The organism is Bradyrhizobium aeschynomenes (assembly GCF_013178945.1).
In the GTDB taxonomy this organism is placed as follows: Bacteria; Pseudomonadota; Alphaproteobacteria; order Rhizobiales; family Xanthobacteraceae; genus Bradyrhizobium; species Bradyrhizobium aeschynomenes.
In genome coordinates this window covers 227458-270726 of sequence record NZ_JABFDM010000009.1, presented here as the reverse complement: position 1 = coordinate 270726, position 43269 = coordinate 227458, and the positions used below count along the sequence as shown (strand labels likewise).

General features: G+C 66.6%; 41 protein-coding genes and 1 other RNA gene. 20 read left to right on the top strand and 22 right to left on the bottom strand.

The genetic code is table 11. From position 1 onward, the window contains the following. Positions 1-63: 63 nt before the first annotated feature. The 7 genes from HL666_RS25115 to HL666_RS25085 form a co-directional block, all read right to left on the bottom strand. The gene (locus HL666_RS25115; RefSeq protein WP_172184155.1) at positions 64-573 is read right to left on the bottom strand and encodes a hotdog domain-containing protein; all 510 of its coding nucleotides are present in this window, start codon (positions 571-573) and stop codon (positions 64-66) included. 59 nt (positions 574-632) lie between these two features. Beyond that, a complete protein-coding gene (locus HL666_RS25110; protein ID WP_172134398.1) occupies positions 633-1553 on the bottom strand; it encodes a metallophosphoesterase in 921 nt (306 codons plus the stop codon). 83 nt (positions 1554-1636) lie between these two features. Further along, the gene (gene ruvB / locus HL666_RS25105) at positions 1637-2686 is read right to left on the bottom strand and encodes a Holliday junction branch migration DNA helicase RuvB (protein WP_172109983.1); all 1050 of its coding nucleotides are present in this window, start codon (positions 2684-2686) and stop codon (positions 1637-1639) included. Next, the gene (locus tag HL666_RS25100) at positions 2683-3102 is read right to left on the bottom strand and encodes a cytidine deaminase (RefSeq protein WP_172109984.1); all 420 of its coding nucleotides are present in this window, start codon (positions 3100-3102) and stop codon (positions 2683-2685) included. The genes ruvB and HL666_RS25100 overlap by 4 nt, the downstream gene beginning before the upstream one ends. A gap of 40 nt (positions 3103-3142) precedes the next feature. After that, complete coding sequence (ruvA, locus tag HL666_RS25095) at positions 3143-3760, bottom strand: Holliday junction branch migration protein RuvA (RefSeq protein WP_172134399.1); 618 nt, start codon at positions 3758-3760, stop codon at positions 3143-3145. After that, complete coding sequence (gene ruvC / locus HL666_RS25090; RefSeq protein WP_172134400.1) at positions 3757-4284, bottom strand: crossover junction endodeoxyribonuclease RuvC; 528 nt, start codon at positions 4282-4284, stop codon at positions 3757-3759. The genes ruvA and ruvC overlap by 4 nt, the downstream gene beginning before the upstream one ends. A 74-nt stretch (positions 4285-4358) precedes the next feature. After that, a complete protein-coding gene (locus tag HL666_RS25085; RefSeq protein WP_172109986.1) occupies positions 4359-5105 on the bottom strand; it encodes a YebC/PmpR family DNA-binding transcriptional regulator in 747 nt (248 codons plus the stop codon). A gap of 222 nt (positions 5106-5327) precedes the next feature. Between HL666_RS25085 and HL666_RS25080 the strand changes: the two genes are divergently transcribed. Further along, positions 5328-7073, top strand: a complete 1746-nt coding sequence (locus HL666_RS25080; protein WP_172184154.1) for a methyl-accepting chemotaxis protein — start codon at positions 5328-5330, stop codon at positions 7071-7073. Between the two features lie 45 nt (positions 7074-7118). Then, entirely contained in the window at positions 7119-8549 is a 1431-nt protein-coding gene (locus HL666_RS25075) for a methyl-accepting chemotaxis protein (RefSeq protein WP_172134402.1), read from the top strand. Between the two features lie 10 nt (positions 8550-8559). Here the strand turns inward: HL666_RS25075 and HL666_RS25070 are convergent, their stop codons facing one another. The 3 genes from HL666_RS25070 to ssrS form a co-directional block, all read right to left on the bottom strand. After that, positions 8560-9384 (bottom strand): TIGR00282 family metallophosphoesterase, encoded by an 825-nt coding sequence (locus tag HL666_RS25070; protein WP_172109989.1) that lies wholly within the window; start codon positions 9382-9384, stop codon positions 8560-8562. 1 nt (position 9385) lies between these two features. Continuing rightward, the gene (locus HL666_RS25065) at positions 9386-9967 is read right to left on the bottom strand and encodes a 5-formyltetrahydrofolate cyclo-ligase (RefSeq protein ID WP_172110556.1); all 582 of its coding nucleotides are present in this window, start codon (positions 9965-9967) and stop codon (positions 9386-9388) included. 144 nt (positions 9968-10111) lie between these two features. Beyond that, positions 10112-10273: non-coding RNA, 6S RNA (gene ssrS, locus HL666_RS25060), on the bottom strand. A 1174-nt stretch (positions 10274-11447) separates the two neighbouring features. On the opposite strand from ssrS, the gene HL666_RS25055 reads away from it, so the two are divergent. Both HL666_RS25055 and HL666_RS25050 read left to right on the top strand, forming a co-directional pair. After that, entirely contained in the window at positions 11448-11903 is a 456-nt protein-coding gene (locus tag HL666_RS25055; RefSeq protein WP_172109990.1) for a DsrE family protein, read from the top strand. A gap of 121 nt (positions 11904-12024) precedes the next feature. Continuing rightward, positions 12025-13305: a TAXI family TRAP transporter solute-binding subunit gene (locus tag HL666_RS25050; RefSeq protein WP_172184152.1), complete on the top strand. Its 1281-nt coding sequence runs from the start codon at positions 12025-12027 to the stop codon at positions 13303-13305. 129 nt (positions 13306-13434) lie between these two features. Here the strand turns inward: HL666_RS25050 and HL666_RS25045 are convergent, their stop codons facing one another. After that, a complete protein-coding gene (locus HL666_RS25045) occupies positions 13435-14076 on the bottom strand; it encodes a glutathione S-transferase family protein (protein WP_172184151.1) in 642 nt (213 codons plus the stop codon). 3 nt (positions 14077-14079) lie between these two features. Next, complete coding sequence (locus tag HL666_RS25040) at positions 14080-15348, bottom strand: serine hydrolase domain-containing protein (RefSeq protein ID WP_172184149.1); 1269 nt, start codon at positions 15346-15348, stop codon at positions 14080-14082. Positions 15349-15786: 438 nt separating this feature from the next. On the opposite strand from HL666_RS25040, the gene HL666_RS25035 reads away from it, so the two are divergent. Continuing rightward, complete coding sequence (locus tag HL666_RS25035; protein WP_172184147.1) at positions 15787-16176, top strand: ester cyclase; 390 nt, start codon at positions 15787-15789, stop codon at positions 16174-16176. Between the two features lie 289 nt (positions 16177-16465). Here the strand turns inward: HL666_RS25035 and HL666_RS25030 are convergent, their stop codons facing one another. Both HL666_RS25030 and HL666_RS25025 read right to left on the bottom strand, forming a co-directional pair. Next, entirely contained in the window at positions 16466-16849 is a 384-nt protein-coding gene (locus HL666_RS25030; protein ID WP_172109994.1) for a cell division protein ZapA, read from the bottom strand. Next, positions 16846-17190, bottom strand: a complete 345-nt coding sequence (locus HL666_RS25025) for a DUF4164 domain-containing protein (protein ID WP_172109995.1) — start codon at positions 17188-17190, stop codon at positions 16846-16848. Before HL666_RS25025 ends, HL666_RS25030 begins: the two co-directional genes overlap by 4 nt. Before the next feature lie 271 nt (positions 17191-17461). On the opposite strand from HL666_RS25025, the gene tkt reads away from it, so the two are divergent. The 11 genes from tkt (at position 17462) to HL666_RS24970 (ending at position 28896) form a co-directional block, all read left to right on the top strand. Next, positions 17462-19447 carry a transketolase gene (gene tkt, locus HL666_RS25020; RefSeq protein WP_172184145.1) on the top strand — a complete coding sequence of 662 codons (1986 nt, stop codon included), beginning with the start codon at positions 17462-17464 and terminating at the stop codon, positions 19445-19447. Between the two features lie 234 nt (positions 19448-19681). Beyond that, a complete protein-coding gene (gene recQ, locus HL666_RS25015; RefSeq protein ID WP_172184166.1) occupies positions 19682-21559 on the top strand; it encodes a DNA helicase RecQ in 1878 nt (625 codons plus the stop codon). Positions 21560-21704: 145 nt separating this feature from the next. Beyond that, the gene (gene gap, locus HL666_RS25010; RefSeq protein ID WP_172184143.1) at positions 21705-22712 is read left to right on the top strand and encodes a type I glyceraldehyde-3-phosphate dehydrogenase; all 1008 of its coding nucleotides are present in this window, start codon (positions 21705-21707) and stop codon (positions 22710-22712) included. A 68-nt stretch (positions 22713-22780) separates the two neighbouring features. Then, entirely contained in the window at positions 22781-22948 is a 168-nt protein-coding gene (locus HL666_RS25005; protein ID WP_172184141.1) for a hypothetical protein, read from the top strand. A gap of 25 nt (positions 22949-22973) precedes the next feature. Further along, a complete protein-coding gene (locus tag HL666_RS25000; protein ID WP_172184140.1) occupies positions 22974-24167 on the top strand; it encodes a phosphoglycerate kinase in 1194 nt (397 codons plus the stop codon). 45 nt (positions 24168-24212) lie between these two features. After that, on the top strand, positions 24213-24470 hold the full coding sequence (locus HL666_RS24995; RefSeq protein WP_172184138.1) for a hypothetical protein: 258 nt from the start codon (positions 24213-24215) through the stop codon (positions 24468-24470). Positions 24471-24657: 187 nt separating this feature from the next. After that, positions 24658-25725, top strand: a complete 1068-nt coding sequence (gene fba / locus HL666_RS24990; RefSeq protein WP_172134409.1) for a class II fructose-bisphosphate aldolase — start codon at positions 24658-24660, stop codon at positions 25723-25725. Positions 25726-25967: 242 nt separating this feature from the next. After that, the gene (locus tag HL666_RS24985; protein WP_172184136.1) at positions 25968-26189 is read left to right on the top strand and encodes a hypothetical protein; all 222 of its coding nucleotides are present in this window, start codon (positions 25968-25970) and stop codon (positions 26187-26189) included. After that, positions 26190-26867, top strand: a complete 678-nt coding sequence (locus HL666_RS24980; protein WP_172110003.1) for a thiamine phosphate synthase — start codon at positions 26190-26192, stop codon at positions 26865-26867. Between the two features lie 10 nt (positions 26868-26877). Beyond that, on the top strand, positions 26878-27975 hold the full coding sequence (locus tag HL666_RS24975) for a tetratricopeptide repeat protein (protein WP_172184164.1): 1098 nt from the start codon (positions 26878-26880) through the stop codon (positions 27973-27975). Between the two features lie 129 nt (positions 27976-28104). Then, positions 28105-28896 (top strand): inositol monophosphatase family protein, encoded by a 792-nt coding sequence (locus HL666_RS24970; RefSeq protein WP_041756125.1) that lies wholly within the window; start codon positions 28105-28107, stop codon positions 28894-28896. Between the two features lie 372 nt (positions 28897-29268). On the opposite strand, the gene HL666_RS24965 is transcribed toward HL666_RS24970, so the two are convergent. From HL666_RS24965 to HL666_RS24945, 5 genes are all read right to left on the bottom strand, one after another. Further along, positions 29269-29865, bottom strand: coding sequence for an outer membrane protein (locus HL666_RS24965; protein WP_172134412.1), 597 nt, complete (start codon positions 29863-29865; stop codon positions 29269-29271). A gap of 184 nt (positions 29866-30049) precedes the next feature. After that, positions 30050-33202, bottom strand: a complete 3153-nt coding sequence (locus HL666_RS24960; RefSeq protein ID WP_172184134.1) for a multidrug efflux RND transporter permease subunit — start codon at positions 33200-33202, stop codon at positions 30050-30052. 6 nt (positions 33203-33208) lie between these two features. Beyond that, on the bottom strand, positions 33209-34402 hold the full coding sequence (locus HL666_RS24955; protein WP_172110008.1) for an efflux RND transporter periplasmic adaptor subunit: 1194 nt from the start codon (positions 34400-34402) through the stop codon (positions 33209-33211). Positions 34403-34686: 284 nt separating this feature from the next. After that, a complete protein-coding gene (locus HL666_RS24950; RefSeq protein ID WP_172184132.1) occupies positions 34687-35715 on the bottom strand; it encodes an SAM-dependent methyltransferase in 1029 nt (342 codons plus the stop codon). Between the two features lie 12 nt (positions 35716-35727). Continuing rightward, positions 35728-36540 (bottom strand): DUF1295 domain-containing protein, encoded by an 813-nt coding sequence (locus tag HL666_RS24945; RefSeq protein WP_172184130.1) that lies wholly within the window; start codon positions 36538-36540, stop codon positions 35728-35730. 182 nt (positions 36541-36722) lie between these two features. Between HL666_RS24945 and HL666_RS24940 the strand changes: the two genes are divergently transcribed. The 3 genes from HL666_RS24940 to HL666_RS24930 all read left to right on the top strand — a co-directional run bounded on the left by HL666_RS24940 (position 36723) and on the right by HL666_RS24930 (position 39521). Continuing rightward, positions 36723-37712 (top strand): MotA/TolQ/ExbB proton channel family protein, encoded by a 990-nt coding sequence (locus HL666_RS24940; protein ID WP_172110011.1) that lies wholly within the window; start codon positions 36723-36725, stop codon positions 37710-37712. 334 nt (positions 37713-38046) lie between these two features. Next, complete coding sequence (locus tag HL666_RS24935; protein ID WP_172110012.1) at positions 38047-39075, top strand: peptidoglycan -binding protein; 1029 nt, start codon at positions 38047-38049, stop codon at positions 39073-39075. After that, entirely contained in the window at positions 39072-39521 is a 450-nt protein-coding gene (locus HL666_RS24930; RefSeq protein ID WP_172134415.1) for a GNAT family N-acetyltransferase, read from the top strand. Before HL666_RS24935 ends, HL666_RS24930 begins: the two co-directional genes overlap by 4 nt. A gap of 201 nt (positions 39522-39722) precedes the next feature. Here the strand turns inward: HL666_RS24930 and HL666_RS24925 are convergent, their stop codons facing one another. Next, positions 39723-39923: a hypothetical protein gene (locus tag HL666_RS24925; RefSeq protein WP_172110014.1), complete on the bottom strand. Its 201-nt coding sequence runs from the start codon at positions 39921-39923 to the stop codon at positions 39723-39725. Positions 39924-40066: 143 nt separating this feature from the next. After that, positions 40067-41926, bottom strand: coding sequence for an ABC transporter ATP-binding protein/permease (locus tag HL666_RS24920; protein ID WP_172110015.1), 1860 nt, complete (start codon positions 41924-41926; stop codon positions 40067-40069). 235 nt (positions 41927-42161) lie between these two features. Between HL666_RS24920 and rpmE the strand changes: the two genes are divergently transcribed. Then, positions 42162-42389, top strand: coding sequence for a 50S ribosomal protein L31 (gene rpmE / locus HL666_RS24915; RefSeq protein WP_012046762.1), 228 nt, complete (start codon positions 42162-42164; stop codon positions 42387-42389). A 157-nt stretch (positions 42390-42546) separates the two neighbouring features. Here the strand turns inward: rpmE and rcdA are convergent, their stop codons facing one another. Next, positions 42547-43059 carry a protease adaptor protein RcdA gene (gene rcdA / locus HL666_RS24910; RefSeq protein WP_172110016.1) on the bottom strand — a complete coding sequence of 171 codons (513 nt, stop codon included), beginning with the start codon at positions 43057-43059 and terminating at the stop codon, positions 42547-42549. Positions 43060-43269: the final 210 nt, after the last annotated feature.

Below are 43269 nucleotides of genomic sequence, written 5' to 3'. Positions count from 1 at the left end.
CTTTCTCGCGGCAGTCGCACTCGGCTCAACCCGCCTCTGGGCCAAGGCTTATGAGTCCACGCCCTAGGCGAGGTCCGCCTTCAGCAGCTCACGCAGCGCCTTCGGAATGGGCTGCGCCTTGCCGCCGCTGATGAAGGCGACCCGGACGTCTGCCTTGACGAGAACCTCCTCGTCGCGTCGGACCTCCTGGGCCAGCGTGATCGACGCTCCCTTCACCGAAATGGGCCAGGTGACGACGTCGAGCACGTCGTCCATGCGCGCGGGGCGGAGAAAATCGAGGCTCATCGAACGGACCACGAAGGCGAAGCCCGGCGCTTCGGTGGCGGCCTCCGCGAACAACGCATGCTGCTCGGCNACGAAGGCGAAGCCCGGCGCTTCGGTGGCGGCCTCCGCGAACAACGCATGCTGCTCGGCGCCCATCAGCCGCAGATGGTTGGTGCGGCCGCGCTCCATGAAGCGGAGGTAGTTGGCGTGGTAGACGATGCCGGAAAAATCGGTGTCCTCGTAGTAGACGCGAACCTTCATGTGATGGCGGCCGTTGCGGATGTCGCCGTCGAGATGTTGATGGGTCACCGGAAGCCCTCGATCGCCGGAAAGGGATCGTTTCGCCCAGTTCGATTGCAAGCGCAAGCTTAAGAGGTCACCTCCACCGGTTCCCCGCCGACGGTGACCAGCACGATCTCCGGCGGCATGCCGATCCGCACCGGCATGATGCTGCAACCGAGCCCACCGGAAACGATAACGTCGCATTGCGTGCGGATGTGGCCGTAGGCGAGATTGACGCCGTTGCGCGGCGGTACGGCAGGCGACCAGCCGAGCACGCGCACCTGGCCGCCATGCGTATGGCCGGACAGCTGCAGCGACACCCGCGCCGGCACGCGGAGCGCGACGTCCGGCTCGTGCGCGAGCAGGATCACCGGCGCGCCGTCCGTCACCTTGCGCAGCGTGCCAGCGAGATCATCGACCCCGATCCGCGGCACCGACCGGATACGGCGTGCCGGCATGTAGGCGAGCTGATCGCCGAGGCCGGCGAGCCAGAAGGCATGGCCGTTCTTGGTCAGACGCACGACCTCGTTCTCGTAGACTGGGATGCCGGCAGCCTCGAGCGCCGTCTGGGCAAACGGCGCGCCGCGGCCGTCGCGCTGTACCGTCTTGTCGTCCCAATAGTCGTGATTGCCGAGAATGGCGTGGACGCCGAGCGGCGCCTTCAGGCCGCCGAGCACCGGCGCCCACTCCGCGGCGTCGATACGCCCGACATGACGGCGATGACCGGCGACGTAGTCGCCGAGCAGGACGATCAGGTCCGGCTTCAGCGCATTGGTGCGCTGGACGATGCTGTCGATATGCGCCAACGACATCCAGGGATCGCAGGCGTGGATGTCCGCGATCGCCGCGATCTTCAGCCTCAAACCGGCCGGCCAGTTGCGCGGGCGAACGTGGTAGTCAGTGACGCCAAGGCGGAGCGGCTCGATGCCGACGCCGTAGGTGGCGGTGGAAAAACCGGTGGCGGCGAAAGCGCCGGAGAATTTCAGAAAACGGCGGCGTGACAGCATGGACGAACTCCTCGCACGCAATCCTTTTCCCCACTCATTGCAACCGATTTCGGGTGCGTCTGTGCAGATTGTCAGCAGATTCGTTAATCATCGTCGTCATTGCCGAACAGGCCGATCTGGCTGGGATCACGGTTCGCGGGCTCGGCCATGCCGAGATGCTTGAAGGCATGCGACGTCAGGAGACGGCCCCGCGGCGTGCGCTGCAGATAGCCGCATTGAATGAGATAGGGCTCGATGATGTCCTCGATCGCATCGCGCGGCTCCGACAGCGCCGCAGCCATGGTCTCGACGCCGACCGGCCCACCGCCGTAGTTCAGCGCGATGGTCGAGAGATAGCGCCGGTCCATCGCATCGAGCCCGGCGGCATCGACCTCCAGCGCACTCAGCGCGTGATCGGCGATGGCGCGGTCGATGGCGCTGGCATTGGCGGCGGAGGCGAAGTCGCGCACCCGGCGCAGCAGCCGGCCGGCGATGCGCGGCGTGCCGCGGGCGCGGCGCGCGATCTCGTTGGCGCCGTCAGGCGTCATGCCGACCCCGAGCACGCGGGCGCCGCGGGTCACGATGCCCTCGAGCTCTTCGACAGTGTAGAAGTTCAGCCGGATCGGAATGCCGAAGCGATCGCGCAGCGGATTGGTCAGCAGGCCGGCGCGCGTCGTCGCGCCGACCAGGGTGAACTTCGACAGATCGATCTTCACCGACCGCGCCGCCGGTCCCTCGCCGATGATGAGATCGAGCTGGAAATCCTCCATCGCCGGATAGAGCACCTCCTCCACCGCTGGGCTGAGGCGGTGGATCTCGTCGATGAACAACACGTCGCGCTCTTCGAGATTGGTGAGCAGCGCCGCGAGATCGCCGGCCTTGGCAATCACGGGACCCGAGGTTGCGCGAAAACCCACGCCGAGCTCGCGCGCGACGATCTGCGCCAGCGTGGTCTTGCCGAGCCCGGGAGGACCGACGAACAGCACATGGTCGAGCGCCTCGCCGCGCTTGCGCGCCGCCTCGATGAAGATCGACAGATTGGCGCGCGCCTGCTGCTGGCCGACGAACTCCGACAGCTGCTGCGGACGCAGCGCGGTGTCGCCGACATCGTCGGAGCGCCGCTCCGGGCTGACCATGCGCGCAGGCGGCTTCATTCGTTGCCGCGCCTGTATTTGTTCGGCAGCAGCTCGCTGATCGTCACTTTCGCAGGTCCCTTGCCGTTCGACGGCACGATGACGCGCGCCTTGGCATCGTAATCATGGATCAGCTCGCGGCAGGTGCCGCAGGGCGACACCACCGCGACCTCGCCGGGTTCACCGGGCTTGGGATGGCGGACGGCGACGATGGTCTCGATGCCGTGGTCGCCGTGCTCGGTGATGGCGCGGCCGATGGCGATGGCCTCGGCGCAGACGGCGTTGCGGCCGAGATAGGCGTCGATGTTGACGCCGGTAATGATGCGGCCGTCGCGGGTGCGCATGGCCGCGCCGACCTCCTGCCAGTCGTTGCGGTAGCGGTTCTTCACCGCCGACGTCGCCGCCTCGATCAGCTCCTTGTCCTTCTTGGTCACCATGGGGAAGATCGTTGTCCTTCTGCTCGCCCGGCGCGGCGTCCTACTTCGCCAGCTCCTTGAGGCCGAGGCGGATGAGTTGCGCGGTCTCGGCCTTGTCGCCGGCGGCACGCGAGGCCGCGGCGATGGCGGCGGCCGCTTGCGGCTGACCATAGCCGAGATTGATGAGCGCGGAGATCGCGTCCGCGATCGGCTGCGGCGCGCGGGATTCCTCGATCGCACCCGACAGGCGCACCACGCCCGGGTCGACGTCGGCAAAGGCAGGAGCCTTGTCCTTCAGCTCGGTCACGATGCGTTCGGCAACCTTCGGGCCGACGCCCGGCGTGCGCGCCACCGCAGCCTTGTCGCGCAGCGCGATGGCGTTGGCGAGATCGGCCGGCGGCAAGGTGCCGAGGACCGCAAGAGCGACCTTGGCGCCGACGCCCTGCACGGTCTGCAAAAGACGAAACCATTCCCGTTCGACATCCGAGCGAAAACCGAACAGCTTGATCTGGTCCTCGCGCACATAGGTCTCGATCGACAATGTGGCGGCTTCACCCGGCGACGGCAAGGCCTGCAGGGTGCGCGCCGAGCAGTGCACCTGGTAGCCGACGCCGCCGACGTCGAGGATCACGAAATCCTCGGAATACGAGTCGATCAGGCCCTTGAGCTTGCCGATCATAGCCCGGCCACCTTCATGCGCAGCGCCTGGCCCTGCCGGTGATGCGCGTGGGTGATGGCGATCGCCAGCGCGTCGGCCGCGTCGGCCGACGGCGGCTCGGCCTTGGGCAGCAGGATCTTCAGCATCACCGCGATCTGGCCCTTGTCGGCATGGCCGGCGCCGACCACGGTCTTCTTGACCTGGTTGGGGGCGTATTCGGCCACCGAAATTCCGAACATCGCCGGCGCCAGCATGGCAATGCCGCGGGCCTGGCCCAGCTTCAGGGTGGCGACGCCGTCCTTGTTGACGAAGGTCTGCTCGACCGCGGCTTCCAGTGGCTGGAAATCAGCGAGCACCTTCGCCAGCCCTTGGTGGATCGCCAGCAGGCGGTTGGCCAGCGGCAGGTCGTCGGGCGGCTCGACAGAGCCGCAGCCGACATAGATCAGCCGGTTGCCCTCGCTCTCGATCACGCCCCAGCCGGTGCGGCGGAGGCCGGGATCGATCCCGATGATGCGGACGGCTGCGCGAATCGGCTGGGCTTTCATGGGTTAGAGATAGCCTCGCGCCGCCCTGGTGGAAACATAAACGGAACGGCCGGAGCGGAATGGTTAACCGTCCGTCAACCGCCCATCTTCGCCATCAGCGCGTCCGAGATCTCGAAGTTCGCATAGACGTTCTGGACGTCGTCGTGCTCGTTGAGGAGATCCATCAGCTTCACCAGCTTCTCGCCGGTCTCGTCGTCGACCGCCACCGTGTTCTGCGGCTTCCAGGTCAGCGCCGCCTTGCGCGGCTCGCCGAACTTGGCCTCGAGGTTCTTGGCGACCTCGTGAAAGCTGTCGGGCGAGGCATAGACCTCGTGGCCGCCCTCGCCCGAGATGACGTCGTCGGCGCCGGCCTCGATCGCAGCATCCAGCACGGCATCGTCGGACGCGACGCTGCGGTCGAATTCAATGATGCCGACGCGGTCGAACATGAACGAGACCGAGCCGGTCTCGCCGAGATTGCCGCCGGACTTGGTGAAGTAGGAGCGGATGTCGGAGGCGGCGCGGTTGCGGTTGTCGGTCAGCGCTTCGACGATGACGGCGACGCCGCCCGGGCCATAGCCCTCGTAGCGAATCTCGGCGTAGTTCTCGCCTTCGCCGCCGAGCGCCTTCTTGATGGCCCGCTCGATGTTGTCCTTCGGCATGTTCTCGGCGCGGGCGGCGACCACGGCGGCGCGCAGGCGCGGGTTCATCGCCGGGTCCGGCGTGCCGAGCTTGGCCGCGACGGTGATTTCGCGCGCCAGCTTGCCGAACAGCTTGGACTTCATCGCATCCTGCCGGCCCTTGCGATGCATGATGTTCTTGAATTGGGAATGGCCGGCCATGCGAGATCTCTTGCAATCGTCTGGAGGTCAGTGGGGAAGCGCGGCCTTATAGGCCGGGAATCGTCAAAATCAAAGATTTGGGGTGGTTTCAAGGGGGGTGAGTGGTCCCCTGGGATTGCCGCCGCCTTGTCCCATAAGGCAAATTTTAACCATGGCTTCACTGTCAAGTGCAAGGATGCCGGGCTTCTGCACCCTTTCACGCACGACCGGGGGGTCACCCCAATGGCGTTTGGTTTGTTTGCGAGACGTGCCCCGGTGTCCGAACCGGTGGTCGAGCCGACGCCGGTCGCCGCGCCTGAGCCGCCGGCTGCGCCGGATGATTCGGCCAAGGCGATTCTCGATCTCCTGGAGCTCGAACTCGGCGGCATGATCCGCCAGCTGGAGCGGGCCGCGAACGCTGTCGCGAGTGGCGCCGAGGCGACGGCGGGAACGCTGACCGACATCCGCCAGCGCGCCGATGCTCTGAGCGGGCGCAGCAGCGCCGCGCAGGGAACGGCCACGACGTTTGCCCAGGCCGCCGAGAAGGTCACGCAATCCGCCCATGGCATCCGGGCCCAGGTCGAGGACGCCGGCCAGCTCGCAGACCAGGCCAGCGCTGCCGCCCGCGAGGCGCGCGACACTGTCGACCGGCTCCGCGAATCCTCCGCCGCGATCGGCAACGTCGTCAACCTGATCTCCCAGATCGCGCGTCAAACCACCCTGCTCGCGCTGAACTCGACCATCGAGGCCGCCCGTGCCGGTGAGGCCGGCCGCGGCTTCGCGGTGGTCGCCACCGAGGTCAAGGCGCTGGCGGTGCAGACCCAGAACGCTACCGAGGAGATCACCCGCAAGATCGAGGCGCTGCAGAAGGACGCCGCCGGCTCGGCCGACGCGGTTCACCGCATCGCCCAGGCGATCGAGGCGATCCGTCCCGTCTTCACCAACGTCAACGGCGCGGTCGCCGAGCAGAACCAGACGACCGGCGAGATGTCGAGCAATGCCGCCCAGGCGTCGCAGTTCATCTCGTCCGTGGTCGACAGCGCCGCCGATATCGGCAGCGCCACCCAGCAGGCGGAAAGCTATGGCGAGCGCGTCACCAGCGCCGGCCGCGCGGTGACGATGTATGCCCAGAAGCTGAAGGCGCGCTGCGCCGTGCTGTTGCGCCAGGGCGACCGCACCGCGCGCAGCGGGGACGAGCGCCTGCCGTGCCATCTCAAGCTCGACATCAAGAGCGGCGGACGCGCGGTTACGGCTCAGGTCTACGAGATTTCCAATGACGGCGTCCTGATCACCGGTCCGGAGGCCGGCCGCCTTGCCGTCAACGCGCGGTTCGACGCCGTGCTGGAGGATGTCGGTCCCTGCCGATTGCGGGTCACCGAGCAGGTCAAGGCCGGCGCCCAGGCGCGGTTCGACGCGCCCGGGGCCGAGCTGCGCGAGAAGATCGAGGACAAGCTCTGGGCGCTGCACGAGGAGAACAACGAGTTCGTCACACGCGCCATGGAGGCCGGCACCGAGCTGAACCGGATCTTCGAGAGCGCCATCGCCCGTGGCGAGATCACGCTGGAGGACATGTTCGACACCAACTATGTCGAGATCCCCGGCACCAATCCGCAGCAGCACCGCAGCCGGATTCTCGACTGGGCCGAACGCGCGCTGCCGTCGTTCCAGGAGGCCTTCCTGGCCAGGGATGAGCGGATGGCGTTCTGCGTGGCGATCGACCGCAACGGCTATCTGCCCGTGCACAACAAAATCTATTCGCATCCGCAACGGCCCGGCGACACAGCCTTCAACACCGCCAACAGCCGCAACCGGCGTATCTTCAACGATCCGGCCGGACTCGCGGCGGGCCGCAACCAGCGGCCCTATCTGATCCAGAGCTACGCGCGCGACATGGGCAACGGCAACACCGTCATGATGCGCGAAATCGACGTGCCGATCCGCGTCCGCGGCCGGCACTGGGGCGGCTTCCGCACCGCCTACAAATTGTGAGCCGTGCGGTGACCTGCTGATTTCTTGACGCCCGGGAGCCCGAACATGTCCGTCGCGCAACGCGCCATTCTGGAAAGTCACGATGCGCGCTCCGGCGCCGAACGGCTGATGGACGAGATCGCCGACCGCATCGGCGGGCTCGGCGTCGAGCTCGCCGACGTCGCCGGCAACGTCCAGGAGGTCGCCAACCGCGTCAGCTACCAGTCGCAGCGCTTCGGCCATCTGCAGGCGACCGCCAAGACGATGGTGGCGGCCAATCACGACATCGCCACCGCCTCGCAGGCGGTGCAGACGGCCACCTCCGCCGCGGTCGGCGACATCGCGCAGTCGCGCAGCGTGGTGGAAACCGCGGTGCAGCACATTTCCGAGCTGGTCGACTCGGTCGAGCGCATCGAGCAGCGGCTGGGCTCGGTCGGCGACGCGCTGGCGCAGGTCGCCAAGGTCTCGGTCGCGATCGAGGCGATCGCCAAGCAGACCAACCTGCTGGCGCTCAACGCCACCATCGAGGCGGCCCGCGCCGGCAGCGCCGGCCGCGGCTTCGCGGTGGTCGCCAGCGAGGTGAAGTCGCTGGCCGAGGCGACGCGGCAGGCGACGCAGCAGATCGGCGACACCCTGCGCGGGCTGGATTCGCAGGTGAAGAGCCTGCTCGGGGAAAGCGGCCAGGCCTCCTCGCGCGCCAAGACCGCGGGCGAAGGCGCCCAGCAGATCGGCGGCATCATCGTCCGCGTCCAGGACGGCTTCACCAGCGTCGGCCAGGAGATCGATGGGGTGGCGAAGGCCGCGACCTCCAACCTCGCGCATTGCGACACCGTCATCACCGAGCTCGCCGAACTCGCCAAGGGCGTCGACCAGTCCTCGATCGAGCTCAAGCAGGCCGACAGCCGCATTGCCAAGCTGCTCGACCATTCCGAGGCCTTGATCGGACTGATCGCCGAGAGCGGCGTCGAGACCGCCGATGCGCCGCTGATCCGCACCGTGGTCGAGACCGCACGACAGATCTCGGCTGTGTTCGAGGCGGCCGTCGATCGCGGCGAGATCGCGCTCGCCGACCTGATGGACGAGAGCTACCGCGAGATTCCCGGCACCAACCCGAAGCAATATCTCACCCGCTACGTCGAGTTCACCGACCGCGTCCTGCCCGCGATCCAGGACCCGATCCAGGGCAGCGACCCGCGCATCGTGTTCTGCGTCGCCTGGGCGCGCGGCGGCTACCTGCCGACGCACAATCCGAACTACCGCAAGCCGCAGGGGCCCGACCCGGTCTGGAACAACGCCAACTGCCGCAACCGGCGGCTGTTCGAGGACCGCGCGGTGAAGAAGGTCGCTGCCGCCAGCAACAAGCCGTTCCTGCTGCAGACCTACCGCCGCGACATGGGCGGCGGGCAGTTCGTGCTGATGAAGGACCTGTCCGCGCCGATCTTCATCAAGGGCCGGCATTGGGGCGCGTTCCGCATGGGCTTCCGCATCAAGGCCTGACCCACTCTCCTCAAGCTCCCCAGAATGTCGGCTTGGCCTGTGACAGCCGGCCGCCGATCCGCACCGGCGCGATCCGCCCGGCGAGCCCCGTGGCATCGTCGGTCTCGACCGCGACGCCGCTCAGGGTCGCCTCGCCCATCGCCGGCTCGAAGCGCGCCGAGGGAATGCCCGACTGGAAGCGGCGCAGCGGCTCGTCCTTCTGCATGCCGATGATCGAATCATAGTCCCCGGTCATGCCGGCGTCGGTCATGTAGGCGGTGCCGCCCGGCAGGATCTGGTGATCCGCCGTGGGCACATGGGTGTGGGTGCCGACGACGAGGCTGGCGCGGCCGTCGCAGAAATGGCCGAGCCCCTGCTTCTCGCTCGACGCCTCGCAATGCACGTCGACCACGATTGCATCCGCAGCCTCGTGCAGCGGACAAGCGCCGAGCTCGCGGCCGACGGCCGCGAACGGGTCGTCGAACGGCGTCATGAACACGCGTCCCAGCACGTTGACGACCAGCGCGCGGGCGCCGTTCTTGGCCTCGACCAGCGCCGCACCGCGGCCAGGCGTGCCGGCCGGATAGTTCGCAGGCCGCACCAGGCGCGGCGCGCGCTCGATGAACACCAGCGCCTCGCGCTGATCCCACGAGTGGTTGCCGAGCGTCACCGCGTCGGCGCCGGCATCGACCAGCTCCTGATAGATCGCCTCGGTGATGCCAAATCCGCCGGCCGCGTTCTCGCCATTGACGATGACGAGATCGAGCGCCCAGTCGCGGATCAGGCCTGGAAGATGGTCCGAGACGGCGCTGCGGCCGGCCCGGCCGACGACGTCGCCGACGAAGAGAATGCGCAACTCAATGGCTCCGAAAATCCAAGGTCTCGCGCTCGGTTAGCACATAATCCAGCGCCGCGTCGTGGGCCATGGCCGGGATCGCCTCGGTTTCCTGCACGGCGAAGCCGAGGCCGACCCCGGTGACGTGGTGTGCTTTGCGCAGGTGCGAGAAGGTGTAGTCGTAGTAGCCGCCGCCATAGCCGATGCGATGACCGGTGCGGTCGAACGCGGCGAGCGGCACCAGCATGACCTGAGGGACCAGCTCGGCCGCAACGGGCGACGGCTCGGGGATACCGAGCGCACCCAGCGTCAGCCGGTCGCCCGGCGACCAGGCCCGGAACGAGAGCGAATGGCCGCGCGCCCGGATGACCGGCAGCGCCAGCCGCGCCCCCTGCGCGGCCAGCGCCAGCATCAGCGGCATCGGATCGAGCTCGTTGCGGATCGGCGCGTAGCCCGAGACCACCGTGCCGGCTTCCAGCGCGAACGGCAGCCCGCGCGCGGCAATGGCCTGCGCGGCCGCACTGCGCGCCTCGTCGCTCAGGGCGTCGCGAGCGGCGAGCGCCGCAGCCCGCAACTGCTGCTTGGTGTGCTGAGCGGCCTTCATCGGCATGCGACGGGACCTCCGTTCAGAGCGCGCGGACGCGGGCACTTCAACGTTGCAGAAACGTAGTGGGTCGGCAACCGAAGGGGACAGACGAAGGAGAACGGAGAGGCAGAACAGGGAAGCAAGGGAAACAAGGGAAACAAGCGCGAAGCCGCAATCGCCGTTGAAACGCTCGATCCCGGAGTTCCCTACGAAAGTAGGTGGGCACCATATGTCCAGGTCCACGGACCTGGCCAGGGACAGTTCCCTAAAGGATCGATAAGGCCCCGGGGATATGTTGGTTCCGGACGCGCGTCGCAGCCTCGCGGAAGCAATGTAACCATGACCAGGTGATTTTGCCAGCGGCGCACATGGATAAGGCGAGACTTGGCCAACCGCTCGGTGTCGTCGCCCGGCTTGACCGGGCGCCCCAGTACGCCGCGGCAGCAGTGATTGAGCCGAAAGGCCTCGGCGTACTGGATCGCCCGCCTGCGCGGGCGATGACGGTTGTGGCGAGGCGAGGGCCGAGCTGACCACGACGACAGAACAGGTCGAAACAGGCATGGGCTCGCATCCTCGCGGCGCTTTGCGTCCGAGTGGGTCATCGAGATCGCCCTTCGAAACAGAGGGCGCAGGGAAGGCCGGGCGTCGGCTGACGCCCATGGCCCGCCTGCGAGAAAAAATGCAGGCGGCAGGTACCACAGGTGCAGCCGGAAACACCCGGCCTTCCCTGCGCGACGGTTGAACGGCTGCTTCGCGCTCTCCCTGGTGCGCCGGGCTTATTGGCCACCATGTCCTGCGCGACGCCCAAGGCGTCATCGCAAGGGGGACACCAGCTTCGGGGTGTCAGGACCACGCGACTTGACCGGTCGTGTCCCGCCGTTCGTCCGCGCGAATCGCTTCACGCTGCGTCGACACACGCCCATCGCATCCCACTGCCCACGTCTCGTGACGGTCGCGACACGCCCCTCATGCGGCAGCAGGACGAGCGGAAGCATCGATCTGATTTGCCCGACAACACAAGTGATGCAGCCTGCGACATCGTAACGCGACGGGCAGTTGGCGCATGAGGCACATGCGCGGATGGCCCGTCGTGTCGTGCTGCCAGGAGTTGCGTGCATCGATTGGCCGTGACGCGTCCCGACATTCCGTCGTCATCCCGGCGAACGCCGGGATCCATACCGCGGGATCCATCAATGGGGCACAACGGCCGTCATCGAGCGCAGCCAACTAACAGCGGTGGCTATGGGTCCCGGCGTTCGCCGGGACGACAGCGGTGAGCCTTGCAACGGCGGTGGCCCATACAAGATTCCCGGTCCGGCCCATCGCGCGTGATGACGAGCCGGCATCATCGCGCGCCCTCGCGCGGCGGCCTTGCGCCGTGAGCGCATAGTCTCGCCATGATTGGGGCCCATCGGTTCGAAGCTGAGGTTGTGGCAGATCACGCCCACATCCAATATCTGGTATCGTGCATTCCTGTTGCGTCCATCGGAGTCCTGGCATGCGTTTCGATCTGAAAACTCTCACGGCCGCCTGCGCGCTGCTGATTGCGTCGGGGGGTGCGAGCCTCGCGGCCGACGTCAAGATTCACCGCGTCTCGATCCAGGTCGATCAGAACGATCCGGCGATCATGAATCTGGCGCTGAACAACGCCACCAACATCATGGAAACGTTCAAGGAAAAGGGCGAGGAGGTCGAGATCGAGCTCGTCACCTACGGGCCCGGTCTGAACATGCTGCGCGAGGATACCTCGCCGGTGAAGGACCGGCTGAAGCAGATCGCCGAACTCAGCTTTCCCGCCAAGATCAAGTTCTCCGCCTGCAACATCACCAAGCGCGGCATGGAGAAGCGCGAGGGGCATCCGATTGCGATCGTTGCCGAAGCGAGCCTCGTGCCCTCGGGCGCCGTCAGGCTGATGGAACTGCAAGAGAGCGGCTGGAGCTATCTGAAACCTTAAGTAGTCACCGCCCCAAATCCGCCAGGTTTAGGGCTCAATAGAGCTCGACCTTAGATTGACGCGGTTTAATCAGTCTGCTTGCAGGGGATGCGCTGGCAGACGCGATCGGGGGACTACAGTCATGCGTCGAACGCTCGCTGGTCCAGCGCTGATGGCGCTGGCATCGATCTCTGCTGTCCTGCTCATCTGCCAAGGCGCGGCGCTGGCCGAAGGACGGTCACAGGAATTCGCCCAGGCGCTGACCCAGGAGCCGCCGACGACGCCGCTCTCCATCAGGCCGGCGCGCGCGCCCGAGCGGCGCGCCGAACCGCGCGTGTTGGAGGCGCGCGCGCCCGAGCCACGCAGCGCGTCCGACGAAGCCGCAATCAAGGCGCGCATGAACCAGTGGACCGTCGGCCTCGCCGCCGGTCTGCCCGACGGCGGCTTCGTGCGCTTCGCCAGCGAAATGGCGCGAACGATGGATGACGGCGACAACATGCGCCTGATCCCGATGGTGACGCGCGGCACCACGTCGAACATCGCCGACCTGCTCTATCTGCGCGGCGTCGACGTCGCGATCACCTATGCCGACGCGTTCGACTTCTATGCCAAGCAGGCCGGCCTTTCCAACATCAACGACCGCATCCGCTATGTGCTGCGCTTCTTCATCTCCGACGTGCACATCTATGCGCGCGAGGAGTTCAAGACGCTGCAGGACCTGAAGGGGCAGAAGGTCGCGGTGGGCACGGCGGGCGTGGCGGCTGCGCATACCGGGCCGCTGATCTTCCGGCGCCTCGGCATCGACATCGAGCCGGTCGCGGTCGGCGGCCCGGTGGCGCTGGAGAAGCTGCACAAGGGCGAGATCGCGGCGATGGTGTACGTCGCGTCCAAGCCCGGCGAGCTGTTCAGCGGCAAGAAGGCCGATCCCGGATTCCACTTCATGCCCGTGCCCTACACGCAGCAATTCTCGGATTTCTACTATCCGACCAGCATCAAGCCCGAGACCTATCCGGGCCTGGTGGCGCCGGACACGGCGGTCGAGACGATCGCGGTCCCCTCGGTGCTCGCCGTGTACAATTGGAAGCCGGGCAGCGACCGGGCCGATCGCGTCAACCGCTTCGTCGACACGCTGTTCACCAACCTCGCCCGGCTGCAGCAGCCGCCGTTCCACCCCGGCTGGAAGGACCTCAATCTCGAGGCCCAGGTGCCGGGCTGGCAGCGCTACCCCTATGTCGAGACCGTGCTGGAGCGCATGAAGAAGGAAGCCGACATAGGCCTGCCGCCGGCCGCGACCGGCAGCCTGACCCAGCAGGAGCGCTTCGAGGCGTTCCTCGCATCGCAGGCCAAGGCGCCGCCGTCGAAGGCGGAGAAGGAGGAGCTGTATCGCTCGTTCCTGGAATGGAGCCGGAAGCGGCAGAAGTGAGGGATGCTCGCGATCAAGCGGACCATCCGCGGCCGCAAGCCGAGACATAGGTGCCCCCGTCACCTTGCGGGATAGGGTGCACCTGGTGCCGAGCAACGATGCTATCGTGTGGCACCGTCCTACCAACGCTCAACTGAGCAACAACGCCATGCCCGGATCGCCCTTGGCCATCGCGCGCTGATAGGCCGGGCGGGCCCCGATGCGGGCGAGATAGGCGCGGATGTTGGGAAACGGCGCGAGGTCGTAGGGCAGGAAGTAGCGCATGGTCGTGAGCGAGAACACGGTCATGATGTCGGCGGCCGTGAGCGCTGAGCCAGCGAGATAGTCGGCCTCGCCGCAGCGCGCCTCCAGGAGCGCAAACGCGCGGTCGAGTCGCGTGCGCATGGCGACGAGCATGGCGTTGTCGTCCGGCAGGTTGAGCCGGTTCAGGATCATCAGCCGGCCCATCGCCGCCTGCAAGGTGCCGTTGGCGAAATGAAACCAATACAGGAACGGCGCGAAGCCGGCGTCGTCAGGCCCGGGCCGCAAGCGCCCCTGGCCGTATTTCGCGACGATGTAGTCGACGACAGCGCCGGACTCCGCGAGCACCAGCTCGCCGTCGGTGATGACGGGCGCAGTGCCGATCGGATGCAGCGCCTTGTACTCCGCCGGCGCCAGGATCGTCCTGGCGTCGCGCGCGTAGCATTTCAACTCATAGCGAATCTCCAGCTCCTCGCAGAGCCAGACGATGCGTTCGGATTGGGACTTTCCGAGGTGGTGAACGGTGAGCATGCGCTACTTGACCATGGCGCCATAGACGATGTCCTGCACCTGCTCGCGATAATATTTGCGCAGGTCGCCCGGCGCGGCCGTGCCAACCACCACGACGAGCCGCTCCTTGGGATCGCAGAAGAACTGCGTGCCATAGGCGCCGTTCCAGCTGAACTCGCCGGGATTGCCGGGCACCGCCGACAATCCCTCGCTGACGCGCACGGCGACGCTCAGCCCGAAGCTGAAGCCGGCGCGATGCGGCTCGACATTGGCGACGGTGTTCTTGATCTCGGGGCCGAGATGGTTGGAGGTCATGTGATGCACGGTCTTCGGACTCAGGATGCGCGCACCGTCGAGCTCGCCGCCGTTCAGCAGCATCTGGCCGAAGCGGACATAGTCGCCGATGGTCGCGAACGCGCAGGCACCGCCGCAATCCGATTTGAGCGGCGTGTCCAACAGCTTGATCGCCTGCGGCTTGCCGGTGAGCGGATCGTTCGGGAACGGCCGCGCCAGCCGCGGCCGCTGCGCGTCTGTCGGCGCGAAGGTCGCATCGACCATGCCGAGCGGCTTCCAGACATTGTTGGCAAGATATTCGCCGAGCCGCTGCTCTGCGACCTTCTCGACCACCGCACCGAGCACGTCGATCGAGAAGCCGTATTCGAACTGCGTGCCCGGCTGATGCGCCAGCGGCAGCTTGGTGATGCGCTCGATGAAGGCCTGCGTGTCGCCCTCGATCGCCGGCGCCGTGCCGTCGGGATAGAGCCGCGCCACCTGGCTCGAGCTGTCGGGCCGGCCGCCATACATCAGGCCCGAGGTGTGGCGATAGAGATCATGGATCAGGATGGGCCGGATCTGCGGCGCCAGCAGCAGCGATCCGGCCTCCTGCGTCACGCCCACCTTCATGTCGGCAAAGGCCGGATAATAGTCGGCGAGCTTGGCCTGCAGCGGCAGCCGTCCCTGTTCCATCAGCGTGAGCCCGGCGACCGCCGCCATCGGCTTGGTCATCGAGGCCAGCGCGAAGATCGCGTCCAGCGGCATCGGCGTGCCCTTGACCGGATCGAGCTGGCCATAGGCCTTGTAGTGCACCAGCTTGCCGTCGCGCGCGATCGCCACCACGGCGCCCGGCACCCGCTTGGCCGCGATCTCGCGGGTGAAGAAATCGTCCATCCGGGCGAGGCCCGCCTGGGAGAAGCCGACCTCGTCGGGCTTGGCTTCGGGCAACGGGGCGGCGGCGAGCGGCGTGGCGAGCGCGGTGAAGGCCGCGGCGGCCGCCGCGAGAATGAGCTTGTTCAAGAATACCTCCCTGACGCGAACTCGATCCCACTTGTGGTCACGGGATTCAACGATGTCCGCTTGCCTAAGGAGTAGGGCAGCACGCAGCGAACGACAAGCGCTCGCAACACGATCACGTCGCGGATGATCACGTTCGCGGCTGCACAAGTGACGCCATCTCACTGGCTCGTTCATGCCGCGCTGCCAACCAGCGCGACAACTGGCAGCCACGTCCCTCGACAGATCACGCGGTCTGGGTCCCGGCGTTCGCCGGGACGACAGCGGAGGGGATGGCGAGCAGCGCGCCACGCCCTTCCGACGTCGTCCCGGCCTTGAGCCGGGACCCATAGCCACCGATGCTGGACTTGGATGCACTGGAGCAGCATCGCCGAATCAACGGCGGGAACAGTGCACGCCGGGGAGGATTGATCACGATCCACCCTCGTTGAGATCACCACCATGACCGCAGCCGAACTCGCCAATCACTATCGCGCCTATATCGTCTGCCTGAATGCGCAGGCCTGGCCGGCGCTCGGCGACTTCGTGCATGACCGTGTCGTGCATAACGGCCAGCCGCTCGGCCTCGCCGGTTATCGCGACATGCTGATCGGCAACTTCGCCGAGATTCCCGATCTTCGCTTCAACATCGGCCTGCTGCTGTCCGACCCGCCGCGGATCGCGAGCCGGCTGGACTTCGACTGCACGCCGAAGGGCGAATTCCTCGGCCTGCCCGTGAACGGCCGGCGCGTCGCCTTCAGCGAGAACGTGTTCTACGCGTTTCGGGACCGCCGGATCGCTGAGGTGTGGTCGGTGATCGACAAGGCCGTGATCGAGACGCAGCTCGCGTAGATGTGAGCGAGGTTGCGGAGAGAATGGGAAGCTCCCTGCGCGCTGTTAGATGTAGTGCCTCTCCCCTTGTCGGAGAGGGCATCGCCGACCTATCCATTTACGCGGTTGGGTGAGGGGTCTCTCTCCACAAGCGCGACTCGCGGAGAGAGACCCCTCACCCAACCGCGCTTGACGTTGATTTCGTGCATGCCCTCTCCGACAAGGGGAGAAGGCGCATTCATAAGCACTGGCGAATGACTGCGAACACCAGCGCAGACGCCTGATGATCAGTTGTTAGTTCGCCCTGTCCTCACCCGATCGCCACCCCGCCGCCAATGGTACGATTCAGCACCTGCGTGGTTCGCTCGATGCGTTCGGCGGCGGCGTTCAGGGCCTTGGCCACCGCCACCTGCGTGGCGCGAGCGCGGTCGGCGGATTGGTTGCGCACGTTGCGCAGGCCTTCGAGCTCCTGCTCCAGCATCTGCACGCGCTGATTGGCGTCGATCAGCTCATCGCACACGGTGAGCGCGGCCATCACGGTCAATCGGGCGTCGCCGATCTCGCCGAACTTGCCGCGCAGATTGGTGATGCGCGTTTCGAGGCTCTCGGCGAGCTTGAGCAGCCGCAGCTCCTGGCCCTCCTCGCAGGCCATGCGGTATTGGCGGCCGTTGATGGTGACGTTGATGTGGCTCATTCGTCATCCTCGTCTTCAGCGCCGTCCTGCCCGCCGCCATTGAGCACCGCGCGGATGGTGCCGATCGCCGTGTCGAGACGCTCGGCAATCTCGCGGTTGGTGCGCTCGAGCCGGCGCGTCTTCATCAGGGAGCCGTCGAGTTCGTCCGCAAGGCGCGAGCGGTCGGCACCGAGCGCCTGGATGCGCGTCGCCAGCTCGTCCTCGTCGCGATCCGCCTCCCGCCGCCGCTCGACCGCGCTCTCCAGCGCGTCGAGCGCCGTCATGAGTCGCCGCGTCGCTGCCTCCAGATCGGCAGCGCTGGGTTCCACCTGACCGGCAAGATTGGCAGGGTGATCGTTCATGGCACGGATGCGAGGCCCTTACACCGCCCGGGGATAGCGACAAAAGCCGCTGTCCGGCAAGCGTTTACGGGCAAAATCTTACGTGCTGGGCGAGCCAAGCGCAACGCTCGGCCGAAACTATGCACTACTAAGCAACTTTTGGGACGTCCGGGACGTTGCATTGCCTTTGATTCCCGGAACTGAGGTGCTAATCAGCCCGCAAAATCCCGGCCCGCCAGCAATACCGGCGGCTCTCCTGTCATCAGCATTTCACGTTTGGACGGATTCCAGCATGACGCAGGTCGATCATTCCCGCATGGCCAACGCCATCCGCGCGCTCGCAATGGACGCCGTCGAAAAGGCGAAATCAGGCCATCCCGGCCTGCCGATGGGCGCCGCCGACGTCGCCACCGTGCTGTTCACCCGCGTGCTGAAATACGATGCCGCAGCGCCCGCCTGGCCGGACCGCGACCGCTTCGTGCTGTCGGCCGGCCACGGCTCCATGCTGCTGTACGCGCTCTTGTATCTCACCGGCAACGAGGAGATGACGCTCGACCAGATCAAGCGCTTCCGCCAGGTCGATTCGCTGACCCCCGGCCATCCGGAGAATTTCCGCACCAAGGGCATCGAGACCACCACCGGCCCGCTCGGCCAGGGCATCTCCACCGCGGTCGGCATGGCGCTGGCCGAGAAGATGCTGCAGGCGGAGTACGGCAAGAAGATCGTCGACCATCACACCTACGTGCTGGCCTCGGACGGCGACCTGATGGAGGGCATCTCCCAGGAAGCGATCGCGATGGCCGGGCACTGGAAGCTCAACAAGCTGATCGTGCTGTGGGACGACAACGGCATCTCGATCGACGGACCGCTGTCGATCGCCGATTCGGTCGACCAGGTGAAGCGCTTCAAATCGGCCGGCTGGGCCGCCGAGCTGATCGATGGTCATGACCCGGAAGCGATCGCGGCCGCGATTGCGCGGGCGCAGAAGTCGAGCAGGCCGTCGCTGATCGCCTGCAAGACCACGATCGGCTACGGCGCCCCGACCAAGGCCGGCACCTCCAAGGTGCATGGCGAGGCGCTCGGCGCCGAGGAATTGAAAGGCGCCAAGGAGAAGCTCGGCATCTCCTTGGAGCCGTTCTCCGTGCCCGACGACGTGCTCGCCGCCTGGCGCGAGGCCGGCCGCCGCGGCGCGGCCGTGCGGACCGAATGGGAGACCCGGCTCGGCGAGATGGGCCCGCGCAAGCGGGCGGAGTTCGAACGCCGGCTGCGCCACGAGCGCCCCGCCGCGCTGTCGAAAGCGCTGAAGGACCACAAGAAGGCGCTGCTGGAGAACCCGCTCAACATCGCCACCCGAAAGTCGTCCGAGGCCGCGATCGAAGTCATCGCCGCCGCGATGCCGTTCGAGTTCGTCGCGGGCTCCGCCGACCTCACGGGCTCCAACAACAACAAGGCGAAGTCGGCCGTCTCGTTTTCGGCCAAGACGCCGAAGGGCCGCTTCATCCATTACGGCATCCGCGAGCACGGCATGGCGGCGTGCATGAACGGCATCTTCCTGCATGGCGGCTTCGCGCCGAACGGTGCCACCTTCCTGGTGTTCTCGGACTATGCGCGCGGCGCGATGCGGCTGTCGGCGCTGATGGGTGCCGGCGTGGTGTATGTCATGACCCACGATTCGATCGGCCTCGGCGAGGACGGCCCGACGCACCAGCCGGTCGAACATCTCGCGGCGCTGCGCGCGATGCCGAACATGCGCGTGTTCCGCCCCGCCGACGCGGTCGAGACCGCCGAGTGCTGGGAGCTGGCACTCAACCGGACCAACGGCCCGACCGTGCTGGCGCTGACGCGGCAGAACCTGCCGCAGCTGCGCACCAATGCTCCGGCGGACAATCCCTGCAGCCATGGCGGCTATGAGCTGGTCGCCGCGCAAGGTGAGGCCAAGGTGTCGCTGTTCGCGACCGGCTCCGAGGTCGAGATCGCGGTGGCCGCGCAGAAGCAGCTCGCCGAGCGCGGCATCCCCGCGCGCGTCGTCTCGGTGCCGTCGCTGGAGCTGCTGCTCGAGCAGCCGGCCGAGGCCAAGGCGAAAATCATCGGCAACGCGCCGGTCAAGATCGCCATCGAGGCCGCGGTGCGCTGGGGCTGGGATGCGGTCATCGGCCAGGACGGCATCTTCATCGGCATGCATTCGTTCGGCGAGAGCGGCCCGGCCAAGGAGCTGTACAAGCACTTCGGCATCACCGCGGAAGCGGCGGTGGATGCGGCGGTCAAGCGGCTGGGCTGATCGTATCACGGCGCAGTCGCTCTATACCCTCATGGTGAGGAGGCGCGTAGCGCCGTCTCGAACCATGAGGCCCGCGTCGAAAGCACTGGCCTCGCCCTTCGAGACGCCCGCCTTCGGCGGGCTCCTCAGGGTGAGGAGATAGATTGACTGTGACGCGGCAAGACGAGGACAATACGAGAGCCGGCTCGCCTTGAGACGCCGGTTGTCGTGACATTCGGAATCCTCCTGATCCCCATGCCCTCGTCCTCCAACGCCCCGACCGACACGGCCGATCGCGCACTGGCGGTGTTGCATTCGGTATTCGGGCTGCCGGGCTTTCGCGGCGCGCAGGAGAAGGTGGTCCGGCATGTCGCCGCGGGCGGCAATTGCCTGGTGCTGATGCCGACCGGCGGCGGCAAGTCGCTGTGCTATCAGCTGCCGGCACTGCTGCGGAAGGGCTGCGGCATCGTGGTGTCGCCGCTGATCGCGCTGATGCGCGACCAGGTCGCCGGCCTGATCGAGGCCGGCGTCAACGCCGCGGTGCTGAACTCCACCCTGTCGCGCGAGGAAGCCGATGAGGTCGAGCGGCGGCTGATCGTCGGGGACCTCGACCTGCTCTACGTTGCGCCCGAGCGGTTGGTGACGCCGCGCTGCCTGTCGCTGCTGGAGCGCGCGGAGATCGCGCTGTTCGCGATCGACGAGGCGCATTGCGTGTCGCAATGGGGGCACGACTTCCGCCCGGAATATATCGGCCTCTCGGTGATCGCCGAGCGCTTCCCCGACGTGCCGCGCATCGCGCTGACCGCAACCGCCGACGAGCTGACGCGCAAGGAGATCGCCGAGCGGCTCAGCCTGACCGATGCGCCGCAATTCGTCGCGAGCTTCGATCGCCCCAACATCCGCTACGAGATCGTCGACAAGAACAACGGGCCGGCCCAGCTCAAGGCCTTCATCAAGGACCGTCATGCCGGCGATGCCGGCGTGGTGTATTGCCTGTCGCGCGCCAAGGTCGAGGACACCGCGGCGGCGCTGAACGAGGCCGGCATCACGGCGATCCCCTATCACGCCGGGCTCGATCCGGCGGTGCGTTCGCGCAACCAGGACCGCTTCATCAACGAGGACGGCGTCGTGGTGGTCGCCACCGTCGCCTTCGGCATGGGCATCGACAAGCCGGACGTGCGCTTCGTCGCACATCTCGATCTGCCCAAGAGCATCGAGGCCTACTACCAGGAGACCGGGCGCGCCGGGCGCGACGGCAAGCCGTCGACGGCGTGGATGGCCTATGGTCTCTCCGACATCGTGCAGCAGCGCCGGATGATCGACGAATCCACCGGCGCCGAGGCCTACAAGCGGATGTCGATCCGCAAGCTCGATTCATTGGTCGCGCTCGCCGAGACCGCAGGCTGCCGGCGCAAGTTGCTGCTCAGCTATTTCGGCGAGAGCCCGGCGGGCGAGAGCTGCGGCAATTGTGACAACTGCGTGTCGCCGCCGAAGTTGCGCGACGGCAAGGTGATCGCGCAGAAGCTGCTGTCCTGCGCCTATCGCACCGGCCAGCGCTTCGGCGCCATGCATCTGATCGACGTCCTGGTGGGGCGCGCCACCGAGCGCGTCAAGCAGTTCGGACACGATCAATTGTCAGTGTTCGGCATCGGCCGCGAACTGAATGAGAAGCAGTGGCGCGCGGCGCTGCGCCAGCTGGTGGCGATGGGCCATCTCGTGCCGGACAGCGAGGCCTATGGCGCGCTGAAATTGACGGAGAGCTCCCGCGGCGTGCTGAAGGGCGAGACGCCGGTCATGCTGCGCGAGGAGACCGCAAGCTCGGTCCGCGCGATCCGCGGCAAATCCCGGCGGGGCGAGCTGGTGGCGCGGCCCGCCGCGGCTGCCGATGCGCCCCTGCTCGCCAGCCTGCGCGCCTGGCGCTCGGAGATCGCGCGCAAGCGTGGTGTACCAGCCTATGTGGTACTGCACGACGCCACCATCGACGGCATCGCCAGCGCCCGTCCGACCACGCTCGGCCAGCTGCGCGACATCCCCGGGATCGGCGACAAGAAGCTCGAGCACTACGGCGAGGAGCTGCTGGCGCTGATCAATGCTGCGCGGTCGGCAGGAGCCGGATCGCCGCCAGACAGTTGAGGTTTGCGCGAAAAAGGTCTACCAGAAGGCCCTTATCGTCCGCTCCCGTCCGGCAGAACCGGTCGGCATTAGTTCCAAAACCCTCGTGGCGCCCCTGTTGGGAGGACGCAGACGGGGACGAGAAACGTCATTGAAGGAGACGAAAATGGCAGTCCGGGTCGGGATCAACGGGTTTGGCCGCATCGGCCGCAACGTTCTGCGCGCCATCGCGGAATCGGGCCGCAAGGACATCGTGGTGGTCGGCATCAACGATCTCGGCCCGGTCGAGACCAACGCCCATCTGCTGCGCTTCGACAGCGTGCACGGCCGCTTCCCCCACACGGTGACGGTCGACGGCGACACGATCGACATCGGCAGCGGCAAGATCAAGGTCACCGCGGAGCGCGATCCGTCGAAGCTGCCGTGGAAGGATCTCGGCGTCGACATCGCGCTGGAATGCACCGGCATCTTCACCTCCAAGGACAAGGCCTCCGCGCATCTGACCGCCGGCGCCAAGCGGGTGCTGGTCTCGGCCCCGGCCGACGGCGCCGACGCCACCATCGTCTACGGCGTCAACCACACGACGCTGACCAAGGATCACCTCGTCGTCTCCAACGGCTCCTGCACCACCAACTGCCTGGCGCCGGTCGCCAAGGTGCTGAACGACACGGTCGGCATCGAGACCGGCTTCATGACCACGATCCACGCCTACACCGGCGACCAGCCGACGCTCGACACGATGCACAAGGATCTCTATCGCGGCCGCGCGGCGGCGATGTCGATGATCCCGACCTCGACCGGTGCCGCCAAGGCGATCGGCCTCGTGCTGCCGGAGCTGAAGGGCAAGCTCGACGGCGTCGCGATCCGCGTGCCGACGCCGAACGTCTCGGTTGTCGACCTCAAGATCGTCGCCAAGCGCAACACCGAGCCGAAGGAGATCAACGAGGCGATCAAGCGCGCCGCCGAGCAGGAGCTCAAGGGCGTGCTCGGCTACACCAACGCGCCGAACGTTTCGATCGACTTCAACCATGATCCGCACTCCTCGACGTTCCACATGGACCAGACCAAGGTCATGAACGGCAACCTCGTGCGCGTGATGTCCTGGTACGACAACGAGTGGGGCTTCTCCAACCGCATGGCCGACACGGCCGTCGCGATGGGCAAGCTGCTGTAACGTCCTTCCATCGTCATTCCGGGATGGTCCGAAGGACCAGACCCGGAATGACGGCTCGAGGAAACGTCATGGCCCTTCCGCACTGGATCGGAATTCCCGGCGTCATTCTGCTGATCGGCCTCATTGCCTACGGCTTCCGCCAGGGCGGCAAGCTCAAGACACCGAACCGTGATGGAATGGACAGCGGTGGCTTCTCGCCGCCATCGGACTCGTCTCCGACGGACCCTCACGGATAACGCCCACCACAACGCATGGTGAAACATGGCAGGAAACTTCCGAACCCTCGACGACGTCGACGTCAAAGGCCAGCGCGTGCTGCTGCGCGTCGACCTCAACGTGCCCATGGAGAATGGCCACGTCAGCGATGCCACGCGCCTCGAGCGCGTCGCGCCCACGATCAATGAGATCGCGACCAAGGGCGGCAAGGTGATCCTGCTCGCCCATTTCGGCCGGCCCAAGGGCCGCGACGCCAAGGATTCGCTGAAGCCGGTCGCGGCCGCGCTGTCGCAAGTGATCAAGCGCCCGGTCGCCTTCGCCGATGACTGCATCGGCGAGCCGGCCGCCACCGCCATCGCCGCGATGAAGGACGGCGACGTGCTGTGCCTGGAGAACACCCGCTTCCACAAGGAGGAAGAGAAGAACGATCCGGCGTTCGTGGGCGAGCTCGCAAAGCTCGGCGACATCTGGGTCAACGACGCGTTCTCCGCCGCCCACCGCGCCCATGCCTCGACCGAGGGCCTCGGCCACAAGCTGCCGGCCTATGCCGGCCGCACCATGCAGGCCGAGCTCGACGCGCTCGACAAGGCGCTGGGCCGCCCGGCCAAGCCGGTCATCGCGATCGTCGGCGGCGCCAAGGTCTCGACCAAGATCGACCTGTTGGAAAACCTCGTCACCAAGGTCGACGCGCTGGTGATCGGCGGCGGCATGGCCAACACCTTCCTGCATGCGCAGGGCGTGCAGATCGGCAAGTCGCTGGCCGAGAAGGATCTGGCGGCCACCGCGCTCAGGATCATGGAGAAGGCGGAGTCCTCGAACTGCGCGATCATCCTGCCGGTGGACGCCACCGTGTCGTTCCACTTCGCGGCCAACTCGCCGTCCTTCGCCTACGGCCTCGACGCGATCCCGCCGGACAGCATGATCCTCGACGTCGGCCCGCAATCGACCGCGCGTATCCATTCCGCGATCGACGACGCCGCGACCCTGGTCTGGAACGGCCCGCTCGGCGCGTTCGAACTGACCCCGTTCGACCGCGGCACCATGGTCGCGGCCAAGCATGCGGCGGAGCGCACCAAGGCCAAGAAGCTGATCTCGGTGGCCGGTGGCGGCGATACGGTGGCGGCGCTGAATCAGGCCGGCGTGGCCGGCGACTTCAGCTACGTCTCCACCGCCGGTGGCGCCTTCTTGGAATGGATGGAAGGCAAGCCGCTCCCGGGCGTGGAAGTGCTGAAGGCCTAATACCCTGAGCTTGTCGGCCATGGATGTTTCTGTTATGTTCCATCCATGGCCGAGACCCCGACAGACGTTGTCCACTCGATCCTGATCAAGATCCAGGAGAGCGTTGGTGCGTTCCGATCAGAGTTTGGCCAATTCAGACAATCGACCGAGACGCGGCTTGACGCCCTGGAAGTCTTAATCCGCAAACAGCGTCGCGATTCCGCTGGCATGCTGGTCATGATGCGCGCGGCCGCCAGCGACTTCGACGAACGTGTCACCGAGGTCGAGGAGCGCATCGCCGCTCTCGAAGCCAGGAAGAGCTGATCCCGCGTTGTCGGCTCGCGGCGCGCTCTCGGGGTTGATAACCTTGGGTGCCGCCTGACCGCCCCCTCCTCTCGCCTGCGTCGCCGCCACCCTTGGATTCCGCCGATCACCGCGTTATGCACGGTGCAGCCGTTTCGACGCGTGCGTCAGCCGCACGGTCCAATTCTTATCCCAGGGAGTTCCAGCCATGGCCCGCATTACCTTGCGTCAATTGCTCGATCACGCGGCGGAGCACGATTACGGCGTCCCGGCCTTCAACATCAACAACATGGAACAGGCGCTGGCGATCATGACGGCGGCCAGCGCAGCCGACGCCCCGGTCATCATCCAGGCCTCGCGCGGCGCCCGCGCCTATGCCAACGACGTCATGCTCAAGCACATGATGGACGCGCTGACCGAGATCTATCCGCAGATCCCGATCTGCGTGCATCTCGACCACGGCAACGAGCCGGCAACCTGCATGACCGCGATCCAGTCCGGCTTCACCTCGGTGATGATGGACGGCTCGCTGAAGGCCGACGGCAAGACCCCCGGCGACTGGGAGTACAATGTCGGCGTCACCAAGACCGTGACCACGATGGCGCATCTCGGCGGCATTTCGGTCGAAGGCGAGCTCGGCGTGCTCGGTTCGCTCGAGACCGGCATGGGCGACAAGGAGGACGGCCACGGCGCCGAAGGCAAGCTGTCGCACGACCAGTTGCTGACCAATCCCGACGAGGCCGTGAAGTTCGTCCAGGAGACCAAGGTAGACGCGCTCGCGATCGCCATGGGCACCTCGCACGGCGCCTACAAGTTCACGCGCAAGCCGGACGGCGACATCCTCGCCATGAACGTGATCGAGGAGATCCACCGCAAGCTGCCGAACACCCATCTCGTCATGCACGGCTCGTCGTCGGTGCCGCAGGACCTCCAGGAGATCATCAACTCCTTCGGCGGCAAGATGAAGCCGACCTGGGGCGTGCCGGTCGCCGAGATCCAGCGCGGCATCAAGAACGGCGTGCGCAAGATCAACATCGACACCGACAACCGCATGGCGATGACCGGCCAGATCCGCAAGGTTCTGTCGGAGCACCCGGAAGAGTTCGATCCGCGCAAGTACCTGAAGCCGGCGATGGAAGCGATGACCAAGCTCTGCAAGCAGCGCTTCGAGGAGTTCAACACCGCGGGCCAGGCCGGCAAGATCAAGCGCGTGCTGACGACCGCCGAGATGGCCAAGCGCTACGCCGGCGGCGAGCTCGACCCGAAGGTGGCGTGAGCGTCTCGCTCAAGCTCGGAATTGCTCAACCTAGATAGCTCGCCGCGACCCCGGTGAGCTCCCCTCGCCCTTGCGGCGAGGGGAGCCGACTGCCGCGGACGTGAGAGATCGTTCAACCCACGACAATGAACTCCCCGTTCACCTCTGTGCGAGCCTGCCTCAGCTACGGCCAATGTTTGCTCGGCAACGGCCCGAGAACCGTCTAGTTTGACGGGCAGGGCAGATGCCGTCTGGAGCAGATGATGGACATCTTCGCATTCACCACCGTCGCCACTGCGACGGCGGCGCCCGGCCTGGGCCATCCCGCCGCCGGTAAAGCGGCCCGCGACAGGCTTGCGGATCACCGCTCCGCGTACTACCCGCAGAGAGCACGCCTCGCCCCATGGCGGACCGTGCCTCATCGCATCGACAATGACAGAAATCCCCGCTACCTGGTGGCGTTGCGCGAGAAGAAGGCGGCCTAAGTGTCCGGCAAGACCACATCCGCGCGGCCCGAGCCGCGCCTCTATCTGGCGACGCCGGTGGTGACCGACGCCGCGGCGCTTGCCGCCAGCCTGCCCGCGATCCTCGCCAGCGCCGACGTCGCCGCGGTGCTGGTGCGGCTTCAGGACAGCGATCCGCGCAGCATGATCACCACCGTAAAGGCGCTGGTGCCGGCCATCCAGGGCGCCGGCGCGGCGCTGTTGATCGATGGCCATCCCGACATCGTGGCACGTGCGGGCGCCGACGGCGCACATCTGAGTGGCATTGCCGCCTTGGAAGACGCGTTGCCCGGCCTCAAGCCGGACCGCATCGCCGGGGGCGGCGGACTGTCGACGCGGCATGATTCGATGCGGGCCGGAGAGCTCGGCGCCGACTACGTGCTATTCGGCGAGCGCGACGCGCAGGGCCGGCGGCCGTCGCCGGACGCCGTCAACGAGCGTCTGGCGTGGTGGGCCGAGCTGTTCGAGCCGCCCTGCGTCGGCTATGCGATCTCGCTGAAGGAAGCGGCCGACTTCGTCGCCGCGGGCGCGGATTTCGTGCTGGTCGACGATCTCGTCTGGAACGATCCGCGTGGGCCGGCGGCCGCGCTGGCCGAGATCGGTGCGACGATCCGGCAGGCCCATGCCGCGGCGCCGGCCGCCGTCGCTGGACAGGGCTGAACGGCTGGCGATGACGGTGCTGCGCCTGACATGCTTCGTTGCTGCGCTCCTGGTCCTGGGGAGCGGCGCGCGCGCGCAGATCTCGTTGACACCGCCGGCCTTGCAACAGCCGCCGGCCGACAAGCCCAAGCCTGTCGAGAAGCCCGAGAGGGCTGCCGAGAAGCCGAAGCCACCCGCTCCGGCGACCGCCGCGAAGAAGCCGGCTCCTGCCCCCTCGGCCAAGCCGACGACTCCGGCCCCCGCGCCGACGCCACAGGCCGCGGCCAACGATCCCAATGTCGACCTGGTCTACGGCGCGTATCAGCGCGGCCAATACAAAACGGCTTTCGACTTGGCGACGCCGCGTGCGCAGGCCGGCGATCCCAAGGCCATGGCGATGCTCGGGCAGCTCTATGAGAACGCCCAGGGCATCCGCCGCGACTATGAGAAGGCGGCGATCTGGTACAAGCGCGCCGCCGAGGCGGGCGACCGCGAGGCGATGTTCGCGCTGGCCATGATGCGGCTGGCGGGACGCGGCGGGCCGGTCGACAAGCCGGAGGCGGTGAAGCTGCTCGCCTCCGCCGCCAAGCTCGGCGAGCCCAAGGCTGCCTATAACCTTGCGCTGCTCTATCTCGACGGCCAGACCTTGCCGCAGGATCTCAAGCGCTCCGCCGAGCTGCTGCGGATGGCCGCGGACGCCGGCAATCCGGAGGCGCAATATGCGCTGGCAACCTTCTACAAGGAGGGCACCGGCGTTCCCCAGGATCTCGAAAAGGCCGCCCGCCTGCTGCAGGCGGCGGCGATCGCCGACAATGTCGACGCCGAGGTCGAATACGCCATCGCGCTGTTCAACGGCACCGGAGTGCCGAAGAACCAGCCCGCCGCGATCTCGCTGTTGCGCCGGGCGGCTCGGCAGAACAGCCCGGTGGCCCAGAACCGCCTTGCATGGGTGCTGCTGTACGGAATCGCCACCCAGATGGATAAGGTCGAAGCCTATAAATGGCACCTGGTGGCCAAGACCGCCGGCAAGGGTGACCCCAAGCTGGACGAGAAGTTCGCCGATATGCCGCCCGAGGACCGCGCCAAGGGCGAGCAGGCCGCCAAGCGCTGGCTCGGCACCATCAAGTGACCCGACGCTTCCGGCCTTGACGCGGCGCCCCCTTCAGGGCACCCACAGCCAGCCATTTTCATCCGCCTCCGCCCCCCCTACCGGCGAGGCGCGCACCGCAAGGTGCGGTCAGCCCAGCGCATCGAGCACATGATTCACTCCGCCCTCATCAATGTCATGGTCAAGGCCGCGCGCCGGGCCGGCCGCAACCTCAAGCGCGATCTCGGCGAGATCGAGCACCTCCAGGTGTCGCTGAAGGGACCGGCGAACTTCGTCTCGCGCGCCGACAAGAAGGCCGAGGAGATGCTGTACGAGGATCTCTCCAAGGCCCGGCCCGGCTATGGTTTCCTCGGCGAGGAAGGCGGCAAGCGCGAAGGCAGCGACAAGTCGCACACCTGGATCGTCGATCCGCTCGACGGCACCACCAATTTCCTGCACGGCATCCCGCAATTCGCGATCTCGATCGCGCTCCAGCGCGAGGACACCGTGATCGCCGGCGTGATCTACAATCCGGCCAATGACGAGCTCTACATCGCCGAGCGCGGCAAGGGCGCGTTCCTCAACGACCAGCGGCTGCGCGTCGCGGCGCGCAAACAGCTGCATGAATGCGTCATCGCCTGCGGCCTGCCGCATATCGGCCGCGGCGACCACCAGCTGTTCCTGCGCGAGATGACCTCGCTGCAGGTCAAGGTCGCCGGCCTGCGCCGCTTCGGCGCCGCCTCGCTCGACCTCGCCTTCGTCGCCGCCGGCCGCTTCGACGCCTATTGGGAACGCGACCTGCAGCCCTGGGACATCGCGGCCGGCATGATCATGGTGCGCGAGGCCGGCGGCACCGTGTCCGGCATCGACGGCAAGGAGGATGCGCTGGCCACCGGGCACGTGGTGTGCGGCAACGAGGTCATCCACCGCGAACTGGTGAAGGTGCTGAAGGCGGCGGCGTAGGGATCCGATCTTACTGGCGTTTGGACCCAGGCTATCGCCTCTCGCTCGCTGTCATCATCCGCGAAAGCGGATGATCCAGTACGCCGTGACGGCTGTGATGAACACGACCACTTGCGTTTACTCGATGCCCGCCTTCGCGGGCATGACGGTGCTGGGTGATGTTGGCGCGGCCGTCGCTCCACGCGCGGTGTCGTCCCGGCCTTGAGCCGGGACCCATAACCAGCGGCCGCCGCGATTAAGCGAGAACGGTCGACCAGCGTGCCTCAAACATCTCCCTGTGGTTATGGATCCCGGATCGGCGCGCGCGTGCCGCGCGCTTGTCCGGGACGACACCGAGGGTGGAGCTGACGGCTGGGCTCTGCCCGCGAAAAGCTACCTGCGTCCGCTGGTGAATGCCTGCGGTGTCGCGCCGGGCAGTGCCGGTGAATTGATGTCGCTGTCGGTGCGGTCGGAGGACTGGCCGGCATAGCTGAAACCGAGCGACAGGCTGACATTGGAGGTCGGCTTGAACTCCACGCCACCGTTGATCGCGTAGGCCGGCGTCGAGGTGGAGCGCCCGTCGAACGTCGCGAACGGACCGCCGAGGCCAGGGGTGACCTTCAGCGCCTCGAAGCCGCCGTAGAAGCTGACGCCGCTCTTGAAGGTGTAGCCGTATTGCGCGCCCTCGGTGGTGTAATTGCCGAGCGCGCCATAGCGGTTGATGATGTTCGAGCTGAGGCCCATGCCCGCCAGCGACGCCCAGTTGTTGGACACGCTGTAGCGCCGCGCAAAGAAGCCGCTGTCGCGGCCATCGGCGGTAAAGCTCGGAAAATTGCCATAGGAGTCGAGGCTGCCGGAGTCGCTGAAGCCGACCGGCCAGCCGGAGAGCCAGTACTTCACAGGACCGGACTGGGCTTGCGCAGCTTGACCACCAAGGCAGATGGCGGCGAGCGCGAATGCGAGAACAGATTTGCGAGAGATCATCGACATGCCGTTTCCGTTACATGTCGGAGAACAATACACGCAGCGAGCGGGGAACTCCAGTTGCGAGGATGGAGCACCATTTCCCGCATCGGCGGTGCGCTTCCCTCCTCCTGGCGAGGATGGCAGCGCACCGCCAGCGTGGCGAGATTGCGGCTCAATCGCTCGAGCGAGCCATCGCGATTGTGATCATCTACGGCTTCACCGGCGCCGGCGGTCCATAGGCTTGCGGCTCCGCCCCCTTCTTCTTCTCACGATCCCCCGCCAGAACGCGCTGCACCGAGACGAAGAACACCGGCACCATCAACAGCGCGAGAATCACCACCGCGATCATGCCGCCCATGACGTTGGTGCCGAGCGCCTGCTGGCTGGCGCCGCCGGCGCCTGTCGCCATCGACATCGGCAGCACGCCGCAGACGAAGGCGAGGCCGGTCATGATGATCGGGCGGAAGCGCAGCGAGCACGCCTCGACGGTCGCCTCGACCAGCGGCTTGCCGTGCGCGCGCAGATCCTTGGCGAACTCGATGATCAGGATCGCGTCCTTGGCGGCGAGACCGATGATCGTGATCAACGCGACGGTGAAGTAGACGTCGTTGGACAGCCCGCGCAGATTGGCCGCGACCACCGCGCCGAGGATGCCGAGCGGCACCGTCAGCAGCACCGCGAGCGGAATCGTCCAGCTCTCGTACAGCGCGGCGAGACAAAGGAACACGACCAGCGCCGACAGGCCGAGCAGCAGCGGCGCCTGCGAGCCCGACAGCTTCTCCTGCAGCGACTGTCCGGTCCATTCATAGCCGAAGCCGCGCGGCAGCTTGGCGGCGAGACGCTCCATCTCGTTGAGCGCATCGCCCGAGGTGAAGCCTGGCTTCGCCTCGCCGGAGATACGGATCGCCGGGTAATAGTTGAAGCCCGCGATCTGGGTCGGTCCCTTCGCCCACTGAATGGTGGCGAACGACGAGAACGGCACCAGCTGGCCCTTGGCGTTCTTGACGCTGTAGTTGAGGATGTCGTCCGCATTCATGCGGCTGATGCGGTCGGCCTGCACCACGACGCGCTGCATGCGGCCACGATTGGGGAAATCATTCACGTAGTTCGAGCCGAGATTGGTCGAAATCGTGTTGTTGATGTCCTCGAAGGTGACGCCGAAGGCGCCAGCCTTCTCGCGGTCGATCATCAGATTGACCTGAGGTCCCTGCGGCAGGCCCTCGACATAGACCTTCTGCAGCACCGGGCTGGCATTGGCTTCCGCGATCAGCTGATCCGCAGCCGCAACGAGCGCGGTGTAGCCCTTCTGGCCGCGGTCCTGCAGGCGGAAGCTGAAGCCGGAGGAGTTGCCGAGATTGTCGATCGGCGGCGGCTGCAACGCGGTGATCTTGGCGTCACGCAAGCCGGCGAGATCGCGATTGATGTCGGCGACCAGCGCCGCCGCGCTGTCGTGCTTGCCGCGCTCCGACCAGTCCTTCAGCGAGATGAAGGCCTGCGCGGTGTTGACGCCCTGGCCGGCATAGCTGAAGCCGGTGAGGAAGGTGACGTCCTCGATGCCCTCGCGCTTGGCGAGATACTTCTCGACAGCCTCCACAGCCGCCTGCGTCCGCGCATAGGATGAATCCGCCGGCGTCTGCACGTCGGTCGTGATGAAGCCCTGGTCGTCGACCGGCAGGAAGCCGCCGGGCAGCTGGATGAAGGCCCAGGACAGGCCGACGATGAAGATCGCGTAGATCAGCATCAGTCGGCCGGTACGCCGCAAGCCGCCGCGCACGACGCCGACATAGCGGTTGCGGCTTCCGTCCATGAAGCGATTGAACCAGCCGAACACGCCGGTCCGGGCATGGCCGTGGCCGGCCTCGACCGGCTTCAGCAGGGTCGCGCACAGCGCCGGCGTCAGCGACAACGCGAGCAGCGCCGAGAAACCGATCGCCGCGACCATCGTGATCGAGAACTGGCGATAGATGATGCCGACCGAGCCGGGGAAGAACGCCATCGGCACGAACACGGCCATCAGCACCAGGGTGATGCCGATGATGGCGCCGGTGATCTGGCTCATCGCCTTGCGCGTCGCCTCCTTCGGCGACAGCCCCTCCTCGCTCATGATGCGCTCGACGTTCTCGACCACGACGATGGCGTCGTCGACGAGGATGCCGACCGCGAGCACCATGCCGAACATCGTCAGCATGTTGATGGAGTAGCCGACCAGCATCAGGGTGGCGCAGGTGCCGAGCAGCGCCACGGGCACGACGATGGTCGGGATGATGGTGTAGCGGATGTTCTGCAGGAACAGGAACATCACCACGAACACCAGCACCACGGCCTCGACCAGCGTCATCAGCACGCGCTTGATCGAGGCCTTCACGACGGGGGTGATGTCGTAGGGGATCTCATAGGCGATGTTGGACGGGAAGAAGCGCGACAGCTCCTTCATCTTGGCTTCGACGGCGCTCGCGGTCGCCAGCGCGTTGCCGGTCGGCGACAGCAGCACCGAGAGACCCGCCGTCGGCTTGCCGTTCAAGCGGGTGTTGAACTGATAGCTGAGGCCGCCGATCTCGATGCGGGCGACGTCGCGCAGCCGCACCGTCGAGCCGTCGGCATTGGCGCGCAGGATGATCGCGCCGAACTCGTCCGGCGAATCGAGCTGGCCCTTGACCAGCACCAGCGCCGAGGTGCGCTGCACGGTCGTGGCCGGCTCGGCGCCGATGCTGCCCGAAGCCACCTGCGCATTCTGCGCGCCGATCGCCTTGGTGACGTCGTCGGCGGTGAGGCCGTAACCGATCAGCTTGGCCGGATCGAGCCAGACGCGCAGCGAGCGCTCGGTCGAATACAGCGTGGCGCGGCCGACGCCGGGAATACGGCGGATTTCGCCGAGCACGTTGCGGATCATGAAGTCGCCGAGGCCGACCTCGTCGAGGCTGCCGTCGGTCGATTGCAGGGTTATGATCTGCAGCACGGCGGCCGAGGCCTCCTCGACCAGGATACCCTGCTGGATGACGGCGCGCGGCAGCCGCGCCTCGACGCGCTTGAGGCGGTTCTGCACCTCGACCGAGGCGTCGTTGGTCGACGTGCCCGGCACGAAGTTCGCGGTGATCTCGACTTGCCCCAGCGAGTCGCTGGTCGACTCGAAGTTGAGGATGCCGGAGGCGCCGTTGAGCTCCTCCTCGATCAGCCGCGTCACGCTATTGTAGAGGTTCTCAGGCGAGGCGCCGGGATAGCTGGTCGAGATCGAGATCGAGGGCGGCGCGATGATCGGATATTGCGCCACCGCCAGCAGCGGGATCGCGATCAAGCCGATCAGGCAGATGAAAAGCGCGACGACCCAGGCGAAGATCGGCCTGTCGATAAAGAAACTCGGCATCAGGACTTACCGCGACGCTGACTTCGTTTCGAGCTGAGCCGCCGCGCTGACCTCGGTCCAGGCCTGGGGCGCGACCTTGTCGCCGGCTGCAAACTTCTGGAAGCCGTCGACCACGACCTTGTCGCCGGCGCGCAGTCCGTCGGTGATCAACACCAGGCCATCCTGCACCGGTCCGGTGCGGATCGGACGCGCGATCGCACGGCTGTCGTCGCGGATGACATAGACTTCGGAGCCGCCGGCGGCATTGCGCTGCACCGCCTGCTGCGGAACCGCGACCGAGTCGCTGTCGATGCCCTGCTCGATGCGGACGCGGACATACATGCCCGGCAACAGCTCGCGCTTGGGATTGGCGAACTCTCCGCGCAGGGTGACCTGCCCGGTCGCGGCATCGACCTTGGCGTCGGAGAACAGCAGCTTGCCCGGAATCGAATAGGGCGTGCCGTCGTCGAGCACGAGGCGGACCTTGATCGCATCGGGCGAGATCTGATCGAGATCGCCCGACTCGAAGGCGCGGCGCAGGCGGTTGAGCTCGCTGACCGACTGGGTGAAGTCGGCATAGATCGGATCGAGCTGCTGGATCGTGACAAGCGAGGTCTCGTTCTGAACGGCAATCGCGCCCTCGCTGAGCTGGGCCGCGCCGACGATGCCGTCGATCGGCGCGCGCACGGTCGCGTAGTCGAGATTGAGCTGGGCGCGGGCGAGATCCGCCTTGCGCGCCTCGATGTCGGCGGCGGCCTCGCGTTCTCCCGAGATCGCCTTCTCGTTTTCGACCGCCGGGGCGGCGCGCTCCTTGAACAGTTGCGCGATCCGGTTCGCCTGCTGCACGGCGCGCTCATGCACCGCCTCGGCCTTGGCGAGCGCGGCGCGGCTCGACAGGATCTCGACCTCGAACGGCTTCTGATCGAGGCGGTAGAGCGGATCGCCGGCCTTGACCTCGCTGCCCTGGCGGAACAGCCGCTCGACGATGATGCCGGACACCCGCGGCCGCACGTCGGAGACGCGGGTGGGCGCGATGCGGCCGGGCAGCTCGCGGACGATCGCCCGCGCCTTCTGCTCGACGGTGATGATGCCGACGTGGGGAACCACGACTTGCTCATTGGCGTGAGCCTGAGCCTGAGAACCTTCGTTGCAGCCGGCCAGCAGCGGCGCGGCTGCGAGCATCAATGCACTGCTGAGCAGCGACGCGCGAAAACGAGACATGAGTCTTGGAGCCCCCTGGATCATGTTGGAAAGAAGTCGACCGGATGACCGGGTAATGGCCCATTCTGGAGCCGAGCGTGTCCCGCACCATAAAAGCGCGGTGCTGCGACGCAACGCAGCGGCCGGGCGGCTTGATGTCACACGAGATACTTGCTTGATTAATCGATGATTTTTCCGATTCACTCGATTGTGAGCGCATTGTGGCGAGCAAGTTCCCGCAGGTTCCGCACAGCGAAACGCGAATCCCGCTCAAGTTCCGGCGGGTTCCCACTACGATCTGCGGCTTAGCCGACGGGCCGCAGGCGGTAGTGACTGACGCCCCATTCGCGGCCCTCGTCGTGGCCGAACAGGCCCGATGTGGCGAGGAAGAACCAGCGCCAGCGGCGCATCCACAGCGTGGCGTCGTCGCCATAGACCGGCTGCAGCACCTGCAGGATGCGGTCGCGGTCGGCATCGAAATTGGCCAGCCAGTCCTTGGCCGTCCGCTGATAGTGCATGCCGCTCCAGCGCCATTCCTTCTCGACCGCGAACAGATCCTCGTACTGCCGGATCAGGCCGTGGCTCGGCATGACGCCGCCGGTGAAGAAGTGCTGGGCGATCCAATCCTCGCGATCGTTGCGATCGAACAGGTAGGAACCGGTGCGGTGGGTGAAGACATGCATGAACAGCCGTCCGTCCGGCGCCAGCCATGATCTCACGCGCGACAGCAGCGCGCGCCAATTCATCATGTGCTCGAACATCTCGACCGAGACGACGCGGTCGAAGCGCGCCTCCGGGGTGAAATGGTTCATGTCTGCGGTGATGACGCGGAGATTGAGCAGACCGCGCGCGTCCGCCATTTCCTCGATGGCGCGTCGCTGCGAATGCGAATTCGACACCGCCGTGATCCTCGCATGCGGGAACTGCCGGGCCATGAACAGCGACAGCGAGCCCCAGCCGCAGCCGAGCTCGAGGATGCTCTGGCCGTCCTGCAAATCGGCATTGGCGACGGTCTGGCGCAGCGCCTCCTCCTCCGCCTCCTGAAGGGTCGACACCGGCTCCTTGTAGAAGCAGCAGGAATATTTGCGGTTCGGCCCGAGCACCCGGGCGAAGAACGCGGCCGGCACCTCGTAATGCTGGCTGTTCGCCGCATCGGTATGCTCGGCGATCGGGCGCGTCGTCAGCAGGCGGGCGAACTCCGCGTCCCCCATGGCATTGACACCACCGAGCCGCGTTGCCGTACGGGCGCACAATTCTTGGATGGCGGCGCGGATCACGGCGTCGGGCAGCGGCACGCGTTCCGCGGCGCCGATGATGGTGGAGATGAAGCTCATGCTCGGGCTCCGTTACTTCGCAGCAGGATTGGGCGGCAGGGGGAAGAACGCACTGGTGCGGGCCTGATAGGCCCGGTAGCGGTCGCCGCGTGAGCGCAGCATCTGTTCTTCCAGCGGCGGGATGCCGGTGAAGTGGACCAGGATGTAGTACATCAGCAGCGGCGCCAGCAGGCTGGCGAGCCCCCAGGGGTTGTCAGGTGACAACGCGATGACGGGATAAGCGAGCCAGCACACCCATTCGAAAAAATAGTTGGGATGCCGCGACCAGCGCCACAGGCCGACGTCGCAGACCTTGCCCTTGTTGACGGGATCTTCCCGAAACGCCTTGAGCTGGGCATCGGCCAGCGCCTCGCCCGCGATGCCTGTGAACAGCACGAGGATGCCGAGATAGTCCTGCAGCCGCAACTCGGCCGCTGGCGCGTGCGCTGCGACGAACATGGCTGAGACCAGCGGGATCGCGCCCCAGGCCTGCTGCTGCAGGAAAAAGAACATCCGCCGTGGCGCGGCGTCCCCCCATTGCCGGGCGAATTCAGCATAGCGCGGATCATCGGACATGCCCCGGGTTCGCGCCGCGACATGGCCGCCCAGCCGGAGCGACCAAATCGCCACAAGCACCGCGACCAGCCATTGCCGCGCGTTGGGAGCATCACCGCCCACGGGCCAGATCGCGCCGGCGGACCCGACGAGGCCGACGGAAAATGTCCAGATCGTGTCGACCCAGCCGGAATTCCCGGTGCGTTGCTGCACCACCCAGGCGGCCGCCATGAGCAGGGAGAGCGCCAAAGCCAGCGCCAGCAGCGCCTGCAGATAATCAACGATGGTCATGACAAAGCCCGGGCATTCCCGCTAGATAAGAGCCAACGGGACTAACTACGCCGCGGATGCCCGCCGGTTTCAGCCATGGTTCCGTCCAGGGACGGGGATTGCGCCGATCGCGGCTGTTCTCCGGACCCTGCTATGCCATAGTGGATTTTCGGGACCGGTCCCCGCAACGGATGTCATCGACAATGCCTCAAGGCTCCCCTCCCCGCTCCGCCATGGGCGTCGACCCGACCAAACTGTCCACGCCCCGGATCTTCCTGGTGCGGATGCTGGTCTTCCTGGTGCTGTGCGCCCTGGTCGGGGTCGTGCTCTACAAGCAGATCATCATGGCGTTCTTCGCCAATCCCGGCCTCAACGCCCTGATCGGGGCGGTGCTGCTGATCGGCGTCATCCTGGCGTTCCGGCAGGTCGTCCGGCTGTATCCGGAAGTCTCCTGGGTGAACAATTTCCGTATCGCCGACCCCGGCCTCGCGGTGCCTCGCCACCCGGTCCTGCTGGCTCCCATGGCCGCCATCCTCGGCCGCGAGCGCACCGGGCGGATGTCGATCTCGCAGCAGACCATGCGCCATCTGCTCGACTCCATCGCCACCCGGCTGGACGAGGCCCGTGACATCTCCCGCTACATGACCGGCCTGCTGGTCTTCCTCGGCCTGCTCGGCACCTTCTGGGGCCTGATCGAGACCGTGGGCTCGGTCGGCAAGGTGATCGACGGGCTCAAGGTCGGCGGCGACGCCGGCGCGCTGTTCGACACCCTCAAGGGCGGTCTCGCCGCCCCGCTCAGCGGCATGGGCATCTCGTTCTCGTCCTCGCTGTTCGGCCTCGCCGGCTCGCTGATCCTGGGCTTCCTCGACCTGCAGTCGAGCCAGGCGCAGAACCGCTTCTATACCGACCTGGAGGACTGGCTGGCCGGCACGGTGCGGGAATATGGCGGCACCGGCGACACCGGCGCCGACCTCTCGGTGGCCATCGAGCGGCTGCGTACGGCGATGGAGGAAGGCTCCAATCGCGGCGCCACCGCGGCCATGGCCAACCTCGCCGAGGCGATCCAGGGCCTGGTCGCGCACATGCGCACCGAGCAGCAGATGATCCGCGAATGGGCCGACGGCCAGGGCGAGCAGAACCGCGAGATCAAGCGGCTCTTGGAGCGGCTGGCGCGGCAGACGGAGAAGAGTTGAGCGGCGTGGTTGCGCCGTCGAACGCGACGAACGACTTCACGCAGAAGGCGGTGACCGTTTTGGTTGTGATGAACACCCATCGTGCCACAGCAGCGGTGCACCCTCTCCCCTTGTGGGAGAGGGTGGATCGCGCACGCGGAGCGGGCGCGAGCCGGGTGAGGGGTCTGTCTCCGCGGAGAGAACCCCTCACCCGGCGCGCATTTCGCTGCGCTCATGCCCGCCACCCTCTCCCACAAGGGGAGAGGGTGCACCGAGTCCGCGGATGCGCCGTCACTTCCAATCGGCGACAAGCTTGGCAACACCGCAAGCCAACCGTTACTTGAGGAGACGCTGAATGGCGCTGGCCCGTTCCCGCCGGGGAGAGTCCGGCCTCAACTACTGGCCGGGCTTCGTCGACGCGCTGTCGACCCTGGTGCTGTCGATCGTGTTCCTGCTGACCGTGTTCCTGGTGGTGCAGTTCTTCCTGTCGCAGGAGGTCACCGGCAAGGACAAGGCGCTGGAGCAGCTCAACGCCAAGATCGCGCAGCTCAACGAGATGCTGTCGCTGGAGAAGCTCGGCAAGCTGTCGCTCGACGACCAGGTCGCGCAGCTGCGCGCCGGCCTTTCCAATGCCGAGGCCGAGCGCGACCGCATCAAGGGGCTCTATGACGGGCTCGCCAATGCCGGCAGCAATGCCGCAGGACGCGCTTCGGAGCTCAATCGCGCGCTCGATTCCGAGAAGCAGGTCACGGCGCGGGCCCTGGCCCAGATCGAGGTGCTCAACCAGCAGATCAGCGCGCTCAGGCGTCAGCTCGCGGCGCTCGAGGACGCGCTCGACGCGTCCGAGAAGCGCGACAAGGAATCGCAGAGCCGGATCGCCGATCTCGGCTCGCGCCTCAACGTCGCACTGGCCCAGCGGGTGCAGGAGCTGACGCGCTACCGCTCGGAGTTCTTCGGCCGGCTGCGCGCGATCCTCGGCAACCGTCCCGACATCCGCGTCGTCGGCGACCGCTTTGTATTCCAGTCGGAGGTGTTCTTCGACACCGGGCAAGCGACGCTGCTGCCGGAGGGACAGCAGGAGCTGAACTCGGTGGCGACGGCCCTGGTCGATCTCGACAAGCAGATCCCGGCCGAGATCTCCTGGGTGCTGCGGGTGGACGGCCACACCGACGTTCGTCCGATCAACAGCCCGGTGTTCAAGTCGAACTGGGAGTTGTCGTCGGCGCGCGCCATCTCGGTGGTACAGTATATGATCTCGCTCGGCGTACCCGCCCAGCGCCTCGTCGCGGCGGGCTTTGCCGAATTCCAGCCGCTCGATCCCGCGAACACCGAGGACGCCTTCCGCCGCAACCGCCGTATCGAATTGAAGCTGACGGAGCGGTGACGTCGCCCTTCACCCTCCGTCCCTATCGCGCCGCCGATGAAGACGCGACGATCGCGCTGTGGCAGGAGACGTGGCAGCTCGCCTATCCTACCATCGATTTCGCCGCGCGGGTGCCGTGGTGGCGCGAGCGGTGGCGGAGCGAGCTGGTCCCCAAGGCCGCGGTGATCGTCGGCGAAACTGAAGGCACGCTCGCGGGCTTCGTCACCATCGATGCTACGGGTTATCTCGACCAGCTTGTCGTATCACCTGCGCATTGGGGCTCACCGCTCGCGACGCAGCTCGTCGACGCCGCCAAGCAGCGGTCTCCCTCTGGCATCACCCTGCTGGTGAACAAGGACAACGCGCGCGCCATCAGCTTCTACAAGCGCAACGGCTTCATCGAAGCCGGCGAAGACGTCAACCCGACGTCCGGCCGCCCGGTGCTGCGGATGGCGTGGACGCCCTAGGCACAGACACACCGCCGCCGGCCGAACCTACCGCTGTCATCCCGGACAACCGAGCGTAGCGAGGGCAGATCCGGGACCCATACTCCGCAGCAGAGGTGTTGCGAAGAACGATGTGGCGATGTTCGACTACCAAACATTCGACCGGGGTTATGGGTCCCGGCGTTCGCCGGGACGACACCGAGTGGGCAGCAATATCAGCAACTACACGCCACGAAACAGCACGCCCACCGTCAGCACCACGAAGGCGATCGCCAGCGCGTCGAAGGCGTGGGCGGCGGACAGCAGCGGCACCGAGGCGTGCATGTAGTGCGCGAGCATCGCGACGAGCGCGAGCACCAGCGCGATGGCGAAGATCACGAACGACGGCGGCGTGAGGGCAAAGCTGCCACGACGATAGGGCATGGTCATTCATCCTGTGCGATGGGCGCCACAGCATGAATGGCGCCATGAAGTTTCGCGCAGGGAACGTATAAAGCTGCAGAAAGGTTGCAGGGTCTGCGACGAGAATTCGCGGTGTTGCAGACCGTCCACGGGTGTTGCTGAAACTACACGGTCTCGAACTGCAGCCGCGCCAGCCGCGCATAGAGGCCATTGGCGGCGACCAGCGACGAATGCGTGCCCTGCTCGACGATCCGGCCACGGTCCATCACGAGGATGCGGTCGCAGGACAACACTGTCGCGAGACGATGCGCGATCACCAGCGTCGTGCGGTCCTTCATCAGGCCTTCGAGCGCCGTCTGCACCAGGGTCTCGCTCTCGGCGTCGAGCGCCGAGGTCGCCTCGTCGAGCAGCAGCAGCGGCGCATCGCGCAGGATGGCGCGCGCAATCGCGATGCGCTGGCGCTGGCCGCCGGACAAGGTCACGCCGCGCTCGCCGAGCTGGGTCTCGAACCCTTCCGGCAAGCGGCGGATGAACTCGCTGGCATGGGCGAGGTCGGCGGCGCGCTCGACCTCGGCGTCGGTGGCCTCGGGGCGGCCGAAGCGAATGTTCTCGCGCGCGCTTGCCGCGAACACGACGGACTCCTGCGGCACCAGCGCCATCCGCTCGCGCACCTTGCGCGGATCGGCGGCGCGCACGGGCACGCCGTCGACCGAGATCGTGCCTGACGCCGGATCGTAAAAGCGTAGCAAGAGATGAAACAGCGTGCTCTTGCCGGCGCCGGACGGGCCGACGATCGCGACCTTCTCGCCGGCACGGATCGCAAACGACACGTCCTCGAGGACCCGAACGTCGGGACGGCTCGGATAGGCGAAGCTGACGCGCTCGAAGCCGATGTCGCCGCGCGCCGGCTCGGGCAGCGCCACGGGCCGTGCGGGCGCGGTGATCTCCGGCTGGACGTGCAGCAGCTCGAACAGCCGCTCCGCAGCACCCGAGGCCGCCGAGACCTCGCCCCAGACCTCCGAGAGCTGGCCGAGGCCGGCGGCGGCGAAGGCCGCATAGAGCACGAACTGGCCGAGCCGGCCGGCGCTGATGTTGCCGGTCAGCACGTCATGCGAGCCGACCCAGAGGATCGCGACGACGCTAGAGAACACGATGAAGATGATGATCGCGGTGAGCACGCCGCGCGCCTTGGTCGAGACCCGCGCCGCCTCATAGGCCTGCTCGACCTCGCCGCCGAAGCGGCCGGCCGCAAGCTTCTCGCTGGTATAGGCCTGTACGGTCCTGATCGCGCCGACCAGCTCCGAGGCATAGGCCGAGGCATCGGCGAGCGTATCCTGCGCGTTGCGCGACAGACGGCGCACCCAGCGCCCGAAGGCCACCAGCGGCAGCACGATCAGCGGGATCGCCAGCAGCACGAACAAGGACAGCTTCGGGCTCGTGAACACCATCATCGCGGTGGCGCCGAGAAACAGCAGCAGATTGCGCAGCGCGATCGAGACCGAGGCGCCGGCCGCCGACTTGATCTGCGTCGTATCGGCGGTGAGCCGCGACACCAGCTCGCCGGAGCGCGCGGAATCGAAGAACGACGGCGACAGCGACATCAGATGCGCGAACACGTCGCGGCGGATGTCGGCGACGATGCGCTCGCCGATCGTCATGACGAGATAGTAGCGGGCGGCGCTTGCCAGCGCGAGCACGGCAACCACTGCGATCATCACGCTGAAATAGCTGTTGATCAGCTCGATGCCCTTCGGCGTGAAGCCGAAATCGATCATGCGGCGGACCGCGACCGGCACCAGCAGGGTGGTCAATGCGGCGATCGTCAGCGCGACCAGGGCGAGAACGGCGCGGATGCGGTAGCGGGCGATATAGGGGGCCAGCGCCAGCAGCGGACGCAGCTTGGAGCGGCGAACCGGGACGGCCGGCTCGGTCAGCGCCTCGACGGCGGCGACGGCATCTTCCACCGCCTCCTGCGCCATGGGGGCAGCGCTCTGCCGCTCGTCAAGCCGTTCCACTGCACTCATGGGGCCACCTGAGAATTCATCCAATCTGCCGTCGTGATAGGCCTGCCGCACCGGACTTGGCAAATCCGGAAACATACCAAGGTGCCGACGCGCGTCCCTGGCTTGTTTGGCGACCTTGGCTTGTTTTAGGCGGGACCTTGGGCTATAGAGCGCGCCAATTGTCCCCCTTCAGTGACGACAGGATCAGGCGCGGCTGCGCCGCGTCATGTCTTCGCATCACGCCGCAGGACCCGCCATGAAAGCCGACATTCATCCGAATTATCATACGATTACGGTCGTGATGACCGATGGCACCGAGTACCAGACCCGCTCGACCTGGGGCAAAGAGGGCGACAAGCTCAACCTCGATATCGACCCCAAGTCGCATCCGGCCTGGACCGGTGGCACCCAGCAGATCATGGACCGCGGCGGCCGCGTCTCGCGCTTCCAGAAGAAGTTCCAGGGTTTCCTCAAGAAGGATTGATGCCTCCGGGCCGCCTCGCGCGGCCCTTTGCTCTGCCCTGAATGGACCTGATCACAGCAAAACGCCCCCCGGAGACGGGGGCGTTTTTGTTTGAGTGGCTAGACTGCGGTCTGGCACAGACCGGCTCGGCCAAGGCCGAGCCGCAGGCCCGATGGCCTTACTGCTCGAAGGCCGCCTTCAGCCGGTTGAGGTGCGGAACCAGCGGATTGCCGATCGCGCTCTGGTCCGGCGGCGGCGAATGGATGGTTGCGTCGAGCCGGCGCACCCGCGTCTGCAGGCTCATCGAGCGGGCGATCAGATCCTGCAATTGCTGTGGCAGCTTCTCGAGCAGGTCGGCCGGGCCGGGATCGGCGGCGGTCAGCTTGACCTTGGTTTTCTCGCGATTGGCCTGGCCCAGGGTCATCTCGCCCTCCTTCACCGCCCGGTGCAGCAGCAGCCACGAGGCGAGCTGCATCAGCCGCGTGGTGAGCCGCATGCTCTCCGTCGCGTAGGTCAGGCTGACGGCGCGGTCGAGCGCCTTGGCTTCATTGCGGCCCTCGCCGTCGAGATAGGCGGCGGTCTCCTCGACCAGATCCATGCCTTCCCGGAACAGCGTGCCGAATGCAGCGGAGTTGGTGAGCCGCTCATTGAACTGAACAAGAGCGCCATCGCCCAGCAAACGGTCCGACATGGTTAACGCCTCATAAACGCGACTGTTTACGCAATCCGGCAACCGCGCCGGTATGATGAACAAATCATTGCGCGGCCGGTTTCGAGAGTCCAGCAGCAACGCCCAATATGGTTTCCACGGCGTGGGACGTGCCGTGTCGGCGTACCATTTGCGGCTGCGGGACGATCAGTTCGACCGAGTCGTGCACGCGTCACAACTAGCAACCACGAT

Excerpts from the sequence above, each read along its gene's own strand:
- HL666_RS25110 (WP_172134398.1), bottom strand. The coding sequence starts at position 1,553 with ATGCTGTCACGCCGCCGTTTTCTGAAATTCTCCGGCGCTTTCGCCGCC.
- ruvB (WP_172109983.1), bottom strand. The coding sequence starts at position 2,686 with ATGAAGCCGCCTGCGCGCATGGTCAGCCCGGAGCGGCGCTCCGACGAT.
- HL666_RS25100 (WP_172109984.1), bottom strand. The coding sequence starts at position 3,102 with ATGGTGACCAAGAAGGACAAGGAGCTGATCGAGGCGGCGACGTCGGCG.
- ruvA (WP_172134399.1), bottom strand. The coding sequence starts at position 3,760 with ATGATCGGCAAGCTCAAGGGCCTGATCGACTCGTATTCCGAGGATTTC.
- ruvC (WP_172134400.1), bottom strand. The coding sequence starts at position 4,284 with ATGAAAGCCCAGCCGATTCGCGCAGCCGTCCGCATCATCGGGATCGAT.
- HL666_RS25085 (WP_172109986.1), bottom strand. The coding sequence starts at position 5,105 with ATGGCCGGCCATTCCCAATTCAAGAACATCATGCATCGCAAGGGCCGG.
- HL666_RS25080 (WP_172184154.1), top strand. The coding sequence starts at position 5,328 with ATGGCGTTTGGTTTGTTTGCGAGACGTGCCCCGGTGTCCGAACCGGTG.
- HL666_RS25075 (WP_172134402.1), top strand. The coding sequence starts at position 7,119 with ATGTCCGTCGCGCAACGCGCCATTCTGGAAAGTCACGATGCGCGCTCC.
- HL666_RS25065 (WP_172110556.1), bottom strand. The coding sequence starts at position 9,967 with ATGAAGGCCGCTCAGCACACCAAGCAGCAGTTGCGGGCTGCGGCGCTC.
- HL666_RS25055 (WP_172109990.1), top strand. The coding sequence starts at position 11,448 with ATGCGTTTCGATCTGAAAACTCTCACGGCCGCCTGCGCGCTGCTGATT.
- HL666_RS25050 (WP_172184152.1), top strand. The coding sequence starts at position 12,025 with ATGCGTCGAACGCTCGCTGGTCCAGCGCTGATGGCGCTGGCATCGATC.
- HL666_RS25045 (WP_172184151.1), bottom strand. The coding sequence starts at position 14,076 with ATGCTCACCGTTCACCACCTCGGAAAGTCCCAATCCGAACGCATCGTC.
- HL666_RS25035 (WP_172184147.1), top strand. The coding sequence starts at position 15,787 with ATGACCGCAGCCGAACTCGCCAATCACTATCGCGCCTATATCGTCTGC.
- HL666_RS25030 (WP_172109994.1), bottom strand. The coding sequence starts at position 16,849 with ATGAGCCACATCAACGTCACCATCAACGGCCGCCAATACCGCATGGCC.
- HL666_RS25025 (WP_172109995.1), bottom strand. The coding sequence starts at position 17,190 with ATGAACGATCACCCTGCCAATCTTGCCGGTCAGGTGGAACCCAGCGCT.
- tkt (WP_172184145.1), top strand. The coding sequence starts at position 17,462 with ATGACGCAGGTCGATCATTCCCGCATGGCCAACGCCATCCGCGCGCTC.
- recQ (WP_172184166.1), top strand. The coding sequence starts at position 19,682 with ATGCCCTCGTCCTCCAACGCCCCGACCGACACGGCCGATCGCGCACTG.
- gap (WP_172184143.1), top strand. The coding sequence starts at position 21,705 with ATGGCAGTCCGGGTCGGGATCAACGGGTTTGGCCGCATCGGCCGCAAC.
- HL666_RS25005 (WP_172184141.1), top strand. The coding sequence starts at position 22,781 with ATGGCCCTTCCGCACTGGATCGGAATTCCCGGCGTCATTCTGCTGATC.
- HL666_RS25000 (WP_172184140.1), top strand. The coding sequence starts at position 22,974 with ATGGCAGGAAACTTCCGAACCCTCGACGACGTCGACGTCAAAGGCCAG.
- HL666_RS24995 (WP_172184138.1), top strand. The coding sequence starts at position 24,213 with ATGGCCGAGACCCCGACAGACGTTGTCCACTCGATCCTGATCAAGATC.
- fba (WP_172134409.1), top strand. The coding sequence starts at position 24,658 with ATGGCCCGCATTACCTTGCGTCAATTGCTCGATCACGCGGCGGAGCAC.
- HL666_RS24985 (WP_172184136.1), top strand. The coding sequence starts at position 25,968 with ATGGACATCTTCGCATTCACCACCGTCGCCACTGCGACGGCGGCGCCC.
- HL666_RS24975 (WP_172184164.1), top strand. The coding sequence starts at position 26,878 with ATGACGGTGCTGCGCCTGACATGCTTCGTTGCTGCGCTCCTGGTCCTG.
- HL666_RS24970 (WP_041756125.1), top strand. The coding sequence starts at position 28,105 with ATGATTCACTCCGCCCTCATCAATGTCATGGTCAAGGCCGCGCGCCGG.
- HL666_RS24965 (WP_172134412.1), bottom strand. The coding sequence starts at position 29,865 with ATGTCGATGATCTCTCGCAAATCTGTTCTCGCATTCGCGCTCGCCGCC.
- HL666_RS24960 (WP_172184134.1), bottom strand. The coding sequence starts at position 33,202 with ATGCCGAGTTTCTTTATCGACAGGCCGATCTTCGCCTGGGTCGTCGCG.
- HL666_RS24955 (WP_172110008.1), bottom strand. The coding sequence starts at position 34,402 with ATGTCTCGTTTTCGCGCGTCGCTGCTCAGCAGTGCATTGATGCTCGCA.
- HL666_RS24950 (WP_172184132.1), bottom strand. The coding sequence starts at position 35,715 with ATGAGCTTCATCTCCACCATCATCGGCGCCGCGGAACGCGTGCCGCTG.
- HL666_RS24945 (WP_172184130.1), bottom strand. The coding sequence starts at position 36,540 with ATGACCATCGTTGATTATCTGCAGGCGCTGCTGGCGCTGGCTTTGGCG.
- HL666_RS24940 (WP_172110011.1), top strand. The coding sequence starts at position 36,723 with ATGCCTCAAGGCTCCCCTCCCCGCTCCGCCATGGGCGTCGACCCGACC.
- HL666_RS24935 (WP_172110012.1), top strand. The coding sequence starts at position 38,047 with ATGGCGCTGGCCCGTTCCCGCCGGGGAGAGTCCGGCCTCAACTACTGG.
- HL666_RS24925 (WP_172110014.1), bottom strand. The coding sequence starts at position 39,923 with ATGCCCTATCGTCGTGGCAGCTTTGCCCTCACGCCGCCGTCGTTCGTG.
- HL666_RS24920 (WP_172110015.1), bottom strand. The coding sequence starts at position 41,926 with ATGAGTGCAGTGGAACGGCTTGACGAGCGGCAGAGCGCTGCCCCCATG.
- rpmE (WP_012046762.1), top strand. The coding sequence starts at position 42,162 with ATGAAAGCCGACATTCATCCGAATTATCATACGATTACGGTCGTGATG.
- rcdA (WP_172110016.1), bottom strand. The coding sequence starts at position 43,059 with ATGTCGGACCGTTTGCTGGGCGATGGCGCTCTTGTTCAGTTCAATGAG.